The following is a 56257-nucleotide window of genomic DNA, read 5'->3' on the forward strand; positions in this document are numbered from 1 at the left end:
TCGTGACATAAAAACGCCCCGTCCGGGAAGAGACAAAACGGTCGCCTGCGCTCAGACTCTTTTTCGTTTTTGCCGGAGCAGGATATGTCCCGGCCTCACCGTTGTCTGGCTCCCCCTCCGGTAACCCGTATTGTCCGTTTTTATACTGGCGTAACAGTATGCCACTGTGACCATCCCTGACTTTATAGCAGGGAGATTTCGGGTAATCAGCGACCGGAGCCAGATGCATATACAGGCTGTAAAACTCCAGCCAGCTCTTTTCCTTTTGCGGGTCAGGCTTGCACTGTGATTTCACCAGCACAAAGCTGCTGCTGTAGCGCAGTTGTTGTCCGCAGTATGGCGCTGTCAGGTATTCATTGTTTATCCGGTACGCCACTACCGTACCGTCTGCCATAAACTGGAGAGGTAGCGGTTCTTCAGTATTAACGGCGTCTGGTTTTAGCGCCGAGAAAGGATTAGAGACATCGCTGATATGGATCCCGCCGTGCCACAGGCCATTCGCGCCCAGCAGCCATGTCCCGTGCGCTTCCCCGTCGATAAGCCGCATGACATCGTCCAGTGCGCAAAGTTCTTTACCGTTGGTGTCCCTCAGCGGGTAACTGATTTTCATATGCGTTCCTTACCTTGAAATCCTTCCGCGCCGTCGGGGTGGGACCAGTTCCAGTGTGGTTTTCCTGAAGGTCTCCGTGACACCTTTCAGTGACACCCCGGTACCGGGGATCAGATAATTCGCCACTTTCAGCACCATCATTCCCTCAGAACCATGCTCGATCCCGTTTTTACTCAGCTTCAGATACGATCCGCCGCCATTCAGCGTCAGTATCTCCGGCGTGCTGATGGAAATCCCGTCCTCGCAGCTGGTTATCGTCACCTGCTGCTTTGCCAGAAGCCCCATCGTGTTGTGCTGCGCCTGAATATCAATATCTCCCTGATTAGCCACCAGCTTCGCCCCCTCTTTATGCACAAACAGACCGAGGGCTTTTTCCACCGTTACCGACAGATTTTTCATCGCACCGAGATCAAGATGCTGACCGGCATTGATCATGGTGTTGCGGGTGCTGCTGAGCTGAAGGTGTTCACCTGAGGTCAGTGCCACTCCCTGCGGCGCGCTCGCCAGCAGCACCGCCGACCGGAGGTCCCTGATTTTGTCGGTCACAAAATTTATCTGGGTATTGATGTCGCAGATCAGGGCCCCGGCCGCGTCGGCGGCGCTGTTCAGGGCCTGCATCTGGCTGTTTGCCTGGTTAATCTGGTTGATGGCAGGGGCCATTTCAAGCACAGGCCCCTGCGCTTTTGCCTGTTCATCCGCCGTCAGGTAGAGGCCTTTGGCTGCGCGGACCGCGCCAAACTCATCCGTTCGCAGCTCAAAACCAGCGCCGCGCTGCTCACGCTGTGCGTTAACCAGATGGCCCATATTGAGCTGGCTTTTGCCGTACTCGGTGGCGAGCTTGATATGCTCTTCCTGGCGTTTATCCTCCATCCGCAGCTTATTGTTCGCCGGCGTGCGCCACACGTTCCGCGTATGATTCTCGCTGGTAACATGGTCCGGATGCTCTGAATCATGCAGGGCATAAGCGATGTAGGGACGATCCGGGTCTCCACCGTCAAATACCACGGCCACTTCCGTTCCGTCGAGAAGCGGTGAGTGCAAGCCGTAAGTATCACCGGCATACGGTTTCGCCAGCCGCAGCCACAGATACGCATAGCCCTGTTCGGTACTGTTGCGGTCAAAGTCCAGTTTCACTTGATAGCGGCCTTCCTGGTCGAGCCAGGAACAGGTGTCGCCTTTCTGTGTGCTTTCCACCCGGGCAGGCAGTGAACCAGCTATCACCGGGCGACTGAGCAGCGCCGGACGGTAACAGACGGTTTCGCTGTAGGGGATACCCTCAAACGTCAGCGTAAAGCTACTTTTGCGTGAACCGCTGGTGCGTACCGTGGTGATGACGATACCTTCCTTAACGGCATCGGGTAACGAGCCGTCCGTTTCCAGAACCTGGCCCGGCGCCAGATGAGGGCTGGAGGAATGCCCGGTGACGTGATATTGCGCGTTCAGAATGCGTTCGTGACGCAGACGGGCAAAGAACGCACCGCTCTCGGTACTTTCCGCGTCACCTGCTGTCAGGAACGGCTCCGCGTAATGGTACGTTTCACCGGCGGTGATCCCTTCCTGGCTGCTGATACTTTCCGTGCTGTCCTGCGGCGTCAGCGCTTCCCGGTAGTTGTAGTCCCGGGTGGCCACCCTTCCGCTCACCACGTTATATGCGGTCTGAATATCCCAGATGCTCTCCTGCCCGCTGTCGCTCATCCCGGCCTGGTTGCGCAGTGGCAGCGTGACGCCAAATTCATACTGCTGCTGGCTGTCCTGAAAAATCACCACGTCCTGTTCAAGACGGCTGTCCATTTCATAGCGCCAGTAAATACCCACCTCCGCCAGCAGGCGCTGGATAAACTCAAGGTCAGTCTCCCGCCACTGGGTGATGAGCTCCCGGGAGGGATAATTACGGGAGAGCCGGAACTCGAAATCAGGCCCTTCCAGACCGTGTTTACGCAGTATCTTTTCCACAACTTCAGTGACTGACTGATTGAGATAGATTTCGCTCCCTTTCGTATAGTCCAGAAGGGCGATGCGGGGAACGATCGTTAGCGCGTAACGGGTATCGTCATTTGACGTGGATATCCGGCGAAACGACTTCACCACGCCAAATACCGTCCGGACCGGCAGCGCCGGGGTGCCGTCAAATAGCGGGGTCAGAAAAGTGAATGAAGCTGGTTTCAGCAGTAATGCGTCGCAGGCAATATCCGCAGAGGAGCAGGTGACCGCCACGTCATACCGCCAGGGCTGACTGAGGGATTCCATCGAACGGAAGTTCAGCACATCAAGAAACTCAGTACAGCCATGAACGTCCATCCAGTAGCGTGACTGCCCCGGCAGTTGCTTTACCAAACTGGTTGCATCGTTTATCAGCCTATTCCTCATCGCTTCACTCCATCTTTTCTGGCATTAACATCCATCACAAGGTCCTTCATTCGTTACCCTCCGCCGTCCCGCACCGTAGCAGCCCTGTCCCCCCGCCGGTTTTACGCACGCTACCGCCCTCGCTGTCCTCCTAAAAGAACCCAAAGCGCACTGAGTAATGCAGAACGGTGTTCTTTTATTTAACGCCCGGAATAGCAGTCACTCAGCAATAAATGTGCAAGAAAATCCCGTTCGTATCCGCGTACTGCCGGAGTACGTTCAGTTTGAATTCAGCGGCATCTCGGTTCAGATCGGGAGTGACTGCGTAATGCTGAAAAAGACGATAAGCAGAATAAAACAAATAAACTGCCAATATTTTGTCAGACGAGAGAATGAAGCCGTCTGGACGCAGGGCGGAAGCGGTGGCTTCGCAACAACAATATTCCATACTGAAAACTATTCCCTGGCGTAAAAAAGCGAGCGCGCGGTACAACAGGGAGGAAACCATGCCACAGTAGAATAAAGAAAGTCCAGCCCCGACCGGGCCAGACTAACTTTTTAAGATTAACGCCCGAATCACATTGAGAAATTACATATAAAAGACCAGAGCCATTGATCATGTCGTAATATGGCGGGCGGTTCGCACATATCCAGAATAAGCGACAAAAACGCACCATGAAATACATTTCTATCCTGATTTACATCAGTAAGCGCCGCCTGACCGTTATGTCGTATAACCCGCTAATATTATCCAGTCGATACTGACAGGGATAATATTCCCCTGGCCATAAAGCGCAGCGGCAGCTTGCGCACCTACCGTCTGACAGACAAAACCCGCATATTGTCTTCAGACACGGCGAAGACTGGCCTGCGCCATCGCCAGGGCATCTTCCCCTGCCGGCAGCCGCGAAGGGGCCTGAGGATCGTTCACCATCCGCCAGACGGCCTGAGCGACATCCGTCGTCAGCGTCACGCTGGCGTTATCCTGCATGCTGTCGAAGATCTGCTGGCCGAGCGTCGCATAGCTCTCCGGGAGCTGGCCCATCGTTCGACGAGCGTTTTCCCCGAAGCGGGTCTGGGGAGCGCGTCCCGGCAGGATCAACCCGACGCGAATATTAAAAGCACGAAGCTCCAGCGCCAGCGACTCCGTGAAGGCATTCACCGCCGCCTTACTCGCGGTGTATACCGCCAGCAGGGGCATCGGTTGCAGGGTGACCGCCGAGGTAATATTAACGATCGTCCCGCTTCGGCGCGCTCTGAACCGGGGGATCACCGCCTGGGTCATGGCAATCGTTCCCAGGGTATTGGTGGCAAACAGGTCTGCTATCGCCTCGCGCGACGCCCCCTCCAGGGCATTAAGCATCCCCACCCCGGCGTTGTTAACCAGCACATCAATCTCTCCGGCTTCGGCAATGGCCTCTGCGATACTCTGCGCCGAAGTGACGTCAAGACGCACCAGCCGCAGACGGTCACTGGCGGGCAACACACCTTCCTGCGGAGCGCGCATCGTGGCAATAACCTTCCAGCCTTGCTCGAGAAAATAACGCGCCGTCTCCAGGCCAAAACCCGATGAACAGCCGGTGATCATTATCGTTTGCATATCTCTGTCTCCGAATGGCTTCTTCCTTTTGATCATAGACAGGCCGTGTCGGACGATATAGGGTCAATAATCCATCATTCTTTAGCAGGAGTCCGGAAATGAGCGATCCGTTGGCGGAGGTTATTGCCATGCTAAATCTCAGAGCGGTGCTGACCAAAACCGTTGAGGGGGCGGGAGACTGGCGAGTGATACGCTCGGACCAGGGGTTGTCATTTTATGGCGTCGTGCTGGAAGGCGGCTGTCGGCTGGAAATAGACCAGCATGAGCCGCAGATCCTGCGCGCCGGGGATTTTATTCTGATCCCGGCGGCGTACCGCTTCGCGCTAACCAGCCTGACCCCGCCCCCTTCACCGGCGCTGGAGACCATCCCGATGCAACTGGCGGGGGGACACTTTCGGCTGGGAGCCCTCGACAAGCCTGCGCAGATGCAGGCGCTGATTGGCCACTGCGCTTCCGGTTCAACGAACGCCAGCCTGCTGGCCTCGCTGTTGCCAGCCTTTGTGGTGGTCCGCAATCAACCGCGGCTGGCCACCTTTGTCGGGCTGCTGAAAGAGGAAGCGCAGGCGGATCGCGCGGGCAAATCTTTCGTTCTGGCGCGGATGGTTGAGCTACTTTTTATCGAGGCCATCCGTTGCTGCGGAACGCTCGCGACCCCCGGTCTGATGCGCGGGCTGAGCGACCCGCGGGTCGCCCAGGCAATCCGCCTGCTGCATCAGGCCCCCGCCAGACGCTGGACGGTCAACGCCCTGGCCGCCGACTGCGCGCTGTCTCGCTCGACGTTATTTGAACGCTTTACCGACCTGACCGGGATGACCCCGATGGGCTATCTGTTAGGCTGGCGAATGACCCTGGCCATGCAGTGGCTGAGCGAGACGGGCATCAGCATTGCGGATATCGCCGAGCGCATCGGCTATGGCTCGGCCAGCGCGTTCAGCGTAGCTTTTACCCGTTATACCGGGATATCGCCGGGGAAATATGCCCGCCAGCGGGCGACGCAGCCTCCCCCCGGGCCAGCCCTGACTTAACCGGCTGCAATCTCCGTCTGCAGCCAGCGCTCAAACACCTGCAGCGCCAGCTCTCCCTCCCCGCCACCGGGTTTGATCAGACAAAAGCGCTTGGCCAGCGTCGGGGAGCCCGGCCACGGAGCGACCAGCGTCCCGGCGCGCAGCTCGCTTTCCACATACATCTTCGGCACCAGCGCCACCCCCTGCTGACTCAGTACCGCGGCGATGGCCATCTCATGCAGATCGTAGCGCGGCCCCTGCGCCGGATTATCCAGCGCCAGCCCGCATTCCCGGGCATAGAGCAGCCAGGCGTCAGGGTTCTGCCGCCGGTGAATGCGCGGCAATCGGTTCAGTTGCCCGGGGAGATCGTCATTCGTCAGCAGCGCCGCATGACAGACCGGCAGCAGATACTCCTCGAACAAAAAGGTCACATCCATGCCAGTCCACGCCGGGTGATCAAAATGGATGGCGGCATCAAAACCGCTGCCCGGGAGGATGAAGGGATCGCTGCGGGCGGCAATATTGACCACGATATGCGGATGCTGCGCTGCAAAGCGTCCAAGCCGGGGAATTAACCAGCGGCTGGCAAAGGTGGGGAGAACGGCGATCTCCAGACTATGCCCATCGGAGGGCATCCCGCTGACATCGTGGGTATCCCGCTCCAGACGGGCAAGGATCTCGCGGACCTGGTGGGCATAGCGGGCGCCAGCCGGATTGAGCCGCACCCGGCTCCCCGTCCTGTCGAAGAGTTTACTGTCGAGGAGCGCTTCCAGACGGGCAATCTGCCGGCTGATGGCCCCTTCCGTTAACGCGAGTTCCGCCGCTGCGCGGGCAAAGTTGCCGTGACGGGCAGCGGCCTCAAAAGCCAGTAGCGCAGCGCTGCTGGGGATTTTACGACGCATAGCCAATGCTCCTTGTGCAGTCTCACCGAAAGTCAGTGACAGAATATCACTGACCATTGAATTAACATCGTTTTTCAGCGCCATTTTTAGCCGATAGGATGATGAAAAGTCACTAAAGCGCTTTGCGCGCTCAATCATCTGTCCATCGAGGTCACTATGCTCTATGTCGTCGAATGCGCCTACACCGATCCCCAAAGCGAAACAGCGTGGAATACCTTTTACAATCAGGAAAAACTGCCGGCGCTGGTCTCTGTGCCCGGTTTTTACGCCTCTCAGCGCTTCCGCGCCCTCAGCGAGGAGTGCCCCCGCTACCTGGCGCTGCACGATATCCACGATGCTACCGTCATCGACAGCGACGCCTACCGCCGCAACGGTGGCGGCCATTTTGCCCGCTGGCAATCGGCGATCACCGACTGGCACCGCCACCTCTATGTTGCAGATAGCGGCGTGCGGGAGGTCCGGTCTGATGAGGTGCTCCTGCTGAGCGATACGCCTCAGACGCTACCCATCTCCCCGGCAATCGTCCTGCTGCCTGGCGGCCTGGCGACGCAACAAACCCGGTATGCCGCCATTGTCCCGCGTGACGATCTGCATCACCTGGCCACGGCTGCCGCCGTCTTTATCTATCAGCCCATCACCGCCCGGTTACGTAACCCGGCGCAACGCGCATGAGGTCACCATGACACCAGCTCCCTTTTATACGTTGACCGCAGGCGACCTGACGGTGACCGCCGTCAGTGATGGTCAGATGTCGGCGCCACTGTCCTTACTCTCGGGTATCACGCCTGAGGAGGCGGAACACCTGCAGCGGAACGCCGGGTTAGCCTCACCGGAGGTCATTGCGATTGGCGCCTACCTTATCCGCGGACGCGGGCACACCGTACTGGTGGATACCGGCACCGGTGGAGTCAATGGCGTCGGCGGTGCGCTTATCGCCAATCTGGCGCTACTCGGCGTACGCCCTGAGGAGATTGACACCATCCTCCTCACCCACGCGCACCCGGACCACATCGGCGGGTTGCTGACGGCAACCGGCGCCCCGGCGTATCCCAACGCCACGGTGTTCCTGCCTTCGCGGGAACGCGCTTACTGGCTGGCGGCATCCACACTGGACAACGCCAGCGATCGCGCCCGACGCAACGTGCTGCTCGTCCACCGCGTACTGGCGATCTGCGCGGCGCAAATTCGCGAAGTTGATGGTGAAGAGACGGTCGCCGGGATCCACCCGTGCCCTCTGCCCGGCCATACGCCCGGCCATACCGGGTATCGTCTCGAGGCGGGCGATACCTCGCTGCTCATCTGGGGGGATATTGTCCATTTCCCGACCATTCAGACCACCCGGCCGTCGGTGTCGGTCGCCTTCGACGTCGATCCTGAACAGGCCCGACAAACCCGGGAATTTCTGCTGCGCCAGGCCGCCAGCGAACAATGGCTGATCGCCGGCATGCATCTTGGTCTGCCCGGCTTTGCCAGGGTGGTGGAGACGCCTTCTGGTTATCTGTTGCAGTCGGTGTAAAGATCACAGAGGTAAGCCCTGTTTGTCCGCAGGAACAAGCAGGGCTTTATGTCAGGGGGCTGGGCAGGCCGCTAACTGCGGCTTTTCCAGGCTTTTTTACTTTTGCAGCTGGCTTTGGTGGCGACCCACGGGTGACGTAGCTGAGTCAACTGAAGATCCTGGGAGGCCGGGCTGGCCGACCAGCGTTTGTTACACAGAGGCTTACGAGTTGCAATGACCATAAAAACGCTCCTGAAAAGTAATGAACAATTCCCTGGGTAGTTCCATAAGTTCAGAATCAGCTTATCATCGCGTAACGGAAGTTATTTCAATCTTTGTTTTACTATGTAAATGGTGAAAGCCTCCCGAAATGAGCAAAATTGATCTAGATCAATATAAGTGCATTTAGTTTTTCCTGACACCTATATATTCAACCGCTTACCAGCGGCTGACGTTTGTTTAAGACTTTTCCTATACCATACAATCCTGCAGAGCAATAATCATTTATCAGATTTTTATTCTATTTATGTATACAAACATGGTTATTTGTTTTGATTATTCTAACAAATAAAATTCACTTGGTCAGTCAGCGGCAGGCAGGTACTCTGCACCGGCAATAACTGGATTTGTCAGGGAGTGGTGGATGACTAAGGGCTATAAACTGCTTGGCTATAAGTTAGCAGATAATATTTTCTACTGCCTGCATCATCGGGAAATTATCGCGCTGCGAGGGACGCGAACGCAAGTTCAGCTACGCAGTACCATGGCCTGTTTACTGGAATATCTGTTGGCGCATGGCAGAGAACGGGTGGTCAGCGATGAAGAGTTGATGATTAACGTCTGGGAAAAAAATAACCTTCGCCCGTCTGCGCAGCGATTATGGCAGGTTATTCAGACGTTAAAATCCCGTCTTAGCCAGGCAGGCGTTGAAAGCGCATTAATTATTCGGGTCAAGTGCGCCGGGTATTATATTAACAATGCTGTCGTAGCCGAAATTTACTCATTCAAACCACCGGGCATGATGAATTATATTAATGCCTCGCCTGCTGATATGAATAAACTTCTGGTACGCAGCTAATCCCCTCTCCGCGCCGTTTACATCGCTTGTAACAGGGTTTATCCGTTGAATATTTTAATTCACAGCAATAATCTTTTTTTTAATATCGGCCTCGCCCAGTGTTTCAGAGATATTCAGGAGACCCTGCCCGGGCTGAACATTATTCATTCGCTGCCACTCAGCCATTTTCCCGATCCGGCTGGGCTGGATGTGATTATTTTATCGCTGGAAAACTTTCACGATTATCAGGCCGCCGCTGAATTAGCCCTGCGTTATCAGAGTCTGGTGGTCGGCTTTACCTCGGCCGGCAACGTGAGGCGCGGACGCGCCTTTTTCGCGGATACCCTCCTGTGGGTTAGCCAGCGGGAAAGCGTTCCGGAGGTTGGCCGCCTTTTGCGCAGGCTGGCCGATCGTCGCTGGCCTCTGGTGCCACGTCATCAGCGTCAGAGTACCTCTTCCCGTCAGCGAGCGCCCCTCAACCTTCTGGAAAGGCGGATAATCGCCGCCACCATGAAAGGACAGTCGGTGAATCAACTGGCGGCCACGTTGGGGATCAATCGCAAGCGAGTCTATAACGGACTGGAACGGATTAAGGTTAATTTTCACCTGGTCAGCCATGCTCATTTTCATCATTTTATGACCTCCGGGCCAACGTTTAACCCGCTCTCACCCGACCTTGCCAGTTATACGCCAGGGGCAAAGCCTGCCCGACAGCGGCAGGCTGCGTTGCACGCGGCGAAGAATCATTCATATTATTTGAATAAGATTCGCAAATTGTTTTGATTTTAGCCTGCAACATTCAAGCGTATTCTTTACCACATCAGGGCGACAAGCCCTTTATCAGACACCAGATTAAGGAATACGACCATGAAATCCATCAAAACTTTCGTTGCAGTTGCGGCACTGTCTCTGTTCTCTTCTGTCAGCTTCGCCCAGAGCGTCAGCGCCACCGCTTCCACACTAGACCGTGCTGAAGCAAAAATCGCCGCCCAGGCCGCGGAACAGGGTGCATCCTATAAAATCACCAGCGCCCAGTTTAATAACCGCGTCCATATGACGGCTGAACTGAGCAAATAATCCCTTTTGCCGTTAGCAATGAAAAAGCGCCGTTAAAAACGGCGCTTTTTTTACCCCTTCCCCTTTCTTTGTTTTGCCGACAGGCATGCTGTGGCGCTCGCTCCATTCCCGACCAATACTGACTGTATCCGCCAGAAAAGAGAGCCTGATGATGAAAGCCTGGACAGTCAAAAAACCCGGTTCGCTTGAGAACCTGCAGCTTGTCGATCTTGCTGACCCCGGGGCGCCCGCTGCAGGAGAGATCCGGGTGGCGCTGCACGCCACCTCGCTGAACTACCATGATTTGCTGGTCGCAACGGGGGGAATTCCCACCGCCGATCGGCGGATCCTGATGGCGGATGGCGCCGGCGTGGTGGAAGCGGTTGGCGCCGGAGTGAACGAATTTCAGCCGGGTGACCGGGTGGTCGCTGGCTTTTTCCCGCAGTGGCTGGATGGCCGCCCCGGTCCGCTGGTGAGCGACTTCAGTCAGACCCCGGGCGATGGCGCGGAGGGGTTCGCCTGCCAGTATGTCGTCAGGCCGGCCAGCCATTTTACCCATGCGCCTGAGGGGTGGAGTTTCAGGGAGGCGGCAACCATCACCACCTCCGGTCTTACCGCCTGGCGCGCGCTGGTCGTCGAAGGACGGTTAAAAGCAGGCGATACGGTGCTGACGCTTGGTACCGGCGGCGTGTCGATAACCGCCCTGCAGCTGGCGAAAAGTATGGGCGCGCAGGTGATCGTCACCTCGTCGTCAGATGAAAAACTCGCCCGCGCTCGCGCCCTGGGGGCCGATCATCTCATCAATTACCGCACCACCCCGGCATGGGGCGCCGCGGTGCAGGATATCACCGGCCATCGCGGGGCCGAACTCATTCTGGAGCTGGGCGGTCCGGGCACCCTGGGCCAGTCGTTCGAGGCGGTCAGTGTTGGCGGACACATCGCCCTGATCGGCGTCCTGACCGGCTTCGAGGGCCATGTCCCCACCCATTTGCTGATGAGTAAACAGGCCCGACTGCAGGGGCTGGTGGTAGGTAATAGACGGCAACAACAGGACTACGTCAACGCCCTGAAACTGCAGGCGTCGCGGCCGGTTATCGATAAAGTGTTTGATTTTACAGCCTTACCGGATGCCTTTCGCTATCTGCAAAGCGGCGCCCATTTTGGCAAAATTTGCGTGGAGTGGTGAGGGGATGAACAGGGCCTCCGTGCCCTGAGAACGGCTTTATTCGAAGAAGACGTCCGGATTTTCCGACAGCGAAACAAAGGATTTCGTGTTTTTATCCAGCGCCTGAATGTCGCCGCTTTCAATGTCGTAGAACCAGCCGTGCAGGCGCAGGGTATGGTCGCGCAGACCGACCGCCACCGACGGATGGGTTTTGATGTTGTTCAACTGAGCGATGACGTTTTCCTGCACCATGCCGTTGACCTTATCGGTTTCGCTGGCCCAGGTTTTCTTTTCCACCACTGCTTTCGCGGCATCAGCATAGCGCAGCCAGTGGGACACCGCCGGCATCGGCTCAAGGCACTGGCAAGTGGCGATCGCTTTCATCGCGCCGCAGTTGGAGTGGCCGCAGATCACGATATCCGTCACGCCCAGCGCAACGACGGCATATTCGATGGTAGCAGAAACGCCACCTGGCTCCGGCCCGAAAGACGGCACGATATTCCCGGCGTTACGAATGACAAAGAGCTGTCCCGGCTCCTGCTGGGTTACCAGTTCAGGCACCAGACGGCTGTCTGAACAGGAGATGAAAAGCGCTTTGGGATTCTGGCTGGAGGCCAGGCTACGGAAGAGCTCTTTACGCTGGGGGAAGATCTCTTTCTGGAAGTTGAGGAAGCCCTCAATGATATGTTGCATAGCAGTGTCTCTTCTCTGTAGTTATTACGGTATGACAAAGATCACAGTTATTCAGTTTACCATTGATGACAAGAATGGGAATCGTTATTCAAACAGTTGCGCAGAAAACGCGCGCCGCCACCGCCCGCGCCGCCCTGCCTTATCCACACCTTTTTGACGTGATTTCCTGAACCAGTTTGCTACTCTGTCTACCCCAACCGTTCACAGGTTACCGACCGCCTGCCGGCGGCGGACATCACAGGAGTCGCTATGTTCTTATCCAGCCTGATGGCCATTGCCGCGGTGCCGGAGCTGTTTATTGGGCTGAAGGTGGCGGGCGGGATCTATCTGCTGTGGCTTGGTTATAAAATTTTCCGCGGGTCGGCGCAGCCGATGGACTTTTCCGCCAGCGGCATGGCTGGCAACCATTCACTGCTGAAGACCTTCCGCGATGGGCTGTATACCCAGTTGAGCAATCCCAAAACCGCGCTGGTGTTCGCCTCAATTTTTACCGCCCTGCTGCCAGCGCAGATCCCCACCGCGTTTTACTACATCGTGCCGCTGATGAGCTTTCTGATTGACGTCAGCTGGTATTCGCTGGTGGCGCTGGTGCTGTCTGCCGATCGCCCGCGGCGCGTCTACCTGCGGCTGAAGCGGCGGATCGACATCGCCACCGCGACGGTGCTGGGGGCGCTGGGCCTGCGGCTTATCGCCACCTCCCTCACCCGCTAACGGGTTACACGGTATGGATGCGAATATCGTGCTGCTGAAAGGCAACGCGATATTCGCGACTGATGTTCTCTTCCACCACCAGCACATCGATATCGCTGCTCGTGGCCACCACAAACCGTGCCACTGCCGGAATTTTATCCGAGGTCAGGCCGATGATTATTTCGCTGCACTGCTTAATCACCGCTTTCTTGAACTCGCAGTCGGCGTAGTCAAAACCGGTCAGGCCCGACTCTGGCGCCATGGCGCAGCCGCCGATAAAACCCTGGTCGAATAACATGCCCTGCACCTGAGCCACCGCCGCGGCGCCGACGCAGCCGCCGCTCGCCCGCTGCACCTGGCCGCCGAGGATCACCACGTCATACAACGGTTTTTTCACCAGTACCGCGGCGATCTCCGGGGAGTTCGTTACCACCGTCAGCGCCAGCTCAGCGGGTAGCGCCTCGGCCATCGCCAGATTGGTGGTCCCGGTATCGACGAAAATCGTGCCGCCGGGCTTCACCAGCCTGGCACACTGTTGCGCGATCCTGAGTTTTGTTGCTCGATTTTTATCTTTCCGTTCACTGTAGTCCCCGGCTTCCGGCAGGCTCAGCACCGCCCCGCCATACACCTTTTTACAGAACCCTTCGCGACTGAGCTCATGCAGATCGCGGCGGATGGTGTGCTCCGACACCTGAAGCCGCGCCGCCAGCTCCGCGCACACCACTCTGCCATTTTCCTGCAGGATCTGGCAAATCAACGCTTGTCGCTGTTGGGGAAAAGCAGCATAATCGAGCACGAAAACTCCTTAAATTATCAAAAACGAGCAACAGCAAGCATGATCGTCTGCGCTGCTTTGATTGTCAATGTTCCTGCCCGGAGGTTTACCATGAAAATTGCCCATTTCGCCCTGTGGACCCAACAGCTCGACGTCCAGGCCCGCTTCTGGGTGGAGTTCTTTGCCGCCAGCATCAATGAAAAATACCTCAGCCAGACCAACCCCGGCTTTGCCTCCTATTTTGTCACCATCGACGACGAGGTGGTGATCGAGCTGATGACCAGGCCTGGCCTGCAGCCGGCCAGCGCGGATAATAACCATACCGGCTGGGCGCATCTGGCCCTCTCGGTAGGCGGGGCGGAACAGGTCGATGCCCTCGCCCAACGCGCCGAGGATGCGGGGATACTGGTTTCGCCGCCGCGTACCACCGGCGACGGCTATTATGAGGCGGTGATCGCCGATCCCGATGGCAACCTGATTGAAATCGTCGCATAGTCAGCAGACCGCCAGTATTCAGGAGGCATTCATGGCACGTTACCGAATTATCGACACCGCGACCTGGCCCCGCCGGGACCATTTCACCTTTTACCGACAATTTGCCAACCCCAGCTTTAACCTCTGTGTCCCGATAGCGGCGCAGCGCCTGTACGAATGTGCGAAGGACCGTCGGGTCTCGTTTTTTCAGCTCGCGCTCTATGCGCTACTGCGCGCGGCAAACGGAGTACCGCAGCTACGGCAGCGCGTGCGCAATGATGAGGTGATTGAATATGACAGCCTGGCGGTAATGACGCCGGTGATGACCGTCGAGGAAGGATTCCGCCAGGTATGGTGCGACAACGCCCCCGAGTTCACCACCTTCAGCGATGCGGCAACGCCGAAGATCGTCGCGGCAAGAGAGACAACGCCGGCGCCGCTCATCGTCGATGGCGAGCATTTTATCTGCGCCAGTTGTCTGCCGTGGCTCCACTTCACCTCGATGACCCATGCGGAATATGCCGTAGGCGCGGCGGTGCCCGCGCTTACCTGGGGGAAACTACAGAACGGCGTGATCCCGGTGGCCGGGCGGTTTAACCATGCCTTCGTCGACGGTCTCCACGCCAGCCGCTTTTTTGCTCTCGTGGAAGAGGGATTTAGCGACCCCGAGCGGCTCTGGCAACCGTTAACCGAGACCGCACCCTCACTGCTCGCCCCTGCGGCAAAGAAACGCTGAGGCCCTCGCCACGCTCACCGCCTGACTTCCTTCCTTCGGTCCGGCGGTCGCTTTCCTCTCCTGTTGCTTTTGCAACAGCCGGCGCAAAACGGCGCTGCATTTGCAGCAGTCCGCTCCATCAGCTGACATAGCCAACCCGCTTCCTGTCACGACTGCGCCTTCCTCTCTCACTGGCACGTGTTTTGCTTACCCACACATATAACCCACAGGCATTATGAATTATTTATTTATCTAATTTGTGCATAAGCTATTCACTGAATAAGAGAGAAGATGATGTCAGCCAGTTCACCCGCACAGCCTTACACCCAGTCCACGCCGCAGGCGCATATTATTGCCAGCGATGCGGAAGCCCTCGCCATCGCCCATGAGATCGCCGCCGTGCTCAAACCCGGCGCCGCCGAGCGCGACCGCACGGGCATTGTCCCGGCGGAGATCGTCAACACCTATTCCAACAGCGGACTGTGGGGCATCACGGTGCCGCGCCGCTTTGGCGGCGCCGAGGTCTCGGCCGCGACCCTCGCGCAGGTTATCGCCATTCTCTCTGCGGCGGATCCGTCGTTAGGCCAGATCCCCCAGAACCACTACTGCCTGCTGGAGGATATTCGTCTGCAGGGCAGCGACGACCAGCAGGCGTTCTTTTTCGCCCAGGTATTACAGGGCTATCGCTTCGCCAATGCCCTGTCGGAAACCGGGGGGAAAACGGTCCTTGACATTCGTACCCGTATCGAGGAAGGCGCAGACGGTCTGCGGATCAATGGTCGTAAAGGCTACTGCACCGGCTCGCTGTACGCCCACTGGATTGGCATTCTGGCGCTGGACGCCGACGATCGCGCCCAGCTCGCTTTCGTCCCCCAGAACAGCCCGGGGCTGACGGTGGTCAATGACTGGGCGTGCCTCGGTCAGCGCACCACCGCCAGCGGCACCGTGCTGGCCGATAATCTTCCGGTCAATCCTTTCCACCTTTTCCCAACCTGGAAGTCCTACGCCAGCCCGACTCTTGCCGGCCCCTTCGCCCAGTTGACCACCGCGGCAATAGATGCCGGGATCGCCCGCGCGGCGCTGGACGATACCGTGGCGTTTGTGCGCCACAGCGCCCGGCCGTGGATCGACGCCGGTGTGGCGCGGGCGAGCGACGATCCGCTGACTATCTACCATATCGGTCAACTGGACAGCCGCCTTGCGGCAGCCGACGCGCTGCTGGAGCGGGCGGGACGGGTGCTCGACCGCTATAAAAATGACCTCAGCGAGGAGCATGTCGCCGAGGCGTCGCTGGCCGTCGCCCGCGCCAAAATCTGGACCACCGAAGTGGCGCTGGAGGCCGCCAGCCGCCTGTTCGAGCTGGGGGGCACTCGCGCCACCGGTGAGTCGCTCAACCTCGACCGCCACTGGCGCAATGCCCGGGTGCACACCCTGCACGACCCGGTTCGCTGGAAGTATCAGCTGCTTGGCAACTGGGTGCTGAACGGCATTCGCCCGCAACGACATGACTGGAACTGATATGACGAGTCTGCTGGCGTTTTTCGCGGAAATCGACTGGAACGATGTGGCCCAGGCCGCCCTCGATACCCTTACCATGCTGGCCTGGTCGCTGGGATGGACCGTACTGCTGGGGCTTCCGCTGGGGATTGTGCTCTATCTCACCGGTGAGCCGCGTTTGCTGTACGCCCCGCGCCTTTACCGCCTGCTGTCATTGTGCGTCAACGTACTGCGATCCCTGCCGTTCATCATTTTGCTCATCGTGATGATCCCGGTGACCACGTTGCTGACCGGCACCTCGCTGGGGGTGGAAGGAACCATTCCGCCGCTGGTCGCCGGCTGCGCCCCGTTCTTCGCCCGGCTGGTGGAAACCGCCCTGCGCGAAGTGGAGCACGGCCTGGTGGAGGCCAGCTGGTCGATGGGCGGCAGCACCTGGCAGCTTATCTGGCACACGCTGCTGCCGGAGTCGCGGGCCGGGCTGATCGCCGCCGTGACCGTGACGGCCATTTTGCTGGTCGACTACACCTCGATGGCGGGGGTGATCGGCGGCGGCGGGCTGGGCGATCTGGCCATTCGTTTTGGTTATCAGCGCTTTCAGACTGACGTGATGGTGGTCACCGTCCTGATGCTGATTGCGCTGGTACAGCTTCTGCAAATGAGCGGCGACCGCCTGGTGCGCTACGTCAGCCGCAAATAACTTACCCTTCTCTGCTCAGGAAACCCTTATCATGAAAAAATCCATTATTGCCGCCGGACTGCTGGCCCTCTTCTCCACCGCAGCGCTGGCTAACGAGACGCTGATCGTCGGCGCCACGCCGGTGCCGCATGCGGAAATCCTTGAATTTGTGAAGCCGGTGCTGGCAAAGGAAGGCGTCGATTTACAGGTCAAGGTGTTTAACGATTTTATTCAGCCTAACCAGCAGCTGGCGGAGAAACACCTCGACGCCAACTACTACCAGTACCGGCCATTCCTCGATAACTACAACCAGACCCGCCACACCAACCTTGTACCGGTGGTGGGAGTGCATATCGAGCCCTTCGGCGCCTACTCCAGCAAATACACGACCCTCGCCGCGGTGCCTGACGGCGCCACGATCGCCATCCCTAACGATCCGGTGAACACCGGCCGCGCGCTGGTGATGTTAAGCAACGCCGGGCTGATTACCCTCAAGGATCCGCACAACCCGCAATCGGCAACCAAGGACATTACCAGCAACCCGCATCACTTTAAGATCCGCGAACTGGAGGGCGCCATGCTGGCGCGCGCGGTGAAGCAGGTCGACCTGGCCTTTATCTTTGCCAACTATGCGCTGGAGGCCGGTATCGACACCGATAAAGCGTTGCTGGTGGAAAAAGGCAGCGATCTGTACGTCGAATATCTGGTGGCGCGCCCGGACAATATTCAGGACCCGGGCATTCAGAAGCTGGCGCAAGCGCTGCATTCGGACGCAGTTCGTCAGTTCATTCTGACGCGTTATCAGGGCAAAATTTTACCTGGATTCTAATCACCGCGGGCAGCGGCGTCAGCCGCTGCCCGGGCTAACGGAGCGCATCATCGTGACGCATATCCCCGCCCCACCGACCCACATTGAGTTTGCTGGTATCAGCAAAGCCTATCCTAACGGCGTGCAGGCGCTACAGGACATTGACCTGACCATCCGTCAGGGCGAAATTTTCGGCATCATCGGCCGCAGCGGCGCCGGAAAATCCACCCTGCTGCGCCTGTTTAATCGTCTGGAAAATGCCGACAGCGGCGAGATGTTCATCCACGGCGAGTCAACCGTGCGCTACTCCACGCGCCAGCTGCGCGATCTGCGTCGGCGGGTGGCGATGATTTTTCAGCACTTTAACCTGATGGCCACCAAAACCGTGGCGCAGAACATCGCCTTGCCGCTGAAGATGGCTGGCGTCCCGGCCGGCGAACGCCAGCGTCGGGTCAGCGAGATGCTTGAGCTGGTGGGCCTCAGCGCGCTGCGCGACAGCTACCCGGCCCGCCTCTCCGGTGGCCAGAAACAGCGGACCGGCATCGCCCGGGCGCTGGTCACTCAGCCGGAAATTCTGCTGTGCGATGAGGCAACCTCGGCGCTGGATCCGGAAAACACCCTGTCGGTGCTAACCCTGCTCAAGGAGATTAACCAGCGCCTGGGCCTGACAATCGTGCTGATCACCCACGAAATGGAGGTCATTCGCACCCTCTGCGATCGGGTCAGCGTGCTTGAGGGCGGGCGCATTGTCGAACAGGGCGATGTCTGGCGCGTGTTTGGCAACCCGCAGCACCCGGTGACGCGCGCCATGCTCGGCCTGCAGCACCCCGATCGCCCGGAGGCCGGGCCACCGCTGCGCGACGGCGAGCAAATCGTGACCTTACGTTTTGACGGCAGCAGCGGTCGCGAACCCAATCTGCAGCATATCGCCAGCCTGCTGGGAGGCGACGCCCGACTGCTGTACAGCAACTGCGAGCGCATTCAGGGCCGGGTGATCGGCCAGCTGCAGGTCCGGCTGAGCGGGCCGCTGGTCGCCAGCGCGCTGGCGCAGGATGGCTGGGTCGCAGACAGCATTCTGACCCACCATCATCAGACAGCGGAAACCACTGCTTCTTAGCCATCGAATGGGATTATATTCCCGATCCTTTGCTAAGGATAATTAGTTATAAATCATAGCGTTTCAGTGTTAGACAGGGCGAAGTGCGCCTCTTATCTTTCGTCATGAATTGTAAATAACCACGCAATTATTTGATGAGGTAGCACTTTTGTCCAGATTACAACAAGGATTAAAAACCCGAAAAACCCGCTTCGCCCTGGCGCTAAAAGTGGCCCTGCTCGGCGGCGTGGTAGCATTTTCTTCTGTTGCCCATGCGGAAGGGATCCTGAAAGAAGGCATCACCCCGGCCACCGACGCCAGCCAGATCCCGGCCAGCGCCAAACTGCGGAAAGACACGGTGGTGGCCGGGATCTCCGAGCCGCAGGGGATCTTTAACCCCTACTTTTTCGTCAACGGCTGGGATGAGAACGTGACTAACGTCATTTTTTCACGCCTGATTGACTGGGACAGTCAGGGTAAACTGGTCCCGGGACTGGCGGAGAGCTGGACGGTCAGCCCGGACAGTAAAGTCTATACCATCAAATTGCGCCCTGGCCTGACCTTCAGCGACGGTTCACCGCTGACGGCGGAAGATGTCGCCTTTACCCTGACGGTCCTGCTCGACCCCAAATATGATGGCGATACCGACATCACCCTGGCCAATATCGCCGGCGGCGCGGACTACAAAGCCGGCAAAGCTGACAGCGTCAGCGGCCTGAAGGTCATCGACCCGCTTACCCTGCAGGTGACCACCACGCAGCCAGGCGCCACCACGCTGGCCAAAATTGGCGGGCCGGTGCTGTCGAAAGCCTGGTACGGCAAAGGATATCAGCGGGGAAATCTCGACTATCTGCGTTCACTGCACGGCAAGCCGCTGGGCAACGGCCCTTACGTGTACGACAAATACATTCCCGGTCAGGAAATACGCTTCCATGCCAATAGCCATTTTTACCGCGGAACGCCGCCAACACCGCGCTTTATCTACCGCGTGACCAATCCGTCGACCAACTTCCAGCTGTTCCAGACCGGGGAGACCGACTATGACGCCTTTACCTCACGCCCCGACGATATTGAGCAGCTGAAAATGCTCGGCTTCGCCAACATTAATCTTTACGGCTCCAGCGACTACAGCCAGGTGGAGTTCAACGTGCATCGCCCGGCGCTGCAGGATAAGCGCGTGCGCCAGGCGCTGATTTACGGTCTGGATCGGCAGAAGCTGATCGACGTGGTCTATCAGGGGTACGGCAAAGTCGCCATCGAGCCGATCGCCCCGATCTCCTGGGCCTTTAACGCTGAAGGCGTCAACCCTTACCCTTACGATCCGGCACAGGCCAAAAAGCTGCTGGATGAGGCCGGCTGGAAACCTGGCGCCGACGGTATCCGCGCCAAAGACGGCCAGCGCCTGGAGCTGACCCTGCTGGTGAGCAAGAAGGTGCTCAACGACGCTCTGATCCCCATCGCCAAGGAGAACTGGCGGCAGATTGGCGTACTGCTGAAGCCGCAGGTGGTGGATTTCAATGCCCTGATGGCGCAGCGTAAAGCCGGAAATTACGATCTGGCCTCCTTTAGCACCAGCCCCCTCAACGACCCGCACGATGGGGTATGGGATTTTTACAGCAGCGAAGCTAAAGAGTCCGGCTACCATAACGCGGAAGTCGATAAGCTGATTAACGCCGGCAACGCGGTGCTCGACATTGAACAGCGCAAGCCGATCTACCACCAGCTGTATAAAGTGCTGGCCGACGATCCGCCGGTGATCCTGCTTGGCTATCGCAACATTCTTTCCGCCAGCAGCGCCCGCGTCAGCGGCTTTAAACCGGATATCTACAACGGCCTGACCGGCAGCCTGCCGGATGTAAAAATCGTCAAGTAAATCCCCCTGGCCGCCGGGTTAACCGGCGGCTGATGTGAGACCGTCATGAAAAATTTCATCCTGAGGCGCTTGCTGCAAACGCTGCCGATGCTGCTGCTGGCCTCCTTCATTATTTTTATGCTGTTTGCCAAAACCCCCGGCGACTTTATCGATGGCAATATCACCCTGACCGCCGCCCGCGCCGCAGAGCTGAAGGCGATCTACGGCCTCGACCAGCCGCTGTTCACCCGCTACCTCCACTGGCTGGGACAGCTGCTGCGCGGTGATTTAGGCTTTTCACTGCAGTATCAGATCCCGGTCAGCCAGTTGCTCAACCAGTACATCTGGAACTCTTTTCTGCTGGCCAGCGTCGCGCTGGTCTTTTACTGGGGCATTGGCCTGGCGGTCGGCGTGGTTTCTGCCCTGCGACCCGGCTCCTGGTTTGATCATCTGGTGAGCGTCGCGGTGTTTGCCGCCATGTCGTTCCCCACCTTTTTCCTCTGCCTGCTGCTGATTAAATGGTTCGCCGTCGATCTCCACTGGCTACCGGTAGGCGGGATGACCAATACCGGCAGCGACGAGAGCGGCTGGCAGTATGTGCTGCAAGTGGCCGCCCACCTGGCGCTGCCGGTGCTGGCGCTGGTGATGCTGCAGGCGGGCAGCCTGACGCGCTATGTGCGCGCCAGTATGCTCGACGTGGTGAAAATGGATTTTATCCGTACCGCCCGCGCCAAGGGATTGCAGGAGCGCACGGTGATCCTCAAGCATGCCCTGCGCAACGCCCTGCTGCCGATTATCACCCTGCTGGGCTTCGAGCTGCCGGGGCTGTTCTCCGGGGCGATCATTACCGAAAAGGTGTTCAACTGGCCAGGGGCAGGCCACATCCATATCGACTCGCTGGCCGCCCGCGACTATCCGGTGCTGATGGGGTTTACCCTGTTTCTGGCGGTGCTGACGATCGTCGGGAATTTGCTCGCCGACGTGCTGTACGCCTGGGCCGATCCGCGTATTCGGGTGAGGTCATGATGATCCTGTCTTACTTTGCTTCCCGTCGCCGCCAGCGGCAGGCGGCTATCCCGGCGCTGGCGCATATTCCCCCCTCTCCCTGGCGCCAGGGGTGGCGACAGCTGCGCCGTAACCGGCTGGCCATGTTCTGCCTGATCCTGCTGGCGGTGATGGCGGTATGGTGCGTGCTGGGGCCCGTCTGGTCGCCATGGAGAGATGATGCCACCGATGCCCTGAGCATCAACCAGCCGCCCGGGGCGGAACACTGGCTCGGGACCGATTTTCTTGGTCGCGATGTCTACACCCGCCTGCTGCTGGCCGGGCGCATCTCGCTGATTATCGGCCTGCTGACCATGGTGATGTCGGTGTGCCTCGGCTACCTGCTCGGCGCCCTCTCGGGTTATGTCGGCGGGTTAACCGACAAACTGATCATGCGGGTGGCCGACCTGGTGATGACTATCCCCGGGTTACCGCTGTTGATCGTCGCCGGGGCGATGCTTTCTGAGCTCGATTTTTCCCCGGACTCGCGCATTTATATGGTGGTGGTGATGCTCAGCCTGCTGGAGTGGCCCCGACTGGCGCGGCTGGTGCGCGGACAATGTCTCTCCCTGCGCGAACGCGATTTTATGCTGGCCACCCAGGTGCTGGGCCTGTCGGCGCGTCGCCGGCTGTTTGGCCACCTGCTGCCGAATACCATTCCGATTCTGGTGGTGATGGCGACCATGGCCGTCGCCAACGCCATTCTCAGTGAATCCGCGCTGAGCTATCTCGGCCTCGGCGTGGTACCGCCGACGCCGTCATGGGGCAATATGATGGATGCTGCCAATAGCCTGATCGATTTCCAGCGCCGCCCCTGGCTGTGGATGCCGCCGGGCATCGCCATCTTTATCACCGTGATCGCCATCAACGTGCTGGGCGACGGCCTGCGCGACGCCATGGATCCCAATATGAAACCGAGGCTGAAATGACCACGCCGTTAGTCTCCTTTAATCATCTCTCCGTCTCTTTCGCCGGCGAACGCACCCGCGTGCGCGCGGTGCAGGAGGTCTCTTTCACCATTCAGGCCGGACAAACCGTTGGCGTGGTGGGCGAATCCGGCTGCGGCAAAAGCGTCACCGCCATGGCGCTGATGGGTCTCCTGCCACCGCAGGCGGCGCGCATCGACGGCGGCGAGATCCGCTTCGCGGACCGCGATCTGCTGCGGCTGAAAGCCAGACAGATGGCCGACCTGCGCGGCCACCAACTGGCCATGATCTTTCAGGAACCGATGTCGGCCCTGAACCCGGTGTTGACCATCGGGGAGCAGCTGTGCGAACCGCTGATCCGCCACCTCGGCGCCACGCCGAAAGCCGCCTGGCAGCAGGCCATCCAGCTGTTAAGCGAGGTCGGCCTGGCGCGCGGCGACAGCCTGATGACCCGCTATCCTCACCAGCTTTCCGGCGGCATGCTGCAGCGGGTAATGATCGCCATGGCGCTAAGCTGTCAGCCCAAACTGCTGATTGCCGACGAACCGACCACCGCGCTGGACGTCACCGTGCAGGCGCAAATCCTGCGCCTGCTGCGCGACCGGGCGCGGGCCAGCCAGATGGCGATGATGCTGATTACCCACGATCTTGGAGTGATCGCGCAGATGGCCGAGCAGGTAGTGGTGATGTATGCCGGACGGATCGTGGAACAGGGCGCCACCGCAGAGGTGCTACGGCATCCGCAACATCCTTACACGCGTGGGCTGATCGCCTCCCGCCCGGTGCCGGGTGAGCGGCGTCGGCGGCTGTACTCTATTCCCGGCCAGGTGCCGGATCTGGCCGCTATGCCGGCGGGCTGCGCCTTTGCCGGGCGCTGCGAGCGGGCGACGGCGCGCTGTCGGGAGGCGATTCCGCCGCTGCTCGGTGAGCGCCAGCGGGCCGCCTGCTTTTACAGCGAATTTGCGGAGGCGACAGCATGAGCGAACGCTATGTTATTGAAGTGGATGGATTGAAAAAATATTTTCCGCTGCGCGACGGCCTGTTTGGCCAGCAGACCGGCGAGCTTCGCGCGGTGGACGGCGTCAGCTTTAACATCCGTCCGGGCACCATTTTTGGCCTGGTGGGCGAGTCCGGCAGTGGTAAAACCACCGTCGGCCGGACCCTGCTTGGCCTGTATGAGAAGAGTGCTGGCAGCGTGAAATTTCACGGTCAGGAGCTGGCCGACCTGACCGCGCCTGCCCTGCGCGCCATCCGGCCCAGAATGCAGCTGGTGTTTCAGGACCCCTACAGCTCGCTGAACCCGCGGCTGCGTATTGGCGACGCGATTGGCGAAGCCATGCTGCAGCACAAGCTGTGCACCCGCGATGAGCTGTATGACCGGGTGATCGCCGTGATGAAGATCTGTGGCCTGGCACCGGAGCACTATGCCCGCTTCCCGCATCAGTTCTCCGGCGGCCAGCGCCAGCGGATCGGTATTGCCCGGGCGCTGATCCTCAATCCGGATTTTATCGTCGCCGATGAGCCCATCTCGGCCCTTGATGTGTCGATTCAGGCGCAGATCATCAATTTGTTTTCCGACCTGCGCGACGAGCGCGGCGTCACGTTCCTGTTTATCTCCCACGACCTCGGGGTGGTGGAACATTTATGTGATGATGTGGCGGTGATGTATCTGGGACAGCTGGTGGAAAGCGCCAGCCGCGATGCGCTGTTCAGCCGCCCCCTCCATCCCTATACCCGCGCCCTGCTGGCCGCGGTGCCAACCCTCGATCCGCACAGTGAACCGCAGGCGCTGATGCAAGGTGAGATCCCGGATCCGGCCAATCCGCCCCCCGGCTGCCGCTTTTCATCCCGCTGCCCGCAGGTCAGCGAGCGGTGCAGGAGAGAAGCTCCGGCGCTGCGCGAGGTGGCCCCGGGCCATCGGGTCGCCTGCCATGGGGTCGCGTCCTGAGCACAGTCGATGGGGTTATTTATTTCTAAACAACCGTCCGATTGTGCACGGCAGCGCCAGGATTTACTATCCGCCCCGTCTTGTGAGACGCGTTATGAATGAAGCGTAATATTTTTGTTCATTTTTGCCCGATGGCTTCGGGCATTTTTTTCTCTACGCCCGGGAGCGATCCTGTCGGCAACACATTTAGCGGGGCGCGGTCGCCCGTCTGTCAAAACGCAGCAATGGAATTGCCTGTCCGCGCCCCGCTATCCCTTTCCCTTTATCTTTCCCGCCGGTGATTAAAAACCGGCAAAAAATAAGAAATGATGAGATTGCCAGGGGTATAGCTTTCTCTTATGTTTTAAGCGTGTACTCCCCATTAAGGAAACAACATCATGCTTAAGCGTCGCACTCTCAAAACAGCACTGGCGGCGGTTATTTCTCTTGCCGTCATGGCCGCGCCGGCGTATGCCAACCCGGGTAATGGCAACGGTAATGGCGGTGGTAATCACGGGAACAGTGGTAACCATGGCAATAGCGGCAATCATGGCAATAATGGCGACCATGGTAATAAAGGCCAGAATAAAGGTCAGTCTGCTGACGAGCATGGCAACCGCAAAAACTACGGTAAACCCGACCACGTCGACAGCGATATTAGCTTCTCACGGGCGCGCTCCCTTGCCGTGAACTACGGTCTGGTCGGCTATCAGGCGCTGCCTCCGGGTATCGCCAAAAATGTTGCCCGCGGCAAACCGCTCCCTCCGGGTATCGCGAAAAAGACCCTGCCGGCTTCCATGATTAACGACCTGCCCTATTATCCAGGCTATGAATGGCGCGCGGTCGGCGATGACCTGGTGCTGGTCGCCCTGAGCACTGCCATCGTGACCGCCGTGATTAACGGTGTGTTTGACTAAATCACCAGCTTATTGAAAAGCCTCGCCCCGGCGAGGCTTTTTTGTGCCTGGCGCTGGAGAATGACAACTCACTGGCATAATCGCTAAGATAATGGCTCAACCAACCCGGGACAGACTATGGACAAAGACACAGTAGTGACGCTGTTGAAATACAAGCGCTGGATTGACCTTGCCACCTTACAGGCGATCCGCGCAATTGACGGTACGGTATATGGCGAAAAACGTCACCTGACCATCAGGCTGATGAACCATATCCATGTCGTTGACATGATTTTCCGGGCGAACCTGCGCGGCAGGCCGCACGGTTACACCGCGCTGAATACCCCCGAGACGCCAACCGTTGATGCGCTGGAAACGGCCATGACCGCTTGTACGGACGAATACATTCAGTACGTCAGCGCCATGACCCCCGCCGATTTCCACGAACGTATCGCCTTCAAATTTGTCGACGGCGGTGACGGCAATATGACCGCGATGGAGATGCTGAACCACATGCTCTTTCACGGCGCCTATCACCGTGGGGCGGTGGGCTGGATGATTGGCGAATGCGGCGGTGTGCCGCCGAAAGAGGTGCTGACGGTTTTCCTGCGCGACCATCATTCCTGAGGATGCGAAACCATCAGCCGTGAATCGCGCGGAGGATCAGCAGAAGTTCTGCCTGATGACGAGTATGGGTTTTCCGGTACAGGGCGCTGAGGTGGGTTCTGATGGTGGCGATGGATACGCCCAGATGTAAGGCGCATTCATCCGGGGTCATGCCCCGCACCAGCAGCTCCGCCACCGCATTCTCGGCGGGCTTGACGTTAAACAGCTCCATCAAGGCGCTGCCGGTGAGAAACGGCTCGGGAATAATCACGCAGGCGACCCCGGCAAGACGGGCTGCCGGGATCACGAGGATCGGTTTCGGCTGACGCCCGGCGGTATAGCACAGCCCTGCCTTCGGCGGCTCTGCCGTCCGGGTGGCCTGCTCGATGGCGCGTTTCAGCTTTTTACTGTCGGTATCGAGGCACAGCGTATCGCCCCCGCTATACCAGGAGAGGCGGGCGTTGGCGCGCAGGTAGCGTTCGGCATGCGCGCTGGCGTAGAGAATTTTACCGCCATGATCCACCAGCCATACCGGGTAGATCCCGTTGTCCATCACCGCGCTCTGGTATTTTATGGTGCCCCGCAGCTGTTCAAAGCGGGCGTGAAGCTGGCAGGCGGTTTTTAACGCCGGGATCAGGCGCCTGAACAGTTCAAACTGCACCGGCTGCGGATAAGCCGCCGTATTGGCCGTCATCAGTGACAGATAGGTGGCATAGCCATTGATGGTGCACAGCTTGACGCTGGTGAGATGATTCAGGTCGTTGGGGTGATGAAATTCATTGTAATAGACGCTGCCGGCAATAAACTTATCGCCTAAATATTCCCGGTCCCGATATATTTGCCCGACCGGTAACGCGGTCAATATTTTTTCGGCGGGATCGATAGCCAGAAATACATCGCGATAGGCGGTAAAGACCTTCTCCTCGAGCAGGAGTGAATCAGTCAACAGATGGGCGTTGCCTTTATCGTAAAACAGAAATGCCGCGTACTGATGGCCGGTCAGGAACGCCAGTTTCTGCAACGCCGATTTCCACAAATCGGGATCCAGGGTGGCCATCAGCACCGTTTCCAGGATCTCGATGTAAATCAGTTCCGGATCAATCGCCATACCGCCACCTGTGAGTCACTGTTTCCGCTGCCGGGGCGGCGCATGTGGCCGCCCTAATCAGCATAGTTCCGCCAGTGAAACAATGACAGTCCCGGTTCGCTAAGCGGACCGGGAAGCGTGACGCCACCGCGCTATCAAGGGGTTCAGGATCCACTGTCGCGGGTTTGGATAGCGCCCGCCTTCCGGCATAGCGTCCGCCAGACCATCAGGGCGCACACCAGGGTGACGACCGCCAGCCCGCTAAACAGTAGCGTATAAGCAGAGTCATAGCTCTCGCGCAGCGCCCGGAGGGAAAAGTCAGGCAAAAGCGCAGCCGCCTGCGGCATATTGCCAGCCCCCAGCCAGCCTGCGGCGCGGTCAATCACCTCAGGCGCATACCCGTGAACGCGACTTTGCAGGGTCAGGTTATTGCTTGCCGTTAATACCGCCGAAACGACCGCCAGGGCGATCCCCTCGCCGGCAACGCGAACGGTATTGAACAGGCCTGCCGCCATACCGGCTTTCGCCATCGGCACAGCGGAAATCGCCAGGCCGTCCATCAGCCCCCAGGGAAACGCCGCCCCTGCTCCACAGAGGATCAGCGCCAGCACCAGCTGCGGGAGATGGTGGCTGTGAAAAGCGTTCCCCAGCAACAGCAACCCGATGGAGGCCATCATCAGTCCCGCCGTGGACACGTGCCCCGGTGAAAACCAGCGGGTGAGCAGGGCCGCAACGGATGGGAAAACCAGCATCGGCGTGGTCAGCGCCATCAGATACAGTGCGCTCTGCGACTCACTCATCCCCTCTCCGCCCATAAAATGCAGGGGAACAATAATCAGCAGGACAACGTAGCAACAGCAGGTGGCGACAGGCAGCAACAGTACGCCGACAAAACGCGGATGACGCAGCAGGGAGATGTCCAGCACCGGGTTGTTCACCCTCCGGCAGCGTACGACAAACGCCACGAACAGCCCCCCCGACGCGATGAGCAAGGCCAGCGTGGTCAGGGATAAAAAACCGCGGGCCGGAATGACCATGAGCGATGCAGTAAACAGCATCAGGGCCAGCGTAAACAGGAGTAAGCCGAGGTTGTCGGGTGTCCGCGGCTCGCTTTTTTCTGCCGCGGGCAGATACGCCAGTCCGATAAGCAGCACCCCTGCCGAAAGCAGCGCAAACAGGGCGTATACGCCGCGCCAACCCACCGCGTCGGTCATGAAGCCGATCAGCAGCGGACCGAACGCCAGGCCAACGCCGAACACCGTGCCCAGGATGCTGAATGCCCGCGTCCGCTGAGCGCCATCATACAGCTGGGCCAGCGCCGCACTGCCGCTGGCTAAAATCATCGCCGCGGCCAGGCCCTGCAGAGCCCTCAACACGCCTGACAGGAAGAGATTGTGCGTCAGGCAAAACAGCAGGCTGCTCAGGCAAAACAGCGCGGCGCCGGCGATAAAAATACGTTTTCTGTCGATGGCATCCGCCGTCACCCCTGCGGCCAGCAAAAAGCTGCCGAAAGTCAGCATAAAGCCATTGGTCAGCCACGACAGCGCAGCGGGAGAGCCGCCCAGCGACTGCTGTATCGCGGGGGTGGTCATGACGCCGCCGGTAAAACTTAACGGCAGCAGCAAGGCCGCCATAAAGACAGAAAGCGCGGCCAGGGCGCTGGCGTATCGGAAAGGTGTTCTGGCGGTGAGTAACATCGGGCGGCCCTCATCAGTCGGCAAGGAATGAATAAACTGTCGCCATCCTATTGCGGATGTTAATGCCGATAAATAGACTGAAAATATCTTCTTAAGAGACATAAGGTTTATAATCGATGGACAGCCTCACCTCGCTGACGTCCTTTGTCCGCACCGCCGAAACGCTAAGCTTTGTTCAGGCCGCCAGGCTGCTGGGCATATCTGCCTCGGCGGTGGGTAAGAATGTCGCCCGGCTTGAGCATAAACTGGGGGTCCGGCTGTTCAACCGCAGCACCAGAAACGTCAGCCTGACGGCGGAGGGGGCCGCATTTCTGACGCGCTGCCAGAGTATCCTGGAGCAGATCCAGGAGGCCGAGTCAGAGCTGACCAGCAGTCTCTCACAGCCCACCGGCAAACTGAGGATTTCACTGCCCGTCATTGGCTACCGCCTGTTGCTCCCCGCCCTCACCGCCTTTACCCGTCTTTATCCGCAGGTTGAACTGGATCTCGACTTTAGTGACCGGCTGGTCAATCTGATCGATGAAGGATTTGATGTTGCTATCCGTAGCGGTGAATTAGCTGACTCCCGGTTGATCGCCAGAAAGCTGGGGGGCTTTCGTTTTGTGCTCTGCACCAGCCCGGCCTATCTGGCGGAATACGGGCCCCCCGACTCGCCAAAGGAATTGGCGGCGCACAAGTGCATTTTTTTCCGCTTCCCCTCGACGGGGCTGATCCAGCCCTGGGAACTGCGCGATATGCGGCTGACGGGAGATTTCAGGGCCACGGCCGTGATGACGGTCAATAACATTGAGGCCGCCATTCGCTTAAGCGCGGCGGGGATGGGCATCGCTTATGTGCCTGATTTTGTCGTGCGCGAGGCCATGGATGAGGGACAACTGCAGGAGGTGTTGCCCGGCTGTTGCGTCAAGGATGGGCATTTCTCGGTCCTGTGGCCCGCCAGCCGCTACCTGTCACCGAGAATACGCTGTTTTATCGATTTTATGGCTGCGGCAGAGATACCCTTGTCACCCGCATCGGCGCCCCCTTCCCTCTGAAAAGCCCTGCACCGGATATCCTGCCGCCCGGCCAGCGAAAGCCGGCGGCAGGTGCGCATCATCAATCATCCGTCAGTACAATGCGTCCTATAACCCGGTACTTTTGCGCATCAAAGAGGTAAAACCAGACCGCGATGGCGGCGCCAAAGCAGAAGCAGGCCAACACGATCCACGGAATGGCATGATAAAAGGAGGAGCTGGCGGCAGCGCCCGCGGCAAACGCCATATTTTTGAATAACAGGTAGACGATATAGATCATCCCCATCCCCCCAAGCAACGGCGCAACGCCTGTTTTAAACCAGTGTCCTTTGCCAATATTTTCTTTATTGCCGTGGAAGTAAACGATCACCGCAAAGGCGCAAAGCGCCTGGACAATCATAATGCCCATCGTACCCAACAGCGCCAGCAGGGTGTAAATATCCGCGTAAGGATCTTTACCGGTGATAAAGAATAGCAACACAATCAGCGTGGCGATAACGGTCTGCACCGTAGAGGCAACATGGGGGGAGCCGTGGCGCGAGTGTGAACGACCCAACGTGCGCCCGGCAAACGGAAACAGATTTTCCCGCCCGAGCGCGTAGAGATAGCGCGCCGCGCAGTTATGAAACGCCATCCCGCAGGCAAAAGAGCCAGTGATCACCAGCAGCTTAAACACCCCGACCGCCCACTCCCCCAGATACTGGCGAGCCGGACCGTAGAAAATCTCTCCTGCGCGGTTAGGATCCTGCGCAAGGGCAATAGCCTGCTCCGGTCCCGTTCCGGCAATCGCCATCCACGAAATGAACACGTAGAACACGCCGATACCAATCACGCCCAGCAGGGTAGCCAGGGGAATGATCTTTTTCGGGTTCTTCGACTCTTCACCGTACATTGCCGATGACTCAAAGCCCACCCATGACCAGAAGGCGAAGAATAATCCAATTCCGGCACTGGCGCCGACCACCCCTTTCGCCGGGGTAAAGGCGTTCAGCGGGTTGATCGACTCGGGGACAAAACCCTGTGGCCCTCCGCCATGGATCAGCACCGCCACCGCGACGGCGGTGAGGATCAATATTTCCAGTACCAGGCACAGGCCGAGCACCCGGGAAGTGAGCGAAATATCGAAATAGCTCAGCACTCCGGTAGTCATTAGCATGGCGAAGGCGAAGATGAGCCAGGGGATATGTACGCTGAAGACCGTATTGATTAAATCCTCACAGAAAAAGGCGAAGATCCCGACCAGCGCAGCCTCAAAGACAATGTAGGTCATGGTCACCGTCACTCCTGACGCCATGCCAACGATCCGCCCAAGGCCGTGTGAAATAAAGCCATAAAATGCGCCGGTAGCGGTAATAAACCTGGCCATCTGCGCATAGCCGATGGCAAACAGGGCAAGGATAAGGGTGGCGACCATAAACCCCGCGGGCGCAAACTGACCATTACCACTACCCACCGCGATCGGCACATTGCCCAGCATCGCAGTGATCGGCGCTGCCGTGGCGATAGTCATAAACAGCACCCCGCCAAGGCCTACCGCATTTGGCCGCAGCCGCTGCACAACATGTTTTTCCGCCGCTGGCGCGGGATTGGCAAGAATTTCATTGCTCATGATGAACGCTCCGTTCAGTTCAGGCACGCGGCGGATTCAGGCAGGATCTGCCCACCGTCAACAATTAGCGACTGGCCGGTGATGTAGCCAGCCTGACGGGAGGCGAAGAACAGCGCTGCCGCAGCAATATCTTCCACCGTTCCGAGGCGTTTGAGCGGCACGGCGCTGGCCATCCCGGCGATATAGTCCTCGCCCATATCCCTCAGCCCTTCCGTGACGATATTCCCCGGCAGGACGGCATTGACGGTAATGTTGTCGCCGGCCAGTTCCAACGCCGCGCTACGCATAAAACCCAGCTGGGCCGCTTTGCTGGCGGCATAGTGAGTCCAGCCCGGATAGCCCGTTACCGGCCCGGTAATCGAAGAGGTGAGGATGATGCGACCATACTCTGCCCGTTTCAGCCATGGCAGCGCCGCCTGGACAGTTAAAAAAGTCCCTTTACTGTTGATCGCCTGCACCTCATCCCACTGCTGTTCGCTCATGTCTGCCAGCGGCGCCGAAGGAAAAATCCCCGCGTTGCAGCAGACAATATCCAGACCACCCCACTGCTGTGCGGCTTCTGCCACACAGGCTTTTACCTCTTCGGCATGACTGACGTTGCAGGTCAGACCGCGTAGCGTTAATCCCTGCTCCGCCGCCTGGCCGATCGCGCTATCGATACGCGATGGTGTGCGGGCGGTAATGGTCACCTTCGCCCCGGCGCGGGCAAAGCCGAGTGCAATGCCAAGACCGATCCCACTACTCCCGCCGGTCACCAGCACATGTTTGTTCATAAAATCTGACATCATTTTTCCCCGTCTGTGAAAGTTCTGCGATCCCATCCGTTTGGCCTGGCCGTGCAGCGATCTCCGTCGCTGGCAGGAAAAGAATAATCACGTAAATGTTGAATGTTCAACATTTTAATGTGAGATTTCAGCATAAAAATAATGCGCTATGATTGGGCACAAGACTGGTGCAATAGACAGATTAATTTATCTATATATATCAAGGAATTAATAACAAACTTCACGCTTTGATTACGCCTGAATGAGAAAAACACACATTATACGTTCCGTTATGGTGCAACCGGCTGAATCCAGCCAACTAAATCACACTAACTTACTGTTAATAAAATAATTAATAAATAAAAAGCATAATTAAAGCGCAACAGAAAACAAAAAAAACCTCACACATCTTGCAAATCCCGCAACCACAACATAAAAATGTGTTAAGCGTGTCATTTCAAATTGAGGACAGCATGTTTAACGACGAGTATTTAACAACACTTACCCTGAAGCTGCGGCCGCTCCTGCCCCGCTGGGGCCTCAGCGAAGGCGCAGAGATTGGCCTGCTGACGGTTTCAGAAAATGCCACGTTTCTGGTCAGCGATAAGATGACGCAGAGAAAGATCGTGCTGCGAGTGCATCGCCCAAACTACAGCTCAGCGGTGGAGATCCATTCTGAGCTGATGTGGCTAAACGCCCTGCATGCCCGGGGAGATATCAACATCGCCGTACCGCTTGTACTGGATGATGGGACCTGTATCGCCAGCCTCATCGACGGCGAAACGGTCACCCACGTCGTGGGATTCACCTTTGTTGCGGGCAGCGAACCTGATACCGGTAGCCATCTCACCGGCTGGTACCATGCCCTGGGACGGGTTGCGGGAGAACTGCACAGGCACAGCGAAGGCTGGGTAAAACCCGAGGGTTTTCATCGCAAGGTGTGGAACACCGAGACGATTATCGGACGTCATGCCTGGTGGGGCGACTGGCGGAAGATGACGCAACTGAGCGCCGACGATATTACGCTGCTGGAGGCGGTGGAGGCCACAGTGGTCGCCAGACTGGAAGCGTACGGACAGGGCGCCGACCGCTATGGGCTGGTGCACTGCGACATGCGGCTGGCCAACCTGCTGGTGAATGAGAATTCGCTGACGGTGATTGATTTTGACGACTGCGGCATCTGCTGGTTTGGCTGGGATTTTGCCACCGCCGTCAGTTTTATTGAAGACGACCCGGCCCTTGCGGACTACCGCGCTGCGTGGCTTGCGGGCTACCGTAGCGTCCGTCCCTTCAGTCAGAAGGACGAAGTGATGCTTCCGGTGCTGGTGATGCTGCGCCGCTTACAGCTGACGGCCTGGCTGGCCAGCCATAGTGAGACAGCCACCGCCCGTCGCTACAGCCCGCAATGGGGCGCCATCACCGTACGCCTGGCCCAGGCGTTTCTCCTCCAGGCGTCACCGCTTAGCGCTACCGTTAACTGCAAGGAACCTGCTGATGAACAATAAAACCCCCATTCTTCAACTGAACCGTTTTGACGCGCTGACCGGCGTGGCCGACGAAAACCTGAGCCGACAAATTGCCCGTCGCCACGCCACCCAGGGGACCGGTTCGGTGCTGTTTTATCCACAACCGATCGTCATGGCGTCGGCCTCCGGAGCCTGGATGGAGGACTCCGCCGGCAACAGTTATCTGGATATGTATAACAACGTGCCGGGCGTGGGGCATTGTCATCCGCATATTACCCAGGCGATGGTGCGCCAGGCCGGGTTACTGAACACCAACACCCGCTATCTGTTCCCGGTACTGGAGCAATACGCGGACAGCCTGCTGGCGACGTTCCCCGCCGGGCTGTCGAATGTGATATTTACCTGCACCGGCAGCGAGAGCAACGACATCGCCCTGCGGATGGCCCGCTTTATCAGTGGTCGGCAGGGGATCATCGTCACCGAGAGTGCCTATCACGGCAATACAACGGCGGTGATGGAAGTCTCTCCCTCCGGGCACAAAGAGGCCCTCCTGCCCCCGTGGGTGCATACCATTCCCGCCCCTGACCTGCGCAGGCTGTCAGCGGGCCAGACGCTGTCTGACCTCTTCGCCGCCGACGTTGAGCGCGCCATGGACGAGCTGGATGAGCGGGGCTACGGCTGCGCGGCGCTACTGGTGGATACCATTTTTTCCAGCGACGGCGTTTTCGCCGATCCGCCGGGATTTCTGGCTCAGGCGGTAGCCCGCGTACAGGCCCGGGGCGGACTGTTTATCGCCGATGAAGTCCAGCCGGGCTTTGGTCGGACAGGCTCTCATTTCTGGGGCTTCCAGCGTCACAGTGTGCAACCGGATATCGTCACGCTCGGCAAGCCAATGGGGAACGGTTTTCCCATGGCCGCGGTCATCACGCGCCCGGCTATTCTGCAGGCGTTCAGCGAAAAGACCGAGTACTTCAACACCTTTGGCGGTAACCCGGTGGCTGCCGCCGTGGGCCTCGCGGTACTGGAGGTGATTGAACAGGAGGCCCTGATGACCAACGCCCAGCGCAACGGGGACTATCTGCGTGCCGGACTGCGCCAGCTGGCCCAGGATTTCCCGGCCATCGCCGACATTCGCGGCGCCGGACTGTTCAACGCCATCGAGTTTGCCCGGCCAGACAGCGGAGAGCCGGATCCGCAGCTGACGAGTCGCGTTATCTATCACCTGAAGCTTGAGGGCGTGCTGATTGGCGCGGCCGGTCGCTTTGGCAACAGCCTGAAGATCCGTCCGCCGCTGTGCTTCAGTCGCGATGATGCAGATTTCTTCCTCGAACGGCTGGCGAAAGTCATGGGCCGCCTGAACGGATAGTCTAACCGACAGGGCAAACATCCAGTTTGTTTGCCCTCGGCGTGCAGGTATATTAACGGCATCAGCGACTTCAGGGAGAGTAACCAGCGTTCATGTCGAAGAGAAAAGAAGACCGTCAGCAACAGATCCTGCGCGAACTGGCTGAGACCCCGACCCTGCGGATTGGGGATATGGCGCGCACCCACGGTGTCTCTACCGAAACCATCCGTCGCGATCTCGACGAACTGACCCGCCGGGGCGTACTGAACCGAACTTACGGCGGTGCGGTGCGGGCCATGAACAGTGAACCGACGGTCACGGAGCGCCACCAGCTGTTTACCGAAGAGCGCGAGCGCATCGCCCGGGACGCCGTCCATTGTATGCGCGAGGGCAAAATATTTATGATCGGCTCCGGCGCCACCACGGTACATGTTGCCCGCCGGATGGCCAGCGAGCTGCGGGATATCACGGTCATCACCCACGCCTTCGGCGTCGCAACGGTGCTGTCGATGAATCCAACCATCCGGGTGATCGTCGCTCCCGGGGAGTACTGCGCTACCGAAGGGGCAATGACCGGTGCGCAGACGCTTCAGTTCCTCAGCCAGTTCACGGCGGACTATACGTTACTGGGGGCCAGCGGTATCGCCGCCGATGGGCCAAGCGAGGCGTTAATCGACAGTGGAACGGTTTACCGGGCGATGATCCAGCGCGCCGCGAAGAGCATTGTCGTCGCCGACCACTCGAAGTTCGACCTCACCTATCCCTACCACTACGCGGGCTGGTCGGGCATCAGCCGTTTAATTACTGACCAGCCCCTGCCCGACCATCTCGCTACTGTACTCGGCCGGGAAAAGGTGGTCGTGGCGCGTGGTCATGCCGCTCCTGAACAGCAGTGACCCGCGCCGGTACGTTTACCCTTTGGCGAAATTCGCCTGGATCCGCTGCTGCAGATAATCCTCGGCGCTGATGGGCGGGTACTTTCTCTGCGGCCCGAGGATCTCGACATCTTTATTGGCCTGGCAGAAAAACGCCAGGCTGTAGCGCGGCCCCTGATATTCGTGGGGCAGCGGGTTTCTCACCCGGTGGAAGTTAGACGGCAGCTGGTCGTCGCTCCAGCGCATCAGCATATCGCCGATATTGCAGGTGATCACCTCCTCCCGCGGTTCAATGCTGGTCCACTGCTGGCTTTCGCGGTCTTTACCGGGACAAACCTGCAGGCCACCCTGGCCGGGGCGCTGGAACAGCAGCGTCAGGCAGTCAAAATCGGTGTGCGCGCCGGCCCGCCACATCCCCTGCTGCGACTGCTCGGTCGCATAGTAATGCAGCATGCGCAAGGTGCTCTGGTAGGTGTCTCGCTGCGGATCGTGCGCGGTGGTGAAAAACGATTCCGGAAAACCGAGCTTCAAAGCAAAGCAGGAGAGGATCTTCATCCCCAGCTGCCAGCACTGCGATTCAAACCCGAGCATCGTCTGCTTGAATGCTGGCAACTCCCGATCGCTGGGCCAGCGCCCGGCCATCAGCGGCCGGGTGATCTGATACGACTCTTTTTGATCCGGCGTGCGGGTCGATGGCCGAACCTGCGCTTTGCTTTCCCAGCCGGCGTTGCCGGCCAGCGGATACTGGCGCTTCACCTCGTCGGGCAGGTCAAAAAACGCCTCGGTCATGCTGAACGCCTGGCGGATATCCGCCAGCGGAATACCGTGGTGGCTGACCTGGAAGAAGCCAATCTCCACCGCCGCCTCCCACAGTTGTTCGGCAATGTCATTTTTTCTTTCGGCAAAGTTCGACAGGTCGATACAGCGCACTTCGCGGGCGAAGGTCTCTTCGCCCTGGGCGCCCATCAGCGCCTCTTTTTCCAGTTCCTGTAAGGCGTAGCGTTGATTCTGGGTGGTTGCGTTCATCGTCATTATCCTGTTATCAGTTAAACAGCGGCGCGCTGCTGGAGGGTACGGACGGCCGCCAGCGCGTCGTGGCGCATCGCGTCAAGGTCGAGACCGGGAATGGCGTCATCTTCCACGATGGGTCGGCCATTGAGCAGCAGCGCCTTCAGCGCGGCGCGCCCACCGCAGGCCACCGGCCCAATAGCCATATCATGCAGGCCGAAGTAGCGCGGATCGTCCAGCCGGTAAATGGCGAGGTCCGCCTGCATCCCGACCTGCAGAGTGCCGGTCTGCGCTAAGCCAAGGATCTGCGCGCCGCCGGCGCTGCCCCAGCGCACCACATCCTCCACCGTGGCCGCATCGGCCCCACCCTCGAAGGTGCCCCCGGCGTAGCGCGGCTGCGCCAGCATCCCCTTGCGCGCGCGCTGTAGCAGCCATGCGGCATGGGCTTCGCTTTGCATATCCGCCGCTTCATTGGAGGCAGCGCCGTCCACCCCCAGCGAGACCGGGACCCCGGCCTGCTCCAGCGCCAGCAGATCGGCGATACCGCTGCCCAGCCGGCCGTTGCTTTGCGGGCAGTGGGCGATGCCGGTTCCGGTGCGGCCCAGCAGGGCAATCTCCTCCGGCAGCAGCTTCACCAGATGGGCAAACCACACGTCATTTCCCAGCCAGTCGTGTTCCGCGCAGAACTGAACCGGCGTCATGGCGAATTTCTGCCGCGCGGCGTCGAGATAATCGACGGTTTCCGATAAATGGCTGTGCAACCGGATCCCCAGCTGGCGGGCCAGCTTCGCCATCTCCCGCAGCTGGGCGCCCGGCGCGGAGTGCAGGACGGTAGTGGGCGCCATCACCACCCGGCGCAGAGAATCGGGCCGGGGGTCGTGATAGCGGCTGACCAGCCGTTCGATATCCGCCATATAGCCGTCGAAGGTTTCCGGACGCAGCGCCACAGGCAGATCCTGTTCCACCGCCCGACCCTGGGTCGCCCCACCCCGGCACAGAACGATGCGCATCCCCAGCGCTTCCCCTTCGCTGAAGACAATCTCCGAGGTATCGAAAGGCATTTCCGGCCAGTACAGGTAGTTGTGATCCGCCACGCTGGCGCAGCCCGAGCGCAGAAGCTCCACCAGGCCGATGCGCACCGCCAGACGAAAGGTATGTTCATCGAAAGCCGCGCGAAAGCGGTACGGCGTAGCGCTCAGCCAGGCCGTCAGGCTCTGGTTCAGCCCCTGCGGCTCGCCCTTCAGCAGCGACTGAAAAAGATGGTGGTGCGTGTTCACCCATGCCGGATAGATCACGCAGTCGCGGGCATCGATCTGTCGCTCTTCCGGCAGCGGCGTCAGGCTGCCGATGGCGGCAATCTTGCCGTCGCGGATGCGAATATCCGGCCCGGCCAGCCGCGCCGCCTCTCCGGGCAGACCGCTGAGGATGGCATGGGCATTTTTAATCATTAATGACATGGCGTCGCTCCTCAGGGTTTAACCTGCATGGCCTGAACAAATTCGGTGGTGTAGGCCTGTTTCCAGTCGGTGGCCGCCGCCAGCAGACCGGTGCTGACCATAAAGTCGCGGGTCTTCTGCCAGCGCGCGTCGGTCATCGTCCCCCAGCCCTGGCTGGCGGCATCCCCGCCGTCGATCAGGTGATGCTCACGGATCTGGGTCACGCCCCAGGCGAGCAGATCGTCGGTCATTTTCGGATTGTCCTGCTTAATCAGCGCATTTCCCGGCGCCGGATCCTTGAGATAGCTCACCCAACCCTCCATTGAGGCGCGGACGAACTTCGCCATCGCCGCTTTCCGCTCGGCGATGGTATCCGGGCGGGCGATGAGAATGCCGCCGTAGGGGGGATAGCCGTGTTCGGAAAAGAGGAAGAAGTTCGCCTTCACCCCGGACTTCTGCACCTGAAACACCTCGGAGCTGACATAGGCCTGCTGGGCGACGGCGTCATCGACGACAAAGGGTTGAATATTGAAGGTATAGGGGCGAACCTGAGCGTCGCTCAGCTGATATTGCGCCTTCAGCCACGGCCACCACGTCGCCTGACCGGAGCTGGAGACCAGAAGCGTTTTGTCTTTCAGCCCCTGCAGGGAGGTGACATCGGCATGGGTCAGCAGCCCCTGGGGATCGTACTGAAAGGGCGCGGCAATGGCCTTTGCCTGGAAGCCGCGCTGAATGCCTTCCAGCAGCTGCAGATCGTAGCCGATGATCACATCGGCCCGCTTCGACAACAGCAACTGCATGCCGTTGACCTGGGGGCCACCGGAGCGGATCTCGACGTCGAGACCGTATTTTTTGTACAGCCCAGTGGCCTGGGCCTGATAATAACCCCCCTGCTCAGCCTGAGCGTACCAGGAGGTCAGCAGAACGATTTTCTCCTCGGCCTGAACGGCCAGCGAGACACCGCCGAGAGCCATCAGGCCCAGCCAGCGAAAGCCCCGGGGAAGGCGTGCACGACTTTTCATTATCCCTCTCCTCTTCATGCCGGGAGAGGGGCGAGCAAACCACGGCTCAGCCTCCCATCCCGGTCAACATTGAACCGCGACATGGTGACTGAGCAATGTCCCGTATGGATAACCCGTACTGACCGCTTCTACTCACACTCAGCTATACAAAAACAATGCCAGATTTGATCGCCCGCGAGCGGCCGCGAGAAATCGCCTGCGCCGCCGCCCACGGGTATGCAACCTTTGATTCATGCACACAAAAAACGCACCATTATGGTGCGTTAATGAATGATTTTAGTGCCTGCCCGGTCTCACAGCTGACTGAAGAGCATCTCCAGCTGGTTCAACATCATCGAGGCGGCGAGGGAAAGCTGGCGGGCGGGCGAGACGCACAGCGCCAGCGTGAAAGGCTTAAGCTGCGGATCGGTTAGCGGTACAAACGCCAGCTGGCCTGACTCGATCTCATCGAGAATATCCAGCCGGCACAGGATGCCGATGCCCATCTGCTCTTTGATCAGGGTGCGGATCATGTGAATGTTATTCGACACCGCCACCTCCTTCACCTCGTTGCCGCTGATATTCACCAGCGCCTCCACCGGCTCGCTGATCATCAACGGGGCGGACGGCAGGATAAACGGGTAGTCGATGCACTGACTAAAGCGCACCGCGCTGCGGCTGGCCAGCGGATGGCCGGTCGGCACCACGATACCCATATTCATCTCGGCAAACGCCCGCACCTGCAGTTCGCGGGAGGTCTGGGGATTGAGCATGATGCCGAAATCCGCCTCGCCAGAGATCAGCGCCTGCTGAATGTGGATATTGTTGATGGTGGTCAATGTAAAAGAGATGTTGGGATAATGTTTATGCACCTCTTTGAGCATCGTCGAAAAAAAATGCCGGTTAATGGCATCGATGGTAGCGATACGCACATGCCCCCGCCGCAACCCGCGCAGGTCATCCAGCTGTTCGCAGACCCGGGTAAAGTCCTTTTTCCAGTTATTGGCCGCGTGCAGAAGCAGCTCCCCGGCGGCGGTCAGCCGCAGCCCGGTGGGGTGGCGCTCGAAGAGCGGCATCGCCAGCTCCTGTTCCACGCGCAAAATCTGACGGTCGATGGAAGACGCCGACACATGCAGCGCCTCTGACGCTTTACGAAACGATCCCTGACGGGCCACTTCGGTGAAATAGAGCAGAAATCGGGAGAAGGCAAACATGGTTTGGGTGCTCTCTTTTTTGCAACGGGTTGTGCGAATCAAAGCTCTGGACGCAACAGTTTTATCACAATACCGTAGCATTCATAGCGGAGAAACGATCGTTTCACCCATTTTCTTGCACGCCGGACAGTTTACCGCGAAGAGGAGTTATCTCTTCGCCGACCCTGGCCGCCCTGCAGACAGCGGAATGAGGGAGAGTAAACGGTAATGCACAGCCACGATCTTATTTCGGTCTCGGTCGGGGAAATACGCCCCAATGGAGAGGGAAATCTATCATTAATATTGCAGGCGGCGGCCGGGGAAATATTACCGGCCTACTCTGCCGGGGCGCATATCGATATTATTATTCCCGGCGTTGGCCCCCGGCAGTATTCCCTGTGCGGCACGCCTGACCGCAGTAATACTTATGAAATTTGCGTCAGACTGACGGACGCGTCCACCGGCGGCTCACGCTATTTGCATCAGCAGCTCAAACCCGGCGATCGGCTTGCCATTTCGCCTCCGCGTAACCATTTTCCCCTGCCGGAGGCCGGGCGCTACCTGCTGTTTGCCGGCGGTATCGGCATCACGCCTTTGCTGGCGATGGCTGAAGCGATTGCCGCCAGAAAGGGAGCGCTGGAGCTGCATTATTATGTCGCCAGCTCGCGCCAGACGGCCTTCTCCCCGCGCCTGACCCAGCTGGCTGCGGGCGGCACGGTGGCGATCCACTGTAGCGAGGAAGGCGCGTCGTTTCGCCAGCGGATCCCCGCCTGCTTAACCACGCCCGATCCTGATACCGCAGTGGTAGCCTGCGGCCCGGAGGGTTTTATTCAGCGACTGCAGTCGGTCATGGAGGAATATCGCTGGTCGCCGTCGCAATTCGTCTTCGAGCGTTTTACTCCCGCGGCGGAAAATAATACTGCGGCGAAAAATGCGTTTTATATTGAGCTGGCCTCCAGCGGGCAGCGCCTGCAGGTCGCCGCGGATCAAACCATTGCTCAGGTATTACAGCACGCCGGGGTGGAGGTAATGCTCTCCTGCGAACAGGGAATGTGCGGCTCCTGTATTACCGGGGTCCTCGACGGGATCCCCGAACACCGGGACAGCGTGCTGACGGCGGAAGAGAAAGCTGGCAACGACCAGATCACGCTCTGCTGTTCGCGGGCGAAATCCCCGGTTCTGGTTTTGGATCTGTGAGGAGACTGACGATGACGTTCCCCTCCTCTTCCGCACCGCTCGCCGGGATCAGCCGCGCCCGACTCCCGGCCTGGGCGCTGCCCGACGGCTGGCCGACGCAGGCCAACGGTGAACCGCTGCTGGCGGACCTGGCCTTTCGCGACGGCCGGATTGCCGCATTGACCCCGACCGACCAGCCGACTCCCGGCCTGTGGGACCTGGCGGGGGCCCTGACGCTCCCCGGCCTGGTGGAACCTCATGCCCATCTGGACAAGACCTTTACCATTGAACGCTGCCGTCCGGCGCAGGCCGGGCTGCTGGCGGCGATCCACGCCATGCACGAGGATCGCCAGCACTGGACCAGGGCGGATATTCAACGTCGGGCGTCCGCCGCGCTGGCCCGGGCGGCAGCAAATGGTGTGACCTATTTGCGTAGCCATATCGACTGGTTTACCGCCGACGCACCGGACGCCTGGCAGGAGATCGCCCGCCTCGATACCGTCGGCATCACCCTGGAGCGGGTGGCGCTGGTCCCGCTGACCCTGTTTCGCGATCCGGCGGACGCCGGGGCCATTGCCCGAACGGTCGCCACCAGCGGGGAGGGCTGCCTGCTGGGCGGCTTCATCCACTCCTCCAACTGGGACGCCGCCGCCATGGCAAACCTGCTGGATAGCGCGGCCCGCTGGGATCTGGATCTGGATTTGCATATTGATGAGGAGCTCAGCGAAGTGTCTCAGGGGCTGACCTGGCTGGCGGACCATCTCTCCCGCCACCCTTTTCCCGGGCATATCTGCTGCAGCCACGGCTGCGCGCTGGCCGCCGGCAGCGACGAACAGGCGGCGCCGATCCTGCGCCAGCTGGCGGCGCACGGCGTCACCCTTATCGCTCTGCCGATGACCAACCTGCTGCTGCAGGATGCGACATTCGGTCGCACGCCGCGCCAGCGGGGGATCACCCTGCTGCACGAGGCGCAGGCCGCCGGCGTGGCCACCCTGCTCGGCTGCGACAACGTGCAGGACGCTTTTTGTCCGGCGGGAAGCTACGACCCGCTGGACACCCTGGCCTGCGGCCTGTTCAGCGCTCAGCTCAGCGACCTGTTCGACCGGCAGTCGCGGCTGATCTGCGATCGCGCGGCGCTAACCGGTTCGCCGGCAGACGCGGCGCCCTTTGCCATCGGCGCGGCGGCCAGCGTGGTGATTTTCCCGGGTAGCGACCGTTTTACCTGGCCTTTAAACAGCGCCGCCCGTCTGGTGGTTAACCACGGCAGGTTAACCCACCGGCGCGTGTGGCAAGAGGAGATGGCACATGAGTCTTGAAGCAGGCGCGGGGGCGCCGCTGGCGCGGTATGCCGCCTGGCGCAGAGCCGGCGATTTTATCTTTCTCTCCGGCATTATTCCGGTCAATCCCCTGACCGGCACCATCGTCAACGGCTTTCAGGATGTGCCTGAGCCGGTGCGGGAGCTGCTGGGGGCGACCGGCGAATTTTCAACCGATGCGAAACAGGGCCCGATCCTCGCCCAGAGCTGGTACGTCCTGGAAAGCATCCGCCACACCGTGGCGTCCGCAGGAGGGCAGATGAGCGACGTTATCAAGCTGGTGCAGTACTTTCGCAACCTTGACCATTTTCCCTATTACAGCCGGGTCAGAAAGCTGTTTTATCCCGACCAGCCGCCCGTTTCCACCGTGGTCCAGGTCAGCGAAATGCTGCCCGACGCCACGGTATTGATTGAAGTTGAAGCGACCGTCTGGTTACCCCAGCCAATTCACTCCGAGGCACCGCGATGATTAACGGTTACATTCCTGCAGCGCGCTTTCTCCCTTTCCTGAGCTGGACGGACGTTGCCGCCCTGCCGGATAAAAGCAATACGGTTATCGTCCTCCCCACCGGGGCGATCGAACAGCACGGCCCGCATCTGCCCTGCTCGGTGGACAGCGTGATATCTTCCGGCGTGGCGGGCCATGCCCTCGCCCGGCTGCCGGCGGCGATCCCGGCCTACGCCATCCCGCCGATCGTCTACGGTAAGTCCGAGGAGCATCTGCATTTTCCCGGCACCCTGACCCTCAGCGGCGATACGCTGCTGCATACCGTGCTGGAGATCGCCGAATCCCTCTATCGGGCCGGTTTTCGCAAGCTGCTGATGATCAACGGCCACGGCGGCCAGCCGCAGATCCTGCAAATCGCCTGCCGGGAAATGCGCCTGCGCCACGGGGATTTCATCGCCATCCCGCACGATGTGTTCAACGTACCCAACTGCGAAAAACAGTTTCTCAGCCCGCATGAACAGCGGATGGCGATGCACGCCGGACATAGCGAAACGGCGCTGATGCTGGCGCTGGCCCCGGAGTGCGTTCATATGGAGCGGGCGGTCGCCAACTTCCCGCCGGAATTCCCCTGCCCGACCCTGTCGAAAGGCCGCCCGGCGGCGGCGTGGGCGTCCTATGACTTTGGCCCCAGCGGGGTGATTGGCGACCCGACCCCGGCGACGCGGGAGCAAGGCGAAGGGCTTCTCGACTCCCTCGCCGCCAGCTGGGCGCAAGCGATCATCGAGATCCACCGCATGGCCTGGGTCGAACGTCACGAACCGACCTGGGGCAAACAGCACTGGCACGGCTTTGTGCAGTCCCACCCCCCTCTTTCGCTGCTGAATCCAAGGAGCCATGATGAATACCAGACCGACGCTCGTTTTTACCCTGCTGACCGTGGCCGCCCTCGCGACCTCAGCCTCCTGCTTCGCGGCGGAGAAGTTTACGTTTCTCACCAACTGGTATGCCCAGGCCGAGCACGGCGGGTTTTACCAGGCCCAGGCCACCGGGCTGTATCAGCACGCCGGTCTCGATGTCGAGATTAAAATGGGCGGTCCGCAGATCAACGTCATGCAGTTGATGGCTGCCGGTCAGGCCGATTGTACCCTTGGCGACAACGGTCAGGCGCTGGAGACCTGGCAGGCCGGGGTGCATGCGGTGACCGTCGCTACCGTGTTCCAGCACTCGCCGACGGTGTTTATCACTCATAACAAAGTGGAGAACCCGGCGGAGCTTAAAGACAAAACCTTCCTGCTCGCTACCGAGGCCTATACCTCTTTCTGGCCGTGGGCGAAGAGCGAGCTGGGTCTGGCTGGCAGCAAAGTGCGCCCCTATACCTTTAACGTTCAGCCGTTCCTCGCCGATAAAAACCTGGTGCAGCAGGGCTACGTGACCTCCGAGCCGTTCTCCGTCGCCAAAGGCGGGCAGCCGTTCTATGTCTATCCGCTCAGCGACTGGGGCTACCCGCCCTACGGCAACTCGATTATCTGTATGGCGGATACCATCCGCAAACGTCCGGCGGCGGTGGCGGCCTTCGTCAAAGCCTCCATGGAGGGCTGGAAAAGCTACCTGCAGGATCCCGCCCCCGGCAACCGCCTGATCGGTAAAGCAAATCCGCAAATGGGCGCCGAGCAGATCGCCTTTGGTATTGCCCAGATGAAGCAGTACCAGCTGGTGACTGGCGGCGATGCAAAGACCGGCGGCATCGGCATCATCACCGAGCCGCGGCTGAAGAAAACCTGGGACATGCTGGTGAAAAACAAGCTGATCGACGCCAGCAAGGTGCCGTTTGAGCAGACTTACACCCTGGAGATGGTCAAAGACGCCGGAGTGATGCCATGAATACCGCCCCGAAACTGACCGTGATGAGCGACACCCGCTTTATGCCCGCCTCTGCCACCCCGGCCATCGAGGTGCTGTCGGCGGAGAAGATCTACAGCAACGGTACCCGGGCGCTGCTGCCCGTCAACCTGACCATCAATCAGGGGGAGTTTATTACCCTGCTCGGCCCGTCCGGCTGCGGGAAGAGTACGCTGCTGAAGATGGTCGCCGGCCTGGTGGAGCCCAGCGACGGCAAGCTGATGCTGTGGCGGCGCGACAGCCGGGAGAAAGCCCAGCATCCGCTGTCGTTCGTCTTCCAGGAAGCCACCCTGATGCCGTGGAGCAGCGTGCGCAATAACGTCAGGTTGCCGCTGGATCTGGCCGGCGTGCCGCGGGCGGAAGGTAATACCCGGGTGAGTGAAGTCCTTGAGCTGGTGGGGCTGGGCAAATTCGCCGACGTCCTGCCGCGCGAACTCTCCGGCGGCATGCAAATGCGCGTCTCCATCGCCCGCGGCCTGGTCACCCGGCCAAAGCTGCTGCTGATGGATGAGCCCTTCGGCGCGCTCGATGAAATTACGCGTAACAAACTCGACAGCGACCTGTTGCGTCTCTGGCAGGAGCAGAACCTGACGGTGGTGTTCGTCACCCACTCGATCCACGAAGCGGTGTTTCTCTCACAGCGGGTGATCATGATGGCGGCCCGTCCCGGACGGGTGGTCGAAGATATCGCCATCCGGGAGCCGTTCCCGCGCAGCGAGGCGTTCCGCGTCAGTCCGGCCTTTTCCCTGTATGCCCGTCAGCTGCAGGACAGTCTGTTGCAGGCCAGCCAGTCCGGTATGGAGTCATAATATGAAAAACACAACCTCAACGCCGTGGGTCCAGCATCCGCGTTTTCTCAAAATTCTCTATCCGACCCTCGTCGCGGTGGCGGTGGTGCTCCTGTGGCAGGGCGCGGTGAGCTATTTTCGCATCCCGGCCTTTCTGGTGCCGTCGCCGCTGGTGATGCTGGAAAGCCTGTGGACGCATCTCACGCCGCTGCTGCTGGCGCTGCTGTTCACCCTCAAGATCACCCTGATCTCGTTTCTGCTGTCGATTGTCATTGGCGCCGCGGTGGCGTTTATCCTGGTGCAGAACCGCTTTGTGGAAACCGCCCTGTTTCCGTATATCGTGTTTTTGCAGGTGACGCCGATTGTCGCCATCGCTCCGCTGATCATCATCTGGGTGAAGGATGCCACGCTCTCGCTGGTGGTGTGCGCCACCCTGATGGCGGTGTTTCCCATCATCTCCAATACCACTCAGGGACTGCGCAGCGTCTCCCCCGGCCTGCTGAGCTATTTTCGCCTCAATCACGCCAGCCGCTGGCAAACGCTGGTGCGGCTGCGTATCCCCTCGGCGCTGCCCTATTTCTTCGGCGCGCTGCGTATTTCCAGTGGGCTGTCGCTGATTGGCGCGGTGGTGGCAGAGTTTGTCGCCGGGACCGGCGGGACCAATACTGGTCTGGCCTATCAGATCCTGCAGGCTGGCTACCAGCTGGATATCCCGCTGATGTTTGCCGCGCTGCTGCTGATCTCTCTCGCCGGGATCGCGCTGTTTGGCGTGATGTCCTGGGTTTCGCGCCGGGCGCTCAGCGCCTGGCATGAAAGCGAAGCCGTGCAATCTCATTAATGTTTTGCTGACGAACAGGAAGAAAAATGATGACTGATGAGCAGCGTCAACACGCGGTCGCGGCGATCCAGCAGGCACTCCCGACGCTGGAGTGGACCTTACAGCCGGCGAAGATCAAACGGCTTTCCCGCGATTTTCACTGGTTCAGTCCGGTACTCACTGAGCAACTGGCGGGGAAACAGGCGGACGCGGTGGTTCGCCCACGCGACGAAGAGGAGCTGCGCCAGCTGGTCGCCGCCTGCGCGCAGCACCAGCTGCCGCTGACGCTGCGCGGCAGCGCCACCGGCAACTATGGCCAACTGGTCCCCCTCGAAGGCGGGCTGCTGGTCGATATGACCGGACTCAACCAGATCGTCGCCCTCGGCAACGGCACGGTGCGCGCCCAGGCCGGCATTCGTCTGGCAGACATCGAAACCGCCGCCCGCCCAACGGGATGGGAGCTGCGCTGCATGCCGTCGACCTACCGACTGGCGAGCCTGGGCGGCCTCTACGGCGGCGGGTTCGGCGGCATCGGCTCCATCAACTATGGGCCGCTGGCGGCGCCCGGCAATGTGCTCAGCGTCAAAGTGATGACCGTCGAGCCGGTCCCCCGCGTGCTGACCATCCCGGCTCCCGAAGCGCTGCTGCTGCATCACGCCTACGGCACCAACGGCATTATCCTGGAGGTTGAGCTGGCGCTGGCGCCCGTGCACCAGTGGATTGAACGCCTGGACGTGTTTGACGATTTCGCCGATGCGCTGAACTATGCCAACGCCTGCGTCCGTTCGCCGGGGCTGGTAAAACGTCAGGTCGCGCTGCTGGCCACGCCGATCGCCGACTACTTTAGCCACCTCAAGGATCGTTACCGCACCGGGCAGCATGCGGTTATCAGCCTGATCGCCGAGGAGAGCGAAGGACTCTGCGCCAGCCTGTTACAGCGCCATCGCGGGAGCAACGCCATCCGTCAGGCCAGCGACGAGGCCCGGACGCAAAACGCCGCGTTAATGGAATACTGCTGGAACCACACCACCCTGCATGCGCTCAAGGTGGACAATACGCTGACTTATCTCCAGACGGCGTTTGATCCGCTGCGCTATCCGCAGCAAATTTTACAGATGGAGCAGCACTTCGCCGGGGAGGTGATTTCCCATATTGAATTCCTGCGTGATATCGAGGGCAATCTCACCGCCAGCGGTCTGCAGTTGGTGCGCTATACCACGCCCGCGCGGCTCAACGCCATCATGCAGATATTTCGCGACAACGACGTCAAGATTAACAACCCCCACGTGCTGCAGGTTGAGGACGGCAAACAGGGCGTGATTCGCCCCGACGTCGTGGCGGTGAAACAGTCTCTCGACCCGGCGGGATTGCTTAACCCCGGCAAGCTGCGCGGCTGGGCGCTGCGCGACCAGCTGGAACTGGACAGCAACCCGCTGGCGCTGGCCACCCGCGAAACCCCCACGACCTGATCGCCCCATTCCGGGGCGCGCTAACCGGTCGCTGGCCCGCTTCTCTTCCTCCTGCCCGCGCGGCGAGTTTTTTTACGCCACTCATTCATATGAATGAGTGGCGTCTCTGTTTCCTCCGTTATACTCATCAAAAAAGCGACGATAAATTTATTATCACGGGTTAATTCCACGGTTCAGTTTTCGTGTCGAATTAAATAGTTATTCCGAACACGCTCTGGCGGATTATTTATTACGCGCTGTCATTTTATTACAACTTGCCGATTACCGGCCTGAACGACAAAAATGACCGTAAAATGAGTCGACATAAATTTGCCCTATGAATTAAGCACATGATAAAAACGTTGTAAATTATTTTTATTCAACACAGCAATAGTGAGGATAATATGAGCGATGCCATTTCTTCGCAACTTGAAAACATCATTACGATGCTGATCGCCATCAGTATCGCCTCGGAAAGACTGGTAGAGATAATCAAAGGGTATTTTCCCTGGCTTAATCTGGAAAATCAGGATCCGGTCATCGAAGGACGACGCAAATCTGCCCTGCAGATATTAGCGGTGGTTGCCGGTATTGTGACGGCGTTTTTGACCCAACCATTCGTCGCCGGCAGTTTCTCGGCCATTAAACATCCGGACCTGATGACATTATGTATTGGCCTGATGGCAAGCGGCGGATCGGCGTTCTGGAACGTCATTCTTAATTATCTGTTGCAAGTGAAAAACCTGAAAAAGCAACAAGTCAGCAGCGTGAAAGCAGACCCAGTAGCGGATGCAGTAGCCGATCCTGCCCCCCCTTCTCCGGTTTATCAGGACGTGGTTCATGGCGCAGAGCCGGTCAGCTCAAACCCCTGTTTCAATCCGGAGGGTAAATAACATGGTATGGCGTGTCGCAAAGAGTCTGCTGATACTCAGAGATCAGATTAATCAATATGCTCCGCATCGCAACACGGACAGCGATGGCACCATTGGTGATGAACATCATGCCCACACCAACTCGGATCATAATCCGCAGGTGATAGATGGAAATATTGGTGTGGTAACGGCTATCGATATTACCCACGATCCTCAAAATAAATGTGATGCTCAGGCGATTGTCGATGCGTTGGTCGCCAGCAAAGACAAACGAATTAAATATATTATCTGGAACAAACGGATCATTAGCGCTTCTGTCCAGCCTTGGGTATGGCGGGATTACCATGGCGTCAGCCCGCACGATAAACATTTCCACTTATCCGTGGTGCCGGTGAAAGCGCTGTACGATTACACCTTACCGTGGCTGTTATTTAATCCACATAAAGAATGATCCAGTTTTTTTCCGATTACCGTGAGGCGAATATGACTCAACAAATCGACATTGAGAAAATAAAAGCGGCACTCAACGCCATTGAAGAACTCGAACAGATTGCCCGTTCAACGCAGCCGGCCGATATTAAAAATTTTTGTGTGGAATATAACAAAACATGGAAAAAGAAAGTGGATACCCTGCTGGCACTGATTATTGATGAACCCATCAGTTCGCTGTTAGTTAAACTGGTGCCTTACTTACCCACACTGCTGGTGATTATTAACATGCTAAAGGCGGGCGTTGAGCAATATTGTCAACTGCATCTCGCGGAGGAGCCTCCCGTAGATAAATAATTGCCACCCATCCGGCCAGGGCCTGCTCAGGCACTGGCCTCCCTCCCCAATCCCCCATCTGTCCACGTTTCTCTCAGCCCAACGCCGACCTTATCCTGCGCCGGACAGTCCCGCCATATGGACGATAAGCCCTACTGCGGCGGCGGCGGCCAGTACCCAGGTCAGCTTCCACTTATAACGAAACAGCAGCCCGGCGGCGCCCAGGGCTATGGCTGCGGACCACGGGTCGAAACCGGACGGTCCCCAGACGCTATGCCAGATAAAAAACAGCGCCAGATTCAGGATAACGCCCACCACCGCGGCAGTGATGGCGGTCAACGGCGCGGTAAATCCCACCTTATTATGGGTCGTTTCAATAAACGGCCCGCCGGCGAGAATAAAGATGAACGAGGGCAAAAAGGTAAACCATGTCACCAGGCACGCCGCCGCGATGCCCCCCAGCAGCACATCATCGACGCCCAACACTGCTTTGGTGTAGCCGCCGACAAACCCGACAAAGGTCACCACCATGATCAACGGTCCGGGGGTCGATTCCCCAAGAGCGAGGCCGTCCATCATCTGCCCTGCCGTCAGCCAGCCATAGTGGGTCACCGCCCCCTGGTAAACATAAGGTAAGACGGCATATGCCCCGCCAAAGGTCATCAGCGCGGCTTTGGTAAAGAACCAGCTCATCTGGGTCAGCGGATGCGCCCAGCCCAGCATTAGCGTCAGGGCGGCCATCGGCACCAGCCACAGCAGCATTCCGGCGATCAGCACCCGTGAGGTGCGCCGCCAGCTGAAAATGGCATGGGCCGGAATCGGCGTCGTGTCATCAATGATGGCGGCTCCGCCAGGGTGACTCTGCGCACGGTGGGCGTCCGCTTTGCCGAACGTCGTCGACGCCAACCGTCCGCCGATAAAACCCACCAGTGCCGCGGCGAGGACGATCAGCGGAAAAGGAACGTTCAGCGCAAAAATAGCGACAAAAGCAGCGGCCGCGATGGCCCAGTAGGCGCCATTTTTCAGCGCCCGCGAGCCGATGCGGTGCGCCGCCTGCAATACTATCGCCGCTACGGCGGGTTTGATGCCATAAAAGATCCCCGCCACCACGGCGACATCCCCCCAGACGAGATAGATCCACGCCAGGGCGATGAGTAACACCAGCGAGGGCAAAATAAACAGCACCCCGGCGATGACGCCTCCCCAGGTTTTATGCATCAGCCAGCCGATGTAAGTCGCCAGCTGCTGGGCCTCCGGGCCGGGCAGGACCATACAAAAATTGAGCGCATGCAGGAATCGCCCTTCCGATATCCAGCGTCGGTTATCCACCAGCTCCTGGTGCATCATGGCGATCTGCCCGGCAGGCCCGCCGAAGCTGATGAAGCCAAGCTTGAGCCAAAAGCGAAATGCCTGCCAGAAGGAGACGGAAGCGACGACGGAAGGACTGTCACTCTGCGGAAGAACGACCGTTTTGCTCATGATTGCCAGACCTCATTTCACAGGACCTCAGTAAGCCGTCGAACAGCGAGCAAGCTGCCGCCAGCAGTTGGTCATCGTCCGTAATGGTTTCCCGCAGCCCTGCAAGAATGCTTTCTACCCCCGCCGCCTCCGGGGTCGGTACCCCACCGACGTCCAGGAAGTGGATCAACCGTCCCAGACTGTCGGGGATCACCGCGTCCAGCGCAAAACGCCGGACCAGTACTTCGAAGGTCACCAGCGTGCCTACATGGCTGAATGGCGCGCCGTCAAAATCAAAACCGACTGCTGTCGCCGGACAGTCCTCAGGCGCGGCCAGCCACAGGAACCGCGCCTCGTCGTCAATAAAGCGCCGGATAAGCCAGGCGCTGGCCAGACGATCGACCCACGGGCGTCGGCGGGTGGCCCACAGCCGGCCGCGAAAGGCGCCTCTGTCCAGCAGGCTCAGTTCGCCCGCCACCGACTGCGGCTCGTTCGGCGATAGCCGCTGATTAATGACCTGCTCGATAGTGGCCAGTCGCTCAGCGGCTTGCTCCCGGGCGGCCCCCGGAAAGAAATCAATGGCCTCGATCCGCCGGTAGTCACGCTGAATTTTACGCAGTTGTTTGAGCTGAGCCGCCAGTTCGTCGTTGGATAACGTCCCCTGCAGCGCCTGCAGATCCTGCAACAGCGCGTCGTACTGTTCACGACGATCGAATAGCGGCCTGAGCGCCTCTTCTTCCGCCGCCTCAATCGTGAAAACATACCCGGTCCCCCCTTCCGCGCGGATCGCCTGGCAGGTGCTGAGGAAAGTGTCATAGCCCTGGCGCACGTCGGGCAGCAGATAGACCCCATCGCGCAGGACCGCTGCCCCGCTCTGCTTCAGGGTTCGCCAGACACGCATGCGCAGCGTGGCTTGAGACGTTGTCAGGTTAAGGATCAAGAGATGCATTGTCATGTTGTAGAGATTACTACAGCATGTAGCGTCTGTGACGTTTTTACGCGCAAGGAGTCAGATGAATTTCAGCAATGCATAGCTGAAAAAAGCAAAAGACGGCCTGCGCAGCGGCAGGCCAGGCGCTAAGCGCGGGATGGGGATAAGGGGCGCAGCAGCAGGGTCAACAACGCCACCGCAACCGGGACCAGGGAGCCCCACAGCACGGCGTTCCAGCCGAAGGCGTTGAGCAGAACCCCGGACGAAAACGACCCCACGATCATCACGCCGAAGACCAGAAAATCGTTGAGCGACTGAACCTGGGTCTTCTCTTCCGGGCGGTGGAAATCGATGATTTTCGCCGAGGCGCCGGTGAAGCCAAAGTTCCAGCCGATGCCGAGCAAAATCAGCGACAGCCAGTAATGATACACGCCGAGACCGCTCAGGCCGACCGCCACCGACGCGGCGGTGATCAGCAATCCCGCCGCCGCCATTCGCACTGCGCCGAAGCGCTGGATCAGCCGGCCGGTGAAAAATCCCGGGCCGTACATCGCCATCACATGCCACTGGATCCCAAGGTTGGCGGCCTGCTGGGAAAGACCGTGCATATGCATGGAGAGCGGCGCGGCGGTCATCAGAAAATTCATCACCATATAGGCCACCGCGCCGCTGAATACCGTAGTGGCAAAACCCGGCTGGCGGACAATCTCGCGCAGCGGCCGCCCTCCGCGCACGCTGGCCGCGGTGGGCTCCGCCGGCGTCACCCCTCTCAACAAAAAGGCGGCCAGCACTGCAACCAGCGCCTGAGCGAGGAAGGTGACGGCGAAGGTATGTGCCGGCCAGAGGTGCATGGTGCCGGTGACCAGCATCGGGCCAATGATCCCGGCGGCCACACCGCCGCCCATCACCAGCGACAGCGCACGGGCGCGACGCGCCGGGGCGACGCCGTCGGTGGCGGCAAAACGAAAACTGAGCGCCACGGCGGCATAGGCGCCGCCAAGCATCGCGGCGAGACAAAACAGCAGAAAAGAATTCAGCACTACCGCCAGGGCGGCCGCCAGTCCGGTCACCATCCCGGCGCCGGTGCCGAGCCTGAACGCCGCTTTGCGGCCCCGCGTTCGCGCCAGCGCGCCGAAAGGCAGAATGGAGGCCGCCATCCCCAGCACAAACAGGGTTATCGGCAGCGTGGCCAGCGACGGGCTGGGGGCAATCGCGTTACCCACTATCGCGCCGGTAGCGTAGAAGACCACCGAGTTGGCGCCGGCCAGCGCCTGAGCGGCAGCCAGGCGAAAGATGTTTTTGTTCTGCACCGCCAGCGGCAGCATGTGTTCTGTAGACATCCGTTGTTTTCACCGGTTTGAGAGTGGCGCCAGGCTGGCCGTCTGGCATCGCGCCCTGTTTGTTGGGTTCCCTGACCGTTACCTTAGCCGCAAAATACGCTTTTGCACCATAGCGAATCGCAATATTACCCGGCGATCTGGCCCCTCTTCTGCGTCAGATCGCCGGGCCGGGCTTCGCCGCCCGTTTTATTCCGGGGATCCGTCGCGTCGCGCGGCGGCAAATTTCGCCGCGATCATTGCGGCCGTCGGCTGGACGCCGCCCAGACTCCACTGCTCCGGGTCATGTTCGTCAATGCGGATCCAGACGGACTGACGGAACTGCGGATCGCCCTGCCCCTCAATCTCCACCAGCAGATCGGTCATCCGTCGCAGCAGCTCACTTTTCTGTTCCGCGGTCATGATCCCTTTAATGGTTTGCACGTTAACAAATGGCACGCTATTCTCCTTAGCATCTAGGTCTAAAATTCAAACTCAGAGTAGAAGGTCAATCTCGCGATGTCAAAAAATAAATCACTGCCCTACCTCGACCCGGCGCTGTGCGGCCTGGCGGAAGGGGCGAAAATCCTCGGCGACCGCTGGGTGCTGTTGATCCTCCGCGAGGCGTTTTACGGCGTGACGCGCTTTGAAACGATGCTGTCGCACACCCATATTACCCGCCAGACGCTCACCACCCGGTTAAAAACCATGACCGAAACGGGATTGCTCAGCAAAGTGCCCTACCGGGAAGCCGGCTCCCGCGAACGGTATGAATATGTTCTGACTGATAAAAGCCGTAGCCTGGCGCTGGTGCTGTTCGCCCTGATGGAATGGGGCCATCAGCACGTGCTGCACAGTGCGCCGCATATAGCATTGGTGGACAGCGCCAGCGGCGAGGCTGTCCATCCGGGGTTTATTACTGCCAGCGGCACCGTGGCGAGCCCCGCCGCCCTGCAGATCGTCAAGGCAGACGAACGCTAATAGCGCCGCTACAGAACTTTCGTACGCCTCTGGCGAAAGCCGCCGCAAGCGGGTATGTTGCATAGCCACGGTACCCGACGAGCGCGGGACATTTTTGTTTCATCGAACGGTGCGATAAAGGATGAAGGTATCCGGTGACCATTCCGACGCGCAGATCGCGCATGCTAAAGGTAGAAAATGTCGCTTCGTTCTCTGCGGGCTTTATGTCTGACCAGCTTTTTTATTGCCGACGTGCGCGACGGCCTCGGCCCGTTTCTGGGGATCTTTCTCACCCAGCGTCACTGGCAGGCGGAGGACATTGGCCTGCTGATGTCCGTCGGCGGTATCGCCGGCCTGCTGGCGACCCTGCCCGCCGGCTTCATCACCGACAGCTCGCGGCATAAGCGCTTGCTGCTGGCCGGGGTCTGCCTGGTGATCACCCTCACCACCCTGCTGCTCTGGTTTAGTCAGAAGACCAGCGTGGTCGCCCTCTCGCAAGTCGCCAGCGGCATCTGCGCGGCCTTTGTCGGACCGCTGATCGCCGGGATTACCCTCGGTCTTGCCAGACAGCGCGGCTTTAGCGCCCAGATGGGGAAAAACGAAGCCTTCAACCACGCGGGGAATTTCTTCACCGCGCTAATGGCCGGGGCTATCGCCTGGTACTGGGGCATCGGCGGCATTTTCATTCTGATGGCCTGTACCACGCTGCTTACCCTGGTCGCCCTGCTGGCGATCCGCGGCGGCGATATCGACGATGACGCCGCCCGCGGCATCGAAGCGGCATCCACGCCCTCCCTGCCGGGGTTTGCCATCCTGTTCCGCCATACGCCGCTGCTGATCGCCGGCGTAACCCTGATGCTGTTCCATCTCGCCAATGCCGCGCTGTTGCCGATGCTGAGCATGCGGATCGCCGCCGCGCCGGGACACCTCAATCCCGGACTGTTTGCCGCCGCCACGGTGATTATTTCGCAGGTGGTGATGATCCCGGTGGCCATCCGGGTCGCCGGCAGCATCGACAAATACGGTTACTGGCGATGCATCCTGCTGGCGCTGCTGATCATGCCCATCCGGGCGGCGCTGGCGGCGTCCAGCGACGCCCCGGCGATGATGGTCCCGGTGCAAATTCTTGATGGCCTGGCGGCAGGGATTTTGGGGGTGGCGGTGCCCAGCTTTATCGTCTCGCTGCTGCGCGGCAGCGGGCACGTTAACGCTGGACAGAGCGTGGTGATGCTGATGCAGGGCGCCGGGGCGGCAATGAGTCCGGCGTTAACCGGGTCTATCGCCGGGCACTACTCCTATGCCACCGCCTTCGGCGTGCTGAGCGTTATCGCGATTGTCGCCCTGATGGTATGGTGGCGCAGCGCTCCGCTGCTCACCGTCTCCGCGTCACCGCCAATCGGCGAGAGCGGGCAGTAACCTACGGCACAGCGACCTGGGGAGAGAGGAAATCGCCAGCCGGGTAGCAGCCCCCTGCAGCCCGGCTGGCGTATGAGAGGCGTTAATTCACCCGTGCTTGCAACGTAATGTGCTGCAGGGCGTTCGCCATATCTATCTGAATCAGATCCTTGACACCTTCGCGCTTAATAAACTGGCTCCGGTGCTTACTTTTCACCTCTTCAATACTTTTTTTGATCTCTTGCGCCGGTAATTTATACCAGC

At 59.4% G+C, this 56257-nt stretch carries 54 protein-coding genes and 5 pseudogenes (1 of these 59 cut by a window edge); 38 read left to right on the plus strand and 21 right to left on the minus strand.

The features are described 5' to 3' along the window. The 3 genes and pseudogenes from AS136_RS12845 to AS136_RS12860 all read right to left on the minus strand — a co-directional run. Positions 1–610: pseudogene (locus AS136_RS12845) on the minus strand (hypothetical protein); the annotation flags it as partial. Positions 611–619: 9 nt separating this feature from the next. Beyond that, on the minus strand, positions 620–2977 hold the full coding sequence (locus AS136_RS12850; protein ID WP_049247954.1) for a type VI secretion system Vgr family protein: 2358 nt from the start codon (positions 2975–2977) through the stop codon (positions 620–622). An 826-nt stretch (positions 2978–3803) separates the two neighbouring features. Beyond that, positions 3804–4556 carry an SDR family oxidoreductase gene (locus AS136_RS12860; RefSeq protein WP_023322740.1) on the minus strand — a complete coding sequence of 251 codons (753 nt, stop codon included), beginning with the start codon at positions 4554–4556 and terminating at the stop codon, positions 3804–3806. A 98-nt stretch (positions 4557–4654) separates the two neighbouring features. Here AS136_RS12860 and AS136_RS12865 point away from each other — a divergent pair, with 98 nt between their 5' ends. Then, complete coding sequence (locus AS136_RS12865) at positions 4655–5581, plus strand: AraC family transcriptional regulator (RefSeq protein WP_023322741.1); 927 nt, start codon at positions 4655–4657, stop codon at positions 5579–5581. Here the strand turns inward: AS136_RS12865 and AS136_RS12870 are convergent. After that, on the minus strand, positions 5578–6462 hold the full coding sequence (locus tag AS136_RS12870) for a LysR substrate-binding domain-containing protein (protein ID WP_023322742.1): 885 nt from the start codon (positions 6460–6462) through the stop codon (positions 5578–5580). The genes AS136_RS12865 and AS136_RS12870 overlap by 4 nt on opposite strands. Before the next feature lie 156 nt (positions 6463–6618). On the opposite strand from AS136_RS12870, the gene AS136_RS12875 reads away from it, so the two are divergent. After that, a complete protein-coding gene (locus tag AS136_RS12875) occupies positions 6619–7134 on the plus strand; it encodes a DUF4286 family protein (protein ID WP_008804604.1) in 516 nt (171 codons plus the stop codon). 7 nt (positions 7135–7141) lie between these two features. After that, the gene (locus AS136_RS12880) at positions 7142–7978 is read left to right on the plus strand and encodes an MBL fold metallo-hydrolase (protein WP_023322743.1); all 837 of its coding nucleotides are present in this window, start codon (positions 7142–7144) and stop codon (positions 7976–7978) included. Between the two features lie 71 nt (positions 7979–8049). On the opposite strand, the gene AS136_RS28660 is transcribed toward AS136_RS12880, so the two are convergent. Then, positions 8050–8199, minus strand: coding sequence for a hypothetical protein (locus AS136_RS28660; protein WP_012541503.1), 150 nt, complete (start codon positions 8197–8199; stop codon positions 8050–8052). A 401-nt stretch (positions 8200–8600) separates the two neighbouring features. On the opposite strand from AS136_RS28660, the gene AS136_RS12885 reads away from it, so the two are divergent. From AS136_RS12885 to AS136_RS12900, 4 genes are all read left to right on the plus strand, one after another. Then, positions 8601–9035, plus strand: a complete 435-nt coding sequence (locus tag AS136_RS12885) for a winged helix-turn-helix domain-containing protein (protein WP_012968028.1) — start codon at positions 8601–8603, stop codon at positions 9033–9035. Between the two features lie 45 nt (positions 9036–9080). Beyond that, the gene (locus AS136_RS12890; RefSeq protein ID WP_023322744.1) at positions 9081–9797 is read left to right on the plus strand and encodes a hypothetical protein; all 717 of its coding nucleotides are present in this window, start codon (positions 9081–9083) and stop codon (positions 9795–9797) included. A gap of 84 nt (positions 9798–9881) precedes the next feature. Then, entirely contained in the window at positions 9882–10091 is a 210-nt protein-coding gene (locus AS136_RS12895; protein ID WP_004202908.1) for a YdgH/BhsA/McbA-like domain containing protein, read from the plus strand. A gap of 148 nt (positions 10092–10239) precedes the next feature. Beyond that, a complete protein-coding gene (locus tag AS136_RS12900) occupies positions 10240–11256 on the plus strand; it encodes a zinc-dependent alcohol dehydrogenase family protein (protein WP_023322745.1) in 1017 nt (338 codons plus the stop codon). Positions 11257–11292: 36 nt separating this feature from the next. Here the strand turns inward: AS136_RS12900 and AS136_RS12905 are convergent, their stop codons facing one another. Further along, on the minus strand, positions 11293–11928 hold the full coding sequence (locus AS136_RS12905) for a carbonic anhydrase (RefSeq protein ID WP_008804599.1): 636 nt from the start codon (positions 11926–11928) through the stop codon (positions 11293–11295). 276 nt (positions 11929–12204) lie between these two features. On the opposite strand from AS136_RS12905, the pseudogene AS136_RS12910 reads away from it, so the two are divergent. After that, positions 12205–12639 (plus strand): annotated as a pseudogene (locus AS136_RS12910) (LysE family translocator); the annotation flags it as partial. Positions 12640–12643: 4 nt separating this feature from the next. Here AS136_RS12910 and AS136_RS12915 read toward each other — a convergent pair. Further along, entirely contained in the window at positions 12644–13414 is a 771-nt protein-coding gene (locus tag AS136_RS12915) for a DeoR/GlpR family DNA-binding transcription regulator (protein ID WP_023322747.1), read from the minus strand. Positions 13415–13504: 90 nt separating this feature from the next. Between AS136_RS12915 and AS136_RS12920 the strand changes: the two genes are divergently transcribed. From AS136_RS12920 to AS136_RS12980, 13 genes are all read left to right on the plus strand, one after another. Then, positions 13505–13888, plus strand: coding sequence for a VOC family protein (locus tag AS136_RS12920; RefSeq protein WP_023322748.1), 384 nt, complete (start codon positions 13505–13507; stop codon positions 13886–13888). A 31-nt stretch (positions 13889–13919) separates the two neighbouring features. Continuing rightward, entirely contained in the window at positions 13920–14603 is a 684-nt protein-coding gene (locus AS136_RS12925) for a CatA-like O-acetyltransferase, family 1 (RefSeq protein WP_012541497.1), read from the plus strand. Positions 14604–14873: 270 nt separating this feature from the next. Beyond that, positions 14874–16100: an SfnB family sulfur acquisition oxidoreductase gene (locus AS136_RS12930; RefSeq protein WP_023322749.1), complete on the plus strand. Its 1227-nt coding sequence runs from the start codon at positions 14874–14876 to the stop codon at positions 16098–16100. 1 nt (position 16101) lies between these two features. Continuing rightward, on the plus strand, positions 16102–16776 hold the full coding sequence (locus tag AS136_RS12935) for a methionine ABC transporter permease (RefSeq protein WP_008804593.1): 675 nt from the start codon (positions 16102–16104) through the stop codon (positions 16774–16776). A gap of 31 nt (positions 16777–16807) precedes the next feature. Further along, positions 16808–17584 carry a MetQ/NlpA family ABC transporter substrate-binding protein gene (locus tag AS136_RS12940; protein ID WP_008804592.1) on the plus strand — a complete coding sequence of 259 codons (777 nt, stop codon included), beginning with the start codon at positions 16808–16810 and terminating at the stop codon, positions 17582–17584. 52 nt (positions 17585–17636) lie between these two features. Beyond that, positions 17637–18680 carry a methionine ABC transporter ATP-binding protein gene (locus tag AS136_RS12945; RefSeq protein WP_023322750.1) on the plus strand — a complete coding sequence of 348 codons (1044 nt, stop codon included), beginning with the start codon at positions 17637–17639 and terminating at the stop codon, positions 18678–18680. A gap of 148 nt (positions 18681–18828) precedes the next feature. Further along, positions 18829–20532: an ABC transporter substrate-binding protein gene (locus tag AS136_RS12950; RefSeq protein WP_023322751.1), complete on the plus strand. Its 1704-nt coding sequence runs from the start codon at positions 18829–18831 to the stop codon at positions 20530–20532. Positions 20533–20577: 45 nt separating this feature from the next. Continuing rightward, entirely contained in the window at positions 20578–21537 is a 960-nt protein-coding gene (locus tag AS136_RS12955; RefSeq protein ID WP_008804589.1) for an ABC transporter permease, read from the plus strand. Then, a complete protein-coding gene (opp4C, locus tag AS136_RS12960) occupies positions 21534–22484 on the plus strand; it encodes an oligopeptide ABC transporter permease (RefSeq protein ID WP_012541495.1) in 951 nt (316 codons plus the stop codon). The genes AS136_RS12955 and opp4C overlap by 4 nt, the downstream gene beginning before the upstream one ends. Beyond that, positions 22481–23461 carry an ABC transporter ATP-binding protein gene (locus tag AS136_RS12965; protein WP_046620090.1) on the plus strand — a complete coding sequence of 327 codons (981 nt, stop codon included), beginning with the start codon at positions 22481–22483 and terminating at the stop codon, positions 23459–23461. Before opp4C ends, AS136_RS12965 begins: the two co-directional genes overlap by 4 nt. After that, positions 23458–24429, plus strand: a complete 972-nt coding sequence (locus AS136_RS12970; RefSeq protein ID WP_008804586.1) for an ABC transporter ATP-binding protein — start codon at positions 23458–23460, stop codon at positions 24427–24429. Before AS136_RS12965 ends, AS136_RS12970 begins: the two co-directional genes overlap by 4 nt. Before the next feature lie 377 nt (positions 24430–24806). After that, positions 24807–25325 carry an anti-virulence regulator CigR family protein gene (locus AS136_RS12975; protein ID WP_008804585.1) on the plus strand — a complete coding sequence of 173 codons (519 nt, stop codon included), beginning with the start codon at positions 24807–24809 and terminating at the stop codon, positions 25323–25325. Positions 25326–25442: 117 nt separating this feature from the next. After that, positions 25443–25931: a DinB family protein gene (locus AS136_RS12980; protein WP_012968019.1), complete on the plus strand. Its 489-nt coding sequence runs from the start codon at positions 25443–25445 to the stop codon at positions 25929–25931. 36 nt (positions 25932–25967) lie between these two features. Here the strand turns inward: AS136_RS12980 and AS136_RS28985 are convergent. From AS136_RS28985 to AS136_RS12990, 3 genes and pseudogenes are all read right to left on the minus strand, one after another. After that, positions 25968–26223 (minus strand): annotated as a pseudogene (locus AS136_RS28985) (transcriptional regulator). Between the two features lie 681 nt (positions 26224–26904). Further along, positions 26905–27018: pseudogene (locus tag AS136_RS28990) on the minus strand (helix-turn-helix transcriptional regulator); the annotation flags it as partial. A gap of 143 nt (positions 27019–27161) precedes the next feature. Then, positions 27162–28694: an MFS transporter gene (locus AS136_RS12990; protein ID WP_023322754.1), complete on the minus strand. Its 1533-nt coding sequence runs from the start codon at positions 28692–28694 to the stop codon at positions 27162–27164. Between the two features lie 116 nt (positions 28695–28810). On the opposite strand from AS136_RS12990, the gene AS136_RS12995 reads away from it, so the two are divergent. Continuing rightward, positions 28811–29728, plus strand: a complete 918-nt coding sequence (locus tag AS136_RS12995) for a LysR family transcriptional regulator (RefSeq protein ID WP_023322755.1) — start codon at positions 28811–28813, stop codon at positions 29726–29728. 61 nt (positions 29729–29789) lie between these two features. Here the strand turns inward: AS136_RS12995 and AS136_RS13000 are convergent, their stop codons facing one another. Both AS136_RS13000 and AS136_RS13005 read right to left on the minus strand, forming a co-directional pair. Beyond that, positions 29790–31316, minus strand: coding sequence for an APC family permease (locus AS136_RS13000; protein WP_008804580.1), 1527 nt, complete (start codon positions 31314–31316; stop codon positions 29790–29792). A gap of 14 nt (positions 31317–31330) precedes the next feature. Then, positions 31331–32101, minus strand: a complete 771-nt coding sequence (locus tag AS136_RS13005) for an SDR family oxidoreductase (RefSeq protein WP_023322757.1) — start codon at positions 32099–32101, stop codon at positions 31331–31333. Positions 32102–32529: 428 nt separating this feature from the next. On the opposite strand from AS136_RS13005, the gene AS136_RS13010 reads away from it, so the two are divergent. The 3 genes from AS136_RS13010 (at position 32530) to AS136_RS13020 (ending at position 35787) form a co-directional block, all read left to right on the plus strand. Further along, positions 32530–33585, plus strand: coding sequence for a phosphotransferase enzyme family protein (locus AS136_RS13010; protein WP_224285828.1), 1056 nt, complete (start codon positions 32530–32532; stop codon positions 33583–33585). Continuing rightward, a complete protein-coding gene (locus tag AS136_RS13015; RefSeq protein ID WP_023322759.1) occupies positions 33575–34912 on the plus strand; it encodes an aspartate aminotransferase family protein in 1338 nt (445 codons plus the stop codon). The genes AS136_RS13010 and AS136_RS13015 overlap by 11 nt, the downstream gene beginning before the upstream one ends. A gap of 92 nt (positions 34913–35004) precedes the next feature. Beyond that, positions 35005–35787, plus strand: coding sequence for a DeoR/GlpR family DNA-binding transcription regulator (locus AS136_RS13020; RefSeq protein ID WP_004898673.1), 783 nt, complete (start codon positions 35005–35007; stop codon positions 35785–35787). A 15-nt stretch (positions 35788–35802) separates the two neighbouring features. On the opposite strand, the gene AS136_RS13025 is transcribed toward AS136_RS13020, so the two are convergent. The 4 genes from AS136_RS13025 to AS136_RS13040 all read right to left on the minus strand — a co-directional run bounded on the left by AS136_RS13025 (position 35803) and on the right by AS136_RS13040 (position 40425). Beyond that, positions 35803–36792 (minus strand): isopenicillin N synthase family dioxygenase, encoded by a 990-nt coding sequence (locus tag AS136_RS13025; RefSeq protein WP_023322760.1) that lies wholly within the window; start codon positions 36790–36792, stop codon positions 35803–35805. A gap of 20 nt (positions 36793–36812) precedes the next feature. Continuing rightward, positions 36813–38231, minus strand: a complete 1419-nt coding sequence (locus tag AS136_RS13030; protein WP_023322761.1) for an amidohydrolase family protein — start codon at positions 38229–38231, stop codon at positions 36813–36815. Positions 38232–38242: 11 nt separating this feature from the next. Next, positions 38243–39232, minus strand: coding sequence for an ABC transporter substrate-binding protein (locus tag AS136_RS13035; RefSeq protein ID WP_023322762.1), 990 nt, complete (start codon positions 39230–39232; stop codon positions 38243–38245). Positions 39233–39525: 293 nt separating this feature from the next. Beyond that, on the minus strand, positions 39526–40425 hold the full coding sequence (locus tag AS136_RS13040) for a LysR family transcriptional regulator (RefSeq protein WP_004202952.1): 900 nt from the start codon (positions 40423–40425) through the stop codon (positions 39526–39528). 207 nt (positions 40426–40632) lie between these two features. Here AS136_RS13040 and AS136_RS13050 point away from each other — a divergent pair, with 207 nt between their 5' ends. From AS136_RS13050 to AS136_RS13100, 11 genes and pseudogenes are all read left to right on the plus strand, one after another. Beyond that, a complete protein-coding gene (locus tag AS136_RS13050; RefSeq protein WP_063266797.1) occupies positions 40633–41601 on the plus strand; it encodes a PDR/VanB family oxidoreductase in 969 nt (322 codons plus the stop codon). 11 nt (positions 41602–41612) lie between these two features. Continuing rightward, positions 41613–42896, plus strand: a complete 1284-nt coding sequence (locus tag AS136_RS13055; protein WP_023322764.1) for an amidohydrolase family protein — start codon at positions 41613–41615, stop codon at positions 42894–42896. After that, on the plus strand, positions 42886–43365 hold the full coding sequence (locus AS136_RS13060; protein WP_008804570.1) for a RidA family protein: 480 nt from the start codon (positions 42886–42888) through the stop codon (positions 43363–43365). The genes AS136_RS13055 and AS136_RS13060 overlap by 11 nt, the downstream gene beginning before the upstream one ends. Further along, positions 43362–44242: pseudogene (locus tag AS136_RS13065) on the plus strand (creatininase family protein). The gene AS136_RS13060 and the pseudogene AS136_RS13065 overlap by 4 nt, the downstream one beginning before the upstream one ends. Then, positions 44242–45225, plus strand: coding sequence for an ABC transporter substrate-binding protein (locus tag AS136_RS13070; protein WP_023322766.1), 984 nt, complete (start codon positions 44242–44244; stop codon positions 45223–45225). The pseudogene AS136_RS13065 and the gene AS136_RS13070 overlap by 1 nt, the downstream one beginning before the upstream one ends. Then, positions 45222–46052 carry an ABC transporter ATP-binding protein gene (locus AS136_RS13075; protein ID WP_008804567.1) on the plus strand — a complete coding sequence of 277 codons (831 nt, stop codon included), beginning with the start codon at positions 45222–45224 and terminating at the stop codon, positions 46050–46052. Before AS136_RS13070 ends, AS136_RS13075 begins: the two co-directional genes overlap by 4 nt. Before the next feature lies 1 nt (position 46053). Beyond that, the gene (locus AS136_RS13080; protein WP_004175779.1) at positions 46054–46869 is read left to right on the plus strand and encodes an ABC transporter permease; all 816 of its coding nucleotides are present in this window, start codon (positions 46054–46056) and stop codon (positions 46867–46869) included. Positions 46870–46895: 26 nt separating this feature from the next. Then, on the plus strand, positions 46896–48317 hold the full coding sequence (locus AS136_RS13085) for an FAD-binding oxidoreductase (protein WP_023322767.1): 1422 nt from the start codon (positions 46896–46898) through the stop codon (positions 48315–48317). Between the two features lie 383 nt (positions 48318–48700). Continuing rightward, the gene (locus AS136_RS13090) at positions 48701–49189 is read left to right on the plus strand and encodes a hypothetical protein (RefSeq protein ID WP_023322768.1); all 489 of its coding nucleotides are present in this window, start codon (positions 48701–48703) and stop codon (positions 49187–49189) included. A 1-nt stretch (position 49190) separates the two neighbouring features. Continuing rightward, a complete protein-coding gene (locus tag AS136_RS13095) occupies positions 49191–49619 on the plus strand; it encodes a hypothetical protein (RefSeq protein ID WP_023322769.1) in 429 nt (142 codons plus the stop codon). Between the two features lie 32 nt (positions 49620–49651). Continuing rightward, a complete protein-coding gene (locus AS136_RS13100; protein WP_051975541.1) occupies positions 49652–49954 on the plus strand; it encodes a hypothetical protein in 303 nt (100 codons plus the stop codon). Positions 49955–50044: 90 nt separating this feature from the next. On the opposite strand, the gene chrA is transcribed toward AS136_RS13100, so the two are convergent. From chrA to AS136_RS13120, 4 genes are all read right to left on the minus strand, one after another. Next, complete coding sequence (chrA, locus tag AS136_RS13105; protein ID WP_023322770.1) at positions 50045–51412, minus strand: chromate efflux transporter; 1368 nt, start codon at positions 51410–51412, stop codon at positions 50045–50047. Then, entirely contained in the window at positions 51381–52340 is a 960-nt protein-coding gene (locus tag AS136_RS13110; protein ID WP_016161236.1) for a chromate resistance protein ChrB domain-containing protein, read from the minus strand. Before AS136_RS13110 ends, chrA begins: the two co-directional genes overlap by 32 nt. A 128-nt stretch (positions 52341–52468) precedes the next feature. Then, on the minus strand, positions 52469–53662 hold the full coding sequence (locus AS136_RS13115; RefSeq protein ID WP_024264441.1) for an MFS transporter: 1194 nt from the start codon (positions 53660–53662) through the stop codon (positions 52469–52471). Positions 53663–53848: 186 nt separating this feature from the next. Further along, positions 53849–54097: a tautomerase family protein gene (locus tag AS136_RS13120; protein ID WP_004175772.1), complete on the minus strand. Its 249-nt coding sequence runs from the start codon at positions 54095–54097 to the stop codon at positions 53849–53851. Between the two features lie 60 nt (positions 54098–54157). Between AS136_RS13120 and AS136_RS13125 the strand changes: the two genes are divergently transcribed. Beyond that, on the plus strand, positions 54158–54619 hold the full coding sequence (locus AS136_RS13125) for a winged helix-turn-helix transcriptional regulator (protein ID WP_009307678.1): 462 nt from the start codon (positions 54158–54160) through the stop codon (positions 54617–54619). A 177-nt stretch (positions 54620–54796) separates the two neighbouring features. Beyond that, complete coding sequence (locus AS136_RS13130) at positions 54797–56014, plus strand: MFS transporter (RefSeq protein WP_008804557.1); 1218 nt, start codon at positions 54797–54799, stop codon at positions 56012–56014. Positions 56015–56096: 82 nt separating this feature from the next. Here AS136_RS13130 and AS136_RS13135 read toward each other — a convergent pair whose 3' ends face one another. Next, on the minus strand, positions 56097–56257 hold the end of the coding sequence (locus AS136_RS13135) for a DUF535 family protein (protein ID WP_016161239.1). The gene runs 748 nt beyond the window's last position; the window shows 161 of its 909 coding nt (coding positions 749–909); its start codon lies beyond the right edge, outside the window; it ends in the stop codon at positions 56097–56099.

This window comes from Klebsiella sp. D5A (genome assembly GCF_001620885.1).
Classification (GTDB): Bacteria; Pseudomonadota; Gammaproteobacteria; order Enterobacterales; family Enterobacteriaceae; genus Klebsiella; species Klebsiella variicola.

What these genes read in the sequence shown, in the direction of transcription:
- AS136_RS12895 (WP_004202908.1), top strand. Translation starts at nt 9,882, where the DNA reads ATGAAATCCATCAAAACTTTCGTTGCAGTTGCGGCACTGTCTCTGTTC.
- AS136_RS13110 (WP_016161236.1), bottom strand. Translation starts at nt 52,340, where the DNA reads ATGCATCTCTTGATCCTTAACCTGACAACGTCTCAAGCCACGCTGCGC.
- AS136_RS12885 (WP_012968028.1), top strand. Translation starts at nt 8,601, where the DNA reads ATGACTAAGGGCTATAAACTGCTTGGCTATAAGTTAGCAGATAATATT.
- AS136_RS13075 (WP_008804567.1), top strand. Translation starts at nt 45,222, where the DNA reads ATGAATACCGCCCCGAAACTGACCGTGATGAGCGACACCCGCTTTATG.
- AS136_RS12900 (WP_023322745.1), top strand. Translation starts at nt 10,240, where the DNA reads ATGATGAAAGCCTGGACAGTCAAAAAACCCGGTTCGCTTGAGAACCTG.
- AS136_RS12940 (WP_008804592.1), top strand. Translation starts at nt 16,808, where the DNA reads ATGAAAAAATCCATTATTGCCGCCGGACTGCTGGCCCTCTTCTCCACC.
- AS136_RS12930 (WP_023322749.1), top strand. Translation starts at nt 14,874, where the DNA reads ATGATGTCAGCCAGTTCACCCGCACAGCCTTACACCCAGTCCACGCCG.
- AS136_RS12865 (WP_023322741.1), top strand. Translation starts at nt 4,655, where the DNA reads ATGAGCGATCCGTTGGCGGAGGTTATTGCCATGCTAAATCTCAGAGCG.
- chrA (WP_023322770.1), bottom strand. Translation starts at nt 51,412, where the DNA reads ATGAGCAAAACGGTCGTTCTTCCGCAGAGTGACAGTCCTTCCGTCGTC.
- AS136_RS13005 (WP_023322757.1), bottom strand. Translation starts at nt 32,101, where the DNA reads ATGTCAGATTTTATGAACAAACATGTGCTGGTGACCGGCGGGAGTAGT.
- AS136_RS13115 (WP_024264441.1), bottom strand. Translation starts at nt 53,662, where the DNA reads ATGTCTACAGAACACATGCTGCCGCTGGCGGTGCAGAACAAAAACATC.
- AS136_RS13090 (WP_023322768.1), top strand. Translation starts at nt 48,701, where the DNA reads ATGAGCGATGCCATTTCTTCGCAACTTGAAAACATCATTACGATGCTG.
- AS136_RS13070 (WP_023322766.1), top strand. Translation starts at nt 44,242, where the DNA reads ATGAATACCAGACCGACGCTCGTTTTTACCCTGCTGACCGTGGCCGCC.
- AS136_RS12980 (WP_012968019.1), top strand. Translation starts at nt 25,443, where the DNA reads ATGGACAAAGACACAGTAGTGACGCTGTTGAAATACAAGCGCTGGATT.
- AS136_RS12975 (WP_008804585.1), top strand. Translation starts at nt 24,807, where the DNA reads ATGCTTAAGCGTCGCACTCTCAAAACAGCACTGGCGGCGGTTATTTCT.
- AS136_RS12935 (WP_008804593.1), top strand. Translation starts at nt 16,102, where the DNA reads ATGACGAGTCTGCTGGCGTTTTTCGCGGAAATCGACTGGAACGATGTG.
- AS136_RS28660 (WP_012541503.1), bottom strand. Translation starts at nt 8,199, where the DNA reads ATGGTCATTGCAACTCGTAAGCCTCTGTGTAACAAACGCTGGTCGGCC.
- AS136_RS12870 (WP_023322742.1), bottom strand. Translation starts at nt 6,462, where the DNA reads ATGCGTCGTAAAATCCCCAGCAGCGCTGCGCTACTGGCTTTTGAGGCC.
- AS136_RS12925 (WP_012541497.1), top strand. Translation starts at nt 13,920, where the DNA reads ATGGCACGTTACCGAATTATCGACACCGCGACCTGGCCCCGCCGGGAC.
- AS136_RS12965 (WP_046620090.1), top strand. Translation starts at nt 22,481, where the DNA reads ATGACCACGCCGTTAGTCTCCTTTAATCATCTCTCCGTCTCTTTCGCC.
- AS136_RS12850 (WP_049247954.1), bottom strand. Translation starts at nt 2,977, where the DNA reads ATGAGGAATAGGCTGATAAACGATGCAACCAGTTTGGTAAAGCAACTG.
- AS136_RS12860 (WP_023322740.1), bottom strand. Translation starts at nt 4,556, where the DNA reads ATGCAAACGATAATGATCACCGGCTGTTCATCGGGTTTTGGCCTGGAG.
- AS136_RS12990 (WP_023322754.1), bottom strand. Translation starts at nt 28,694, where the DNA reads ATGTTACTCACCGCCAGAACACCTTTCCGATACGCCAGCGCCCTGGCC.
- opp4C (WP_012541495.1), top strand. Translation starts at nt 21,534, where the DNA reads ATGATGATCCTGTCTTACTTTGCTTCCCGTCGCCGCCAGCGGCAGGCG.
- AS136_RS12995 (WP_023322755.1), top strand. Translation starts at nt 28,811, where the DNA reads ATGGACAGCCTCACCTCGCTGACGTCCTTTGTCCGCACCGCCGAAACG.
- AS136_RS13020 (WP_004898673.1), top strand. Translation starts at nt 35,005, where the DNA reads ATGTCGAAGAGAAAAGAAGACCGTCAGCAACAGATCCTGCGCGAACTG.
- AS136_RS13080 (WP_004175779.1), top strand. Translation starts at nt 46,054, where the DNA reads ATGAAAAACACAACCTCAACGCCGTGGGTCCAGCATCCGCGTTTTCTC.
- AS136_RS13035 (WP_023322762.1), bottom strand. Translation starts at nt 39,232, where the DNA reads ATGAAAAGTCGTGCACGCCTTCCCCGGGGCTTTCGCTGGCTGGGCCTG.
- AS136_RS12880 (WP_023322743.1), top strand. Translation starts at nt 7,142, where the DNA reads ATGACACCAGCTCCCTTTTATACGTTGACCGCAGGCGACCTGACGGTG.
- AS136_RS13095 (WP_023322769.1), top strand. Translation starts at nt 49,191, where the DNA reads ATGGTATGGCGTGTCGCAAAGAGTCTGCTGATACTCAGAGATCAGATT.
- AS136_RS12955 (WP_008804589.1), top strand. Translation starts at nt 20,578, where the DNA reads ATGAAAAATTTCATCCTGAGGCGCTTGCTGCAAACGCTGCCGATGCTG.
- AS136_RS12970 (WP_008804586.1), top strand. Translation starts at nt 23,458, where the DNA reads ATGAGCGAACGCTATGTTATTGAAGTGGATGGATTGAAAAAATATTTT.
- AS136_RS13085 (WP_023322767.1), top strand. Translation starts at nt 46,896, where the DNA reads ATGATGACTGATGAGCAGCGTCAACACGCGGTCGCGGCGATCCAGCAG.
- AS136_RS13040 (WP_004202952.1), bottom strand. Translation starts at nt 40,425, where the DNA reads ATGTTTGCCTTCTCCCGATTTCTGCTCTATTTCACCGAAGTGGCCCGT.
- AS136_RS13100 (WP_051975541.1), top strand. Translation starts at nt 49,652, where the DNA reads ATGACTCAACAAATCGACATTGAGAAAATAAAAGCGGCACTCAACGCC.
- AS136_RS12875 (WP_008804604.1), top strand. Translation starts at nt 6,619, where the DNA reads ATGCTCTATGTCGTCGAATGCGCCTACACCGATCCCCAAAGCGAAACA.
- AS136_RS13060 (WP_008804570.1), top strand. Translation starts at nt 42,886, where the DNA reads ATGAGTCTTGAAGCAGGCGCGGGGGCGCCGCTGGCGCGGTATGCCGCC.
- AS136_RS13055 (WP_023322764.1), top strand. Translation starts at nt 41,613, where the DNA reads ATGACGTTCCCCTCCTCTTCCGCACCGCTCGCCGGGATCAGCCGCGCC.
- AS136_RS13130 (WP_008804557.1), top strand. Translation starts at nt 54,797, where the DNA reads ATGTCGCTTCGTTCTCTGCGGGCTTTATGTCTGACCAGCTTTTTTATT.
- AS136_RS13030 (WP_023322761.1), bottom strand. Translation starts at nt 38,231, where the DNA reads ATGTCATTAATGATTAAAAATGCCCATGCCATCCTCAGCGGTCTGCCC.
- AS136_RS13125 (WP_009307678.1), top strand. Translation starts at nt 54,158, where the DNA reads ATGTCAAAAAATAAATCACTGCCCTACCTCGACCCGGCGCTGTGCGGC.
- AS136_RS13050 (WP_063266797.1), top strand. Translation starts at nt 40,633, where the DNA reads ATGCACAGCCACGATCTTATTTCGGTCTCGGTCGGGGAAATACGCCCC.
- AS136_RS12920 (WP_023322748.1), top strand. Translation starts at nt 13,505, where the DNA reads ATGAAAATTGCCCATTTCGCCCTGTGGACCCAACAGCTCGACGTCCAG.
- AS136_RS13000 (WP_008804580.1), bottom strand. Translation starts at nt 31,316, where the DNA reads ATGAGCAATGAAATTCTTGCCAATCCCGCGCCAGCGGCGGAAAAACAT.
- AS136_RS13025 (WP_023322760.1), bottom strand. Translation starts at nt 36,792, where the DNA reads ATGAACGCAACCACCCAGAATCAACGCTACGCCTTACAGGAACTGGAA.
- AS136_RS12905 (WP_008804599.1), bottom strand. Translation starts at nt 11,928, where the DNA reads ATGCAACATATCATTGAGGGCTTCCTCAACTTCCAGAAAGAGATCTTC.
- AS136_RS13015 (WP_023322759.1), top strand. Translation starts at nt 33,575, where the DNA reads ATGAACAATAAAACCCCCATTCTTCAACTGAACCGTTTTGACGCGCTG.